Source organism: Micromonospora sp. NPDC049523, assembly GCF_040676775.1.
GTDB lineage: Bacteria > Actinomycetota > Actinomycetes > Mycobacteriales > Micromonosporaceae > Micromonospora_G.
In genome coordinates, this window is record NZ_JBFAPP010000038.1 from 1 (window position 1) to 48,798 (window position 48,798).

Genomic DNA, 48,798 nt, shown 5'->3' on the forward strand with positions numbered 1-48,798 from the left:
GCGGCTGGAGAAGTCGGCGAGTTTGTCGTCGCGGTCCACCGCGCCGACGGTCAGGGCGGCGTCGGCGCTGCCCGGCGAGCCGACCGAGGCGTCCGCGCCGTCGTTGCCGGCGGCGATGACAAAGAGCGTGCCGGTCTGCGCGGTGAGGGTGTTGACGGCTTCCTCGATCGGGTCGATCTCCGGTCCGTCGTAGCCGCCGAGGCTGATGTTGACCACATCCGCCTGCTTGTCCACGGCCGCCCACTGGAGCCCGGCGAGGATCGCCGATTCGGTGCAGCCGAACTCCTCGCAGACCTTGCCGGAGACCAGGGTGGCGTCGGGCGCGACGCCCCGGTACTTGCCGCCGGAGGCGGCGCCGCTGCCGGCGATGATCGAGGCGACGTGGGTGCCGTGTCCGACGATGTCGCCGGGATCGGCCTCCTCGCTGAAGTTCTGCGCGTCGGCGACCTTGCCGACCAGGTCGGGATGGTTCACGTCGACGCCGGAGTCGAGCACCGCGACGGTGACTCCACTACCGGTGAAGCCAGCCTGGTACGCGGCGGGCGCGCCGATCTGCGGCACGCTGTGGTCCAGGGTCAGTTGCCGCTTGCCGTCCAGCCAGATCTTCTCGATCCCACCGGCAGTGGCGGTACGGGCACCGGCCTGACCGGTGGTGACACCGGCCCAGAAGGCACCGGCGCCGGCCTTGCTGGCCGCGACCGCGGCTCCGCCGATCGCCGGCAGTTCCCGGGTGACCCGCGCACCCGCGCCCCGCAGTGTGCCGGCAGCCGAAGCCACGGCACCGGCCCGGTACGTCACGACTAGCGGCAGGTTGTCCCGCGCGGCGTCGTGGTAGCCGGCCTGCACCAGCCCGGTGACGTTGAACAGTCGCCGGTCGAGTTGCCCGGACCGGACCAGCGCGGACGCGTCCCGTGGGATCACGTACAGGCCGTCGGGCTCCCGGTTGACGATGAACTGGATCTTCTCGCGCCCCTTGCCCGGCTGCACCGAGCCGGTGCGGGCGTCGGGCGAGGCGAGCGTGATCCGGTCACCGGTCAGCAGGGTCACCGTCACCGGCTGAGCCTGGGCCCGTGCCTTCGGTGCTGCGGTCGACGGCTTCGCCGCCGTCGGTACGGGTGCGGCCAGGCCTGCCGAACCGGTGCCCAGCACCAACCCGACCCCTAGTACGACTGCGGTCAATCTCCTCGGCAACTGCAACGCAAACCTCCCCGGTCGACATCTCCTAGATGCCAGGTCCTGCATGGACACCGGTCAGCATTGCATACTGGGTATGCATCGGATACCCCCAAGGCTATCTAGAATTAGACCATTCAATCGCTTGTGATCATTTCCGACGCTCCACCCACATTCGACGCAATGATCATTGTGGGAACGGCCCGTGGCAGGCAGCGCCAGGTCCGGCGCGCGCCTACGGTGGTCGCACAATCCGGAGGAAAGCGATGGCCTCGCACAAGGAACGGATGCTGGCCGGCGAGCTGTACCTCGCCGACGATCCGGAGATCGTCGCCGACGCGCAACGGGCGGCACTGCTGATGGAACGCTTCAATACCAGCAGCGTCAGCGCGCCCGAACTGCGCCGACAGCTCCTCGTCGAACTGCTCGGATCGGTCGGCGACGGGGTCGGCGTACGCCCGCCGTTCTACTGCGATCTCGGCTACCAGATCAGCATCGGCTCCGGCACCTTCGTCAACTACGGAGCGATCATGCTCGACGTAGCGCCGATCACGATCGGTGCGGACGTACAGATCGGACCGAACGTCCAACTGCTGACGCCCACCCACCCGACCGAACCCGAGCCACGCCGGGCCAAGTGGGAAGCGGCCCAGCCGATCGTCATCGGCGACAACGCCTGGCTCGGCGGCGGTGCCATCGTCCTCGCTGGCGTCACCATCGGCGAGAACACGGTGGTGGGCGCCGGCGCCGTCGTCCCCCGGGACCTACCCTCCAACGTCATCGCCGTAGGCAACCCCGCCCGAATCCACCGCCACCTCCCCTGACTCCCCCCGCCCCGCCCCGCCGCGCCCCGCCGCGCCCCGCCCCGCCATGATCATTGCGCGCTGAGCTGTTCGCCGGGGGTGCTCGGGAACAGCTGAGAGCGCGTGGATCAAGAAGTAGGCCGGTTGCGGGCGGCGAGGATGGCCATGACTTCGCGGCGGACCTCGGACGGCTCGTGGGTCAGCCGGCGGTGGGTGAAGCGGACCACCAGGATGCCAAGCGTGGCGAGCAGGGCGTCCCGGCGTACGTCAGCCTCCCGCTGCCGCCGGTCGCCGTGCCAGGCCGCCCCGTCCAACTCGAAGTCGACCCGTTCCCGTTCGGCGTAGACGTCCAGATCGAAAGCCTGCCCGACAGCCCGTACGTGGTGCTGGCGGAGGAAGTTCGGCATTCCCGGACCGCTGAAAACCCGCTCGTGACCCCAGATCTCCAGCGGGCTGCGACAACCGATCGCGAGCCGCTCCAACAGCACTCGGAACTCGCGCCGAGCCGGCAGTCTGGGCGCCCCCGCGAGGGCCTCGCGCAGACGCGCCACCGTGGTCAGTCGCGCATTGACCGCCCCGATCACCACCGCCCTGCGTTCGTCCACGGGCAGCAGCGGCCACGAGTCGACGAGAGACCGCTCCAGCCTCGTCACCGTTCGCCCCTGTCGAAGCACCGCGTACGGCGGTTGCGGCTCGAACCCGTCGACGCGGTGCAGTACGAGGCCGGGAAATGAACGCAGCCGTACCGCCGCGGGCACGGTCACGTGCACCTCGACGTCGGGCACCCACTCGCGGCAACCCCAGAGCGAGAGCGCGGTGGTGTGGCTCAGTGCACCCCGGTCACGGACGTACGCGAGCGCCGCCCGGCACCGGAGGTCCGGCTCGCTCTCCCGATCCGGGTCCAGGTACACCCCGGGCAGCACCCGCCGCAGGGCCCCGGACCGGTGCGCGTTGTCGATCGCCCATCTCGGCACTGCTCGCTGGCTGGCCGCTCGGGTGACCAGGCCGCCGCCCGCCTCCAGCAGCGTTCGTAGTCCCGGATCCACACGGCCGAGGCTGCCCGAGCCGTGGTACGCCGGCAACCAGCGCGGAACTGCTCTGTGGACAACCTCGACGGCTGTGGAAAACAGGCCGATCAAGCACGGATGTGCTAACGGGATGCCTCAGCCGCGCTGGATCGGGGCGGGGGTACGGCGTTGCGGGGCCCACCGGCTGGCGTCCTCCTCGGCGAGCGGGCGGGAGAAGAGATAACCCTGGCCGGAGGCGCAGCCCATGTCCATCAGCAGCATCCGTACCTCCTCGGTCTCCACCCCCTCGGCGACGATGTCCAGGCTCAACGTTCCGGCCAGCCGGATGATGCCCTCCAGCAACAGCAGTTGCCGGCGGGACGAGGCGACCGTCGCGGTGAACGACCGATCGATCTTGATCACGTCGGCCGGCATCTGCTGCAGGTAGCTCAGTGACGAGAAACCGGTGCCGAAGTCGTCGATCGCCACCCGTACGCCGAGGGTCCGCAGTTCGGTCAGCTCGGCCCAGACCCGCTCGTCGTCGCGGAGCAGCAGGCTCTCGGTGATCTCCAGCATGAGCAGCGTCGGTGGTACGTCGGCCGTGGACAGCGCGTCGCGTACCCGGTCGACGAAACCACCGGCGCGCAGTTGCCGGGCCGAGACGTTGACGCTGACGTACGGCGTGGCCGTCGGCGGCCGGTCCTGTCGCCAGCGCCCGGCGGCGGCGACCGCCTGGCGGAGTACCCAGTCGCCGATCTGCTCGATCAGCCCGGTCTCCTCGGCCAGCGCGATGAACTGGTCCGGTGGGACCAGCCCGCGACCGGGGTGGTGCCAGCGGACCAGAGCCTCGAACCCGGCGGCGGCGCCGCTGCGGAGTTCGACGATCGGCTGGTACTCGACCACGAAGCTGCGCCGCTCGACCGCCTCCGCCAGCGCGGTACGCAGTTCGAGCCGCTGCACGATCGCGGTGTGCAGCTCCGACTGGTAGCGGCACCAGCGGCCCTTGCCGGCGCCCTTCGCCACGTACAGGGCCAGGTCGCCGTGTTTGAGCAGCTCGCCCGCGTCGGTGGCGTCGGCGCTGGTCGCCACGCCGACGCTGACCGAGCCGTTGACCAGGGTGTCGCCGACGGCGAGCGGCTCGGCGAGGGCTCGGATGATCTCGTCGGCGAGCTGCTCCGCCTGCTCCGGGTTCTCCGCGTCGGGCACCAGGACGGCGAACTCGTCGCCGCCGAGCCGGGCCACCAGACCCGTGGCGCCCACCAGCTCACGCAGCCGCTGCCCGACCGCGACCAGCAGCCCGTCGCCGACGGCGTGACCGTGGGCGTCGTTGACCGAGCTGAACTCGTCCAGGTCGACGCAGAGCACGCCGACCGTACGGCCGCTGCGTCGGGCGTGGCCGACGGCCGCGTACACCTGGTCCTGGAAGGACGCGCGGTTCGCCAGGCCGGTCAGTACGTCGTGCATCGACCGGTGGGTCAGTTCCTGTTCGAGCCGGCGCCGCTCGGTGATGTCCCGCATCGTCACCACCAGCCCGCGCACGGTCCGGTCCCGGCGCAGGTCCCGACAGCTCACCTCCAGGTGGATCCGTTCGCCGTCGGGGCGCCGTACGGTCCAGTCGGCCCACTCTCCGGCCGCGCGGACCGGTTCCAGCAGGTCGTCCAGCATCTCCTCGTCGTCGGGGTGTACCACCGAGGTCAGTTCGGTGCAGTCGGTCGGCTCGATGCCGATCACGGTTCGGACCGACGGGCTCGCGTACCGGATCGACCGGTCGTCGTCGACGACCAGGATGACGTCGGTGGCGTTCTGCACCACGCTGCGGAAATAGGCCTCGCTGTCGCGGCGGCTGATCTCCTGGCTCAGTCCGATCCGTTCCAGCGCCAGCGCCACCTGTGCGGCCAGCACCTCCAGCGAGTCGCGCAGCCCGGCGAGCACCTCGGGATCGGCGGCGACGAGCAGGGCTCCGACGCGGGGCAGTCCGGTGGCCCGTTCGTCGAGCACCAGCGGGCAGAGCACGGCGGTCTTGAACTGTCCCAGTTGCTCGGCCAGGGCCGGCTGGAGCGTGCCCACCCGCAGCACCCGGGTCCGGCGGGCGGTCGCCACGCTCGGCGCCGGGTAGTACGCGGACGGCTCGTTCACGGTGGGGCCCCAGATGCTGGTCGCCACCGCGGGCACCCCGTCGGCCCGGTTGACGGTGAACACCACCCGGTGTGCGGCGTGCTTCGGCACCAGGCGGGCGACGGCGGCGCGTACCGCCCGGTCGACCTCGCGGGCGGCGGTCGCCGAGACCAGGTCGGCGGCGGCCTTACGGAGGCTACGTTCCCGGGCGACAGCGAGCCGGTGCGCGTCGGCGGCGTCGGCGAGCCGGCTGAGCACCAGCACGAACATCACCCCGGAGACCACCGCGATCACGGTGCCGTCGCGTACTTCACCGGTCACGGCCTGGAGGAGAAGCACCGCCGGGGCGAGTACGGCGGCCATCCCGAGCAGCACCAGGCGCAGCCGGCCGACCTCGATCTGCCGTGGTGGCGCCGGTTCGGTGAGCTGGGTCATGTCCGGGTGCAGGGCGGCGGCGCCCCAGCAGACGGAGAAGGCGAACCAGCCCAGTTCGACCGGTCCGCCCGGCTGCCAGCCGTCGTCGAGCAGGGCGATGCCGTAGCCCAGGTCGGCGGCGAGCAGACCGGCGGCCCCGATCACGAGCAGTACGGCGGCCGGGTTTATCCGGGTGGTGGTCAGCAGCCGGACGGTGGTCGCCAGCAGCAGCAGATCGGCCAGGGCGAACGCGGCCAGGGTCGAGCTGCTGAACGGGCTCACTCCGGGTTCGGTCAGATATGGAGCGAGGACAAAGATCCATAGCAGGAATCCGGCCGCGGTGCTGAAGATCAGAAAGTCGAAGAACTGGGAGCGGTCACGGGTGACAATGTTTGATCTCGTGAGTCCGAGCAGCCCCGCGCCGATCAACGGGAACATCAACAGATAGGAAACATCCGCCGCCGAGGCCGGCGCGTCGCTCGGCAATCCCGGGTCGACACTGTAGAGCGCATCGCCGACGGCCAGCAGCGCCATGCCGGCGGAAAGCAGCCACCAGGTGTATCCGCGTCGCGGGCGGTGCCACCGTACGCCGACCACGACGGCCGCCGCACCACCGAGGCCCACCAGCCCGGACAGGACGGTACGCAGCACCGGCACGACGAAGAAACAGCCGACCAGTACACCCATTCCGGCGGCGTACCAGGTCAATACCTTCCGTGCGGACACGGGCCTCCTGTCGATGTTCGAAAGTCAACGTCCCGAACCCACCGAAACGACGTTGTCCGCCCGGTTTACCAGTCCTCGATGCGCTTCGCTATCGCCCCGCCGGGTAGTGGTTCACTCCGATGGGCGTGCGCGTCGGGTACCCGACTCTTGATGAGGGATATTCACCTGGTTGGCACCGGTTGCCGGCGAACCCGGCCGATGCTGTCACTCGGAAAGTCGTACGACCACATCGGAGCGGACCGCGGTGGTCTCGATCAGGTCCGCGTTGACCTGGTCGGTGCCGCGGGCACGGGCGGCCGCCTCGGTCACCTCCCGACCGAAGCCGATGTGCCGTTCGGTGAGCCGCCGCAACCGCTCGTCGGCGTCGAGGTCGAGGAACCACACCTCGTCGAGCAGGCCGCGCAGCTCGGCCCAGGGCAGGGTAGGCACCAACAGGTAGTTGCCCTCGGTGACCACCAGCCGTACCTGTGGCGGCACGGCGATCGCCCCGGCGATCGACTCCTCCAGCTCCCGGCGGAACTCCGGCGCGTACACGGTGGTGTCGACGACCGTACGCAGCCGGTGCATCAGGGCCACGAAACCGGCGCCGTCGAAGGTGTCGACGGCACCCTTGCGCGCGTGCCGGCCGAGGCGGTGCAACTCGGCCTCGGCGAGATGGAAGCCGTCCATCGGGACCAGCGCCGCAGTGGGGCCGAGCGCGTCGACCAACCGACCGGCCAGGGTGGACTTGCCGGCGCCGGGTGCGCCGGTGATGCCGAGCATTCGACGGGGTCCGGCTCCGGCGAGGGCGCGGGCCCGCGTGACAAGCTGGTCGAAGGTGTACGGCTGCGCCGGTACGGGCACGACTGCCCGACTCAGTCGCGCGGCTCGGCGAGCACCGTCGGCTCGCTGATGGTGAACCGGGCCTCGACGCTGGCCTGGATGCTCTGCAACTGTGGATCGAGGTCGAGTTCGGGAACGCTGTCCATCGCACCCTTGGCCCGGTAACTCTGCGCCGAGCCGACCATCATCATCGGCCGAGGCTGGTCCGAGCTGGCATCGGCGAGCTGGACCAGGGCGGTCACCCGGGAGCCGAGCGCGTCGGCGTACTCCCGGGCCCGCTCGACGGCCTCGCCGATCGCGGCCCGGCGCGCCTCCCGGTAGACCGGACTACCCGGCCGCAGTTCCCACCACGGTCCGTTGACCTGCGTCTGGTCCCGGTCCGCCAGCCGCAGCATCAGCTCGCCGAGCACGGTGAAGTCGGTGACGGTCACCGTCGTGCTCACGCTGCCGTGGTACGCGACCACCCGTTCGGTGGCGCGTTTGACCTCGGGGTACACCTGCAGCTGGCCGCTCTCCCGGCGCTCGATCGCGGCACCGTACGAGTCGATCAGCGTGCGTACGGCCTCGGCCCGTTCGGCGAGCCGGGCCAGCGTGGCCTGCCGGTCCTTGTCCCGTGCTGTCGCCGTCACCTGGAAGCGCGCCAGCTCCGGCGGCACCTCACGAAACGCCTCGCCGCGTACGACCACCACCGGACCATCGACCATGTCCCCAACCCTAGGCGCCGCCGGTCGATCGGGCGAGCGATCGGTCACGGGATCACAGCCGTACGGTGACCACCGGTTGGTCGAGCAGCACCCCGCCGACCGTTTCGAGTACGTCCAGGTTGACCATGGCGTGCTGGGTCGCCACGTGTACGTCCCGGAAGCAGCGTTGCAGCGGGCTCGCCAGCCGGACCGAGTTCCCGCCACCGGCGTGGTAGACGAGGTCGACGGCGCGGGCGGCGCTCCCGGCCGCGTGGACGATGGCCAGTCGCAGCCGCGCCCGGCGCTCGACCGGCACCACCTCACCCGCCGACACCAGCCGCCAGCACTCGGCGATCTCGCTGACCAGGTACGCCCGACCGGCGCCGAGGATTCCCTCGGCCTCGGCGAGCACCACCCGGGTCATCGGTTTGCCGCCCAGCGGTTGCCCGGTCAGCGGGTCGCGCTTCTCCCCCGTCAACCGCGCGAACTCGTCGAGCGCGGCGCGGCCGATGCCGAGCGCCACCGCGCCGATGCCGAACGCCAGCAGCCCGAACACCGGGAACCGGTTGAGCGGCCGGCCGTCGCGCGGCGGCCCGAAGATCGAGAACGTGTACGCCGACGGGACGAACACGTCGAGCGCCTCGATGTCGTGGCTGCCGGTGCCGGAGAGCCCGACGACGTCCCAGTTGTCGTGGACGGTCACCTCGGCGGCGGGCATGATCGCGTGCCGGATCTGCGGCACCCCGCCGGGGCCGGTGACGAGTTCGTCCCCGTCGTACACGAGGCAGCCGCCGACGAGGTGGGTGGCCTGGCGGCTGCCGCTGGCGAACGACCAGCGGCCGCGTACCCGGTAGCCGCCGGGCACGACGGTGGCCCGACCGGACGGTGCCGCGACACCGGTGATCAGGAACCGGGGGTCGGTGAGCAGTTCAACCGCGGTCGGCTCATCGAGGTAGCCCAGCGTGAACGCGGTCGCCGCGCCGATCATCGTGCACCAACCGACCGAGCCGTCGGCCCGGCCCAACTCCTCGAAGATCTCGAACATGGTCAGCGGATCGGCCTCGATGCCACCCACGATCCGCGGCGCGGCGAGCCGGTACAGCCCCAGCCCAGCAAGCTCGGAGACGAGTTCCTCCGGCATCGCCCGGTCGTGTTCGATCTGCGGCGCGAGCGCCCGGATCCGGGCGGAGAGAGCACGAACCTCGTCGATCAGCTCCAGCGACATGGCCGCCAGCGTAGGACGTGGCGGCCAGAAAGCATCGAAGAGGGTCAAGATCCGGACAGCTCACCCAACCGGATCAGCCGACCGGACAGCGGGGCCGACAGCACTGTGGCCGGTACGGGAGATCCCGTACCGGCCACAGCTGTGGTGGTGGTTAGCTGGCGTACGCCTCGAACTCCCAGAGGGAGTGGCCGTAGGCCGTACCCCGGGCGGTGCCGTTGACCCGGATGTAGCGGCCGTTGGCGCCGAGGCCGGTCAGTTCGTCCACCCCGCCGTTGGCACCGGTCACCGAGCGCACGGTGGTCCAGGTGGTGCCGTCGTTCGAGGTCTGGATCTGGTACGCGCTGCTGTAGGCCGCCTCCCAGGTCAGCTTGACCCGGCCGATCGCGGTGGGCGTGCCGAGGTCGACACGGAGCCACTGCGGGTCGGCGAAGAGCGACGACCAGCGGGTGGTGAGGCTGCCGTCGACCGCCTGGGCGCCGGCCATGCCGGCCCCCTCACTGCTGGAGACGAGGGTCGGCTTGTTCAGCAGCAGGTTGGCGCCGGGCTGCGGGTTGTTCGGACCGCTGCCGCCGCCGTACACCTCGAACTCGAACAGCGAGTAGCCCCAAGCGGTGCCTCGGGCGGTGCCGTTGAGGCGTACGTAGCGGCCGGTGCCGGTCAGGCCGGTGAGGTCGTCGACCCCGCCGTCACCGCCGGTCACGCTCCGGATGGTGGTCCAGGTGACCCCGTCCGGCGAGGTCTGGATCTGGTACGCGCTGCCGTACGCCGCCTCCCAGGTCAGCTTGACCCGGTTGATCGCGTACGAGGCGCCGAGGTCGACGTCGATCCACTGCGGGTCGCTGAACGCGCTGGCCCAGCGGGTGCCGATCGCCCCGTCGAAGGCGTTCCCGGCGACGAACGCGCCCTCGATGCTGGAGGTGCGGGCGGGCTTGTTCAGGGCCAGGTTGGCGCTCGGTTCGGGATCCGGATCGGGGTCCGGTCCCGGGCCGCCGCCGGGTTGGGTGGAGAGGGTGAACTCGTCCACGTCGAAGTACGGCCCGGTGCCCTTGAACACCAGGTAGAGCGTGCGGGTGCCGGTCGGTGCGGTGACCGCGCCGGTGACGGTGCCCCAGGTGTTGTACCCGCCGGTCGGCACCACCGTGGCCGAGCCGACCAGTTGTCCGGTGGGCGAGTCGACCCGCAGTTCGAGGGTGCCGCCACCGCCGGCCGGGGCGCCGACCCGGGCACTGAACGACTGGATGCCGGTCAGGTTGTACGGGGTGAACGAGATCCAGTCGTTGTTGTCGACGTACCCGATCGCCCCGCCGCCCTGCGCGTTGCCGGGTGCGGTGACCTGGATGCCGCTGGAGTCGCCGAAGTGCTCGGCCTGGCGGGTACGCGGTTGCAGTACGGCCTGGGTGTGCGTGGTCAGTGGCGCCTGGCCGCCGCCGCCCAGGTCGGTGTATTCGGCGTCGATGATGCCGAAGATGTTCGCCGCGGTGTCGTGCTCGCCGTCGGCCGAGGTCTGGATGACCCCGGTGCAGCCCTGCACGCTGCCGAGCTGGTGACCGTGCGAGTCGTGGCCGAGGACGTAGTTGACCTTGACTCGGGCGCAGTTGATCGCGCCGTCCTGGGCGTCGGTGACGGTCACGGTGAACGGCACCGCGTCGCCGAAGTTGAACGTGGAGCCGTTGAGCGGGGTGTTCACGGTTACCACCGGCGCACTGTTGCCGACGGTCACCACCACGCTCGCGGTGGCCGTCTTGCCGGTGCTGTCCCGTACGGTCAACGTCGGGCTGCGTACGCCGTTGGTGGTGTACGTGAAGCTCGGGTTTGCGGCGGTGGAGTCGGTGGTGCCGTTGTTGTCGAAGTCCCAGGCGTACGTGAACGGGTCGCCGTCCGGGTCGAGCGTGCCGGCCGAGGAGAACGCCACGGTCAGCGGTGCCACCCCGCTGGTCGGGGTCGCGGTGACCTTCGGCAGCGGCGCTCTGCCCTCGCGGGCGTACTCGATCCGGTAGAGCGCGGAGTTCGCGTCGCCGTTGAACCACCCGGTGCCGTAGTCGAGGACGTAGAGGGCGCCGTCGGGGCCGAACTCCATGTCCATGATCTGGGTGCCGGTCCACGGGAACGAGTTGATCTTCAGCGGCTCGCCGGCCGAGTCGATCTTCACGTTCTTGATCCAGCGGCGGCCGAACTCGCCGGCGAAGAAGGTGCCGTCGTAGTACTGCGGGAACGCCACGTCCGAGGTGGAGGCCGCATTGTACCGGTAGACCGGGCCACCCATCGGCGACAGGCCGCCACCGGTGAACTCCGGCGGGCTGCCCGAGCCGCCGTACGGCAGCCAGGCCGGCACGGCCGGCGGCAACTGGGTCAGGCCGGTGTTGTTCGGCGAGTTGTTGATCGGGCCGCCGGCACAGTTGTACTTCGCACCCGACGGGCCGCTCGGGAACGTGTACTCGTTGTACGCGTCGTTGCGCGCCGTGCAGTAGGGCCAGCCGTAGAAGCCGGGCTGGGTGATCCGGGCGAACTCCACGTTGCCCGCCGGTCCCCGGTTCGGGTCGGCGGTGCCCGCGTCCGGCCCGTAGTCGCCGAGGTAGACCACACCGGTGGCCTTGTCGACGCTCATCCGGAACGGGTTGCGGAAGCCCATCGCGTAGATCTCGGGACGGGTCCGGGCGGTGCCCGGCGCGAACATGTTGCCGGTCGGGATGGTGTAGCCGCCGGCCGCGCTCGGCTTGATCCGCAGCACCTTGCCGCGCAGGTCGTTGGTGTTGGCCGAGGTGCGCTGGGCGTCGAAGGCCGGGTTGCGGTCGGCCCGCTCGTCGATCGGGCTGAAGCCGGCCGAGTCGAACGGGTTGGTGTCGTCGCCGGTGGACAGGTAGAGGTTGCCGGCGGCGTCGAAGTCCATGTCACCACCGACGTGGCAGCACATGCCCCGACTGGTCGGCACCTCCAGGACCAGCACCTCGCTGGCCAGGTTCAGCGTGTTGTCGGCGTTGAGGGTGACCCGGGTGAGGCGGTTGACGCCGTTCCAGGGGGCGAACTGGGCCGGCGTGCCGGTGGCCGGCGCACCGCCGCCGGGGGTGCTCAACGGTGGCGCGTAGTAGAGGTAGACCCAGCGGTTGGTGGCGAAGTTGGGGTCGGCCTTGATGCCCTGCAGCCCCTCCTCGTCACCGGTGTAGACCGCCAGCGTGCCGGCGACCTTGGTGTTGCCGGCGGCGTCGGTGTGCCGGACCACGCCGTTGCGCGAGGTGTGCAGCACGCCGCGGTCGGGCAGCACGGTGAGGGTCATCGGCTCACCGGTCTCGGCCACCCCCTTGGCCAGCTCGACCTGCTGGAAGTTGCTGTTGACGGTGCCGCCGCAGTCGGTGGCCACGGTGCCGGACGCGCCGAGGATGCCGCCGAGCAGGTGCTTGCGGAAGTTCGCGTCGGCGTACGACGCGTCGGTGTGTCCCATCCCGGTGTACCAGGATCGGCCACCGCCGTAGTTCTGGCACCAGCTGATCGGGTGGTCGGCGCCGTTGCTGCCGCCGGTGTACGTGGTCTCGTCCAGGGTGGCGAGCACGTGCACGGTGCCCCGGGGGTTGGTGCGGTAGTTGTACCACTCGTCGAACCGGGACCAGCGCTGCGGCAGGCCGACGGTCGACGTGTGCACCTGGTCGGCCACCTTGACCGTCGCGGTCTGCTCGGCCGGGTGCGAGGCGAAGTACGCACCGACGAGCCCGCCGTACCAGGGCCAGTCGTACTCGGTGTCGGAGGCGGCGTGTACGCCCACGTAACCGCCGCCGGCCGCGATGTACCGCTCGAACGAGGCCTGCTGCGCCGCGTTGAGTACGTCACCGGTGGTGGAGAGCCAGATGACCGCCTTGAACCGGGCCAGGTTCGCGTCGGTGAACTGGGCCGCGTCCTCGGTGGCCTCCACGGTGAAGTCGTTGGCCGAGCCGAGCGCCTGGATCGCGGCGATGCCGGGGGTGATCGAGCCGTGCCGGAAGCCGGCGGTCTTGGAGAAGACGAGAACGCTGAACGCGGCGGCGCTGGCCGCCGGTGGTATGGCGACGATGCCGCCCACCACGAGGACCGCACTCAGCACAGCGCCGAGCCACGATCGCAGTGATCTACGCACGGGGAGTCCTTTCCTGGTGCGATGGAGGACGGCGTGCGCCGATCACGCCCTTGCGGTGTGTGTGGTGCCGAGAGCGCTCTCCCGCCCATGACCGACACGCCGACGGTCGATGGCTGAGCGAGGTATGCGCATACATCGTTACGGCTGGATTGCGGGCTCGTCAAGGATTGTTTCGGCAATCCTGAGAGCGCTCTCCCAAAAGCCCGAATGGACCTGGAAGCCCTTGATCGATTACAGAATTTTCGCGCCGGGATTGCCGGGCCTCGCCGGCGGCTGGTCAGCCGGCGAGGCGCAGCCGATCAGCCCGCGAGGCGCTCCGCCGCGGCGGCGACCCGCTCGTCGGTCGCGGTGACCGCGAACCGGACGTGACGCTCACCCGCCGGACCGTAGAAGGCGCCGGGAGCGGCAAGGATGCCGCGCTCGGCCAACCAGTCGACCGTGGTCCAGCAGTCCTCGTCCCGGCTGGCCCAGAAGTAGAGCCCGGCCACCGAGTGGCTTAGCGTGAAGCCCGCCTTCAGCAGCGCAGGGCGCAACACCTCGCGCCGGGCCGCGTAACGGTCGCGCTGGACCGCCACGTGCTCCTCGTCGCCGAGCGCGGCGACCATGGCCGCCTGCACCGGCTCCGGCACGATCATTCCGGCGTGTTTGCGTACCGCCAGCAGGCCGCTCACCAGCGCCGGGTCACCGGCCACGAACCCGGCCCGGTAGCCGGCCAGGTTCGACCGCTTGGAAAGCGAGTGCACCGCCAGCAGCCCGTCGTACGAGCCACCGGAGACCTCCGGCGAGAGCACCGAGACCGGCTCGGACTCCCAGCCCAGGGTCAGGTAACACTCGTCGCTGGCCACCACCGCGCCGCGCTCACGCGCCCAGTCGACCACCTTGCGCAGGTGCGCCTGCGGCAACACCTGACCCGTCGGGTTAGACGGGGAGTTGACCCAGACCAGGCGTACCCGGGAGGTCGGACCGACCGCGGTCATCGAGTCGGCGCGGACCACGGTGGCCCCGGCGAGCCGGGCGCCGACCTCGTAGGTCGGGTAGCAGACCTGGGGAATGACCACCACGTCACCCGGCCCGATGCCGAGCAGGGTGGGCAGCCAGGCGACCAGTTCCTTGGAACCGAGCGTCGGCAGTACGCCGATCGCGGCCGGATCCGCCCCGCAGTTATGCCCGGCCCAGGTGGCGATCGCCTCCCGCAGCGCGGGCGTGCCCGCGGTGAGCGGGTAGCCCGGCGCGTCCGAGCCGGCAGCCAGCGCCGCCCGGACCAGCTCCGGCACCGGGTCGACCGGCGTGCCGATGGAGAGGTCGACGATCCCGTCCGGGTGCTTACCGGCGACCACCTTGGCCGGCGCCAGCAGATCCCAGGGAAAGTCCGGCAGGCCGTCGATCCGGCTCCGCGCCGGACCCGACGACCCGCTCCCGTTCCCACCACCGGGGGCGACGCCCCCACCGGTCGGTACGCCGCTCAGTGTCCCTCTCCGCGCCGCTCCTGCGCCGCGACGAAGGTGGCGTCCTTCTCCACCTTGCCGACCTTGGAGGCGCCCCCGGGCGAGCCGAGGTCCTCGAAGAACTCGTAGTTCGCCGAGGTGTAGTCCTTCCACTGCTCCGGCACGTCGTCCTCGTAGAAGATTGCCTCCACCGGACAGACCGGCTCACAAGCCCCACAGTCGACGCACTCGTCGGGGTGGATGTAGAGCATCCGGTTGCCCTCGTAGATGCAGTCGACCGGGCACTCCTCGATACATGCCTTGTCGAGCACATCGACGCACGGCTCGGCGATGATGTAGGTCACCGATCTCTCCTCCGCAAGCTACGCCGCGATCAACCGCGACGGGTAAGAGCCTAGTATCTCGCCGAGGAGGGGGGCGATCGTGCTCCGACGGCAGGATGTGGGACACCGGGTGGTAGTCCGTCGAATTGTAGGGGTTCGTGAGGACCGGCAGCTCTTCACGGATGCTCTAGGTGAGCTGGTCGACCTCACCGAGACCCATCTCACCCTCGCCACCGACCGGGGGAACCTCCGGGTGCCGCTGGCCGAGGTGCACCGGGCCAAGCGCGTCCCGCCCGCCCGACGACCGAACGCGACGGCGGTCGTCGCCCTCGAACTCGCCGCCAACGAGGCCTGGCCCGCGCCCGTACAGGACCGGCTCGGCGGCTGGCTGCTGCGCTCCGCCGACGGCTGGACCGGGCGGGGCAATTCCGCCCTGCCGATCGGCGACCCGGACCGGCCCCTGGAGGCCGCGATCGACGCCGTCGAGCGCTGGTACGCCGACCGCGGCCAGCCCGCGATCATCAACACGCCGCTACCGCTCGCCGCGCCGGTCGGCGTGGCGCTCGACGAACGCGGCTGGACCACCCGGCCGCCGACCCTGATGCAGACCGCTCCGCTGGCCACTGTCCGCGGCCGTACGCCGCACCGGACCGACCTGCCCCCGGTCGAACTGGCCGCCACCCCGTCGGACGGCTGGCTTGCCCTGGCCGCCGCCCGCAAGGCCAGCCACGCCGGCCGCACCGTCGGCGCGGACCCACTGGACAGCCTCCCGGCCGCCGCCCGACACCTGCTCACCGCCGTGGACCAGGTCCGCTTCGCCCACCTGTACGGACCCAGCGGCGCGTTGCTCGCCGCCGGCCGGGGCACCGTCACCGGTGACGGCCGCTGGCTGGGCCTGACGAGCATCGAGGTGGTGCCCGAAGCCCGCCGGCAGGGGCTCGCCCAGCACGTGGTGCGGGCACTGGTCGACTGGGCCGCCGGACTCGGCGCCACCGACGTGTTCCTCCAGGTGGAGGAGCGCAACACGGCTGCCGTGGCGCTCTACCGGCGGCTCGGCTTCACCACCCACCACACCTACCTCACCCGGGTACAGCCCGCGGCGTGAGCCGGTACGCCCGGGTTTGGTGGCGTGGACCGTTACGCCGCACGGTTCAGCGGCGGACCACCCGGCGCGGCTTGGCCAGCTTGGTCTCGGCGTACCGCTTGAGGGACTGGGAGCGGTAGTCCAGGCCGAGCGCGGTCAGCACCAGGAACCCGAGCAGCGTGCCGGTGCCGGCGAACCCGGCATAGAGCCAGATCTGCGAGAAGAACTCACCCGCGCCGTTGGCGAACGGGTAGCTTCCGCTGACGAACGGCCCGACGATGACGGTCAGCGCCATGGCGCTCAGTACAGCGACCGCCACGTCCCCGCCCCAGCGGGCAACCGGCTGCCGCCGGCCCCGTACGAACGCGATCGTCGCCAGGATCAGCCCGATCAGCGCGAACATGCCCAGCGAGAGCCGGTCGGAGGTCTCGGCATCGTTGTCGAACCCGATCCGGATGACCAGCCGGGCGACCACGTTGATCAGGAAAAGCACTGCCGCGAGCACCCCGACCGGCAGCCAACGGTCCTTCATCGCACGCCTCCAGAAGCAGCCGAACCCCGTAACGCTCCCAGATACTTACCATCCCGACCTGGGAGGTTCCATCAGCCAGCCGGGCGGCTCGGCGGCGGGAGCGTACCGGGGCGGGGGGCGAGCATCAGCCGGAACGCCATCACGGCGAAAGCCATCGACCCGGCGAAGATCATGACGATGCCGACCCAGTTGTCCCCGGCCAGCAGGACGTCGCCCTCGCTGGTCTTGCCGGCGGCGACCACCATCAGCCCGAACCACGGCACTGCGGGCAGCGCCACCGCCCACCGCCGCCCCACCGTCCGGTACGCGAACCAGCTCAGTACCAGGTTCGCCAACACCGCGACCAGCACCGACGCACCGATCAGGTGACCGCCGACCCGAAGCGTGGACAGCAGCAGTTCCAGCGTGGCGGTCACCACCGCGGCGACCACCGCCACCACGCCACCGGCGATCCGGAGCAGCCGGTCGAGGATCCCGACGAGCGCCGCCCGGCGCGGTGGCTGCGGATCGGGCGACAGCTGCGGGGACTCGGACACCGGTGGACTGGACAGGGTCACCGCGCTCCGCTCTCCGCCAACGTGTCGGCGTCCGTACCGGCCGACCCGGTCGAGCCCTCGGCTTCGAGCGCCAGGCCGGCGAAGAGGTCGTCCTCCCAGCCGTACGGGCCGTTGCCGGTTCCGCGCTCGCCCACCGCCAGGGTGTAGTACTCCACCCCCATGAACTCGCTGCCGAAGTTGCCGGCGATCGTGTAGAGCCACGAGTTGTCCGGGATCTGGGTGGCGTGCGCCCGCATCGCCGCCTCCTTGGCGGCGTGCGCGTCGGTGCCGTCGATCCGGGCCGCGATCTCGTCGTCCGGGGTGCCGAAGGGCAGTTCCTCGAACTGGTCGATACCGGCGAACGGGTTGTCCGAGGACTCCCCGAACGCGGCCATGCCCGCCTCCAGCACGCTCTTCGGCATCGCCGTCCAGTAGATCTTGGCCGGTCCGAAGCCCTCGGCGGTGGCCAGTTCGGCCGCGCGCATGGCGACCCGGTGTGCCTGGATGTGGTCCGGATGTCCGTAGAAACCGTTCGCGTCGTACGTGACGACCACCTGTGGGCGTACCTCTCGCATGATCTCGACCAGGTGCCCGGCGGCCTCGTCCAGGTCCGCCTGCCAGAACGCGCGCGGGTGGTCGTTGGTGGCCAGGCCCATCATCCCGGAGTCGCGGTAGCGGCCGGCGCCACCGAGGAAGCGGTGGTCGGTCACGCCGAGTGCCGCGCAGGCGGCGTCGAGTTCGGCGATCCGGTACCCGCCGAGCTGGTCGGCGGCGTCCGCGGCCAGTCCGGCCAGCGCCGGTACGTGTATCTCGCCCTCTTCGCCGAGTGTGCAGGTCACCAGGGTCACCCCGGCTCCGGCGGCGGCGTAGCGCGCCATCGTCGCGCCGGTCCCGATCGCCTCGTCGTCGGGGTGTGCGTGGACCAGGAGAAGCCGCCGCGCGGCCAGGTTCGTCACGCCAGTCACTCTACGCGTCCACCCCATCGAGCCAACCGGGTCGCGGACCGGACACGATAACCAGCTCAGCCCCATCATCGATCGCGCCACTCTACGATCGGCCATGTGGAGTATCCGGAACTGGCCGCCCGTACCCGCCGGTTCAGTCACGGCGCGCCACGGTCGCTGACGGTGGCCGGGGACGGCTCCCGGGTGGTTTTCCTCCGGTCCGCGGGCCCCGAGGACCCGGCCGACGCGCTCTGGCTGTTCGACGTCGCCTCGGCGACGGAACGGCTGGTCGCCGACCCCGCCATGCTGCTGGAGACCGACCCGGCGAACCCGGCCGGGATCGTGCCGCTGCCCGCCGCCGAGCAGGCCCTGCGGGAACGGCAGCGGCTGCAGGCCGGCGGCATCGGCGGGTACGCCACCGACCCGGCCGCCCGGGTGGCGGTCTTCGCCCTGGCCGGTCGCCTCTTCCGGGCCGACCTGGTGCACGGCGACGTGGTGGAGGTGGCGGTCACCGGTCCGGTGATCGACCCGCGGCCCGACCCGACCGGAGAACGGCTGGCGTACGTCACCGAGGGCCCCGGCGTCCCCGGCCGCACGCTAGGCCCGAACAACGGCAACGGCAACGGCGGACAGTGCGGCGGTCAGTTACGGGTGATCGAGGCCGACGGGACCGACAACCTGCTCGCCGGGGAGGAAGCCGGGGTGAGCTGGGGTTTGGCCGAGTTCATCGCGGCCGAGGAGTTCTCCCGCTTCCGGGGCTACTGGTGGGCGCCGGACGGGCGGTCGATCCTCGCCGCCCGGGTCGACGAGTCCCGGCTGCCCCGGTGGCACCTGCACGATCCCGGTGACCCGGCCAGCCTGCCGCGCAGTGTCGCGTACCCGCGGGCCGGCGGGCCGAACGCCGAGGTCAGCCTGCACCTGCTCGACCTCGACGGCGGCTGGGTCGACGTGCACTGGGACCGGGAGACCTACCCCTACCTGGTGTCGGTGCGCTGGGCCGACACCGGGCCGCTGATCACGGTGCTGCGCCGGCTGCAACAGCACGGCCTGGTGCTCGCGGTGGATCCGCGTACCGGTGAGACTCAGGTGCACGCCGAACTGGCCGATCCGCGCTGGGTGGAGCCGGTCGCCGGCACCCCGAGACACCTGCCCGACGGCCGGGTCCTGGTCGGCGGCGAACTGGCCCACGACGGTTACGACGCGCGCTGCCTGTTCGCCGACGGCACCCTGCTCACCCCGCCGTCGCTCTACGTACGGCGGGTGGTCGGCCCGCTGCCGGCCGGGACGGGCGCGGTCGACCTGCTGGTGGAGGCGAGCGACGGCGAGCCCAGCCAGCAGCACCTGTTCCGGGTCCGGACCGCGATCGGCGGCGGCGTGGAGTCGCGCCGGCTGACCGCCGATCCGGGCTGGCACACCGGGGTGGTCGGCGGCGACGTGCTGGTGGTCGGCGCCGCGTCGCTGGACCACGCCGGGATCCGCTGGACCGTCTGGCAGGGCGACCGCGAGCTGGGCACACTGGCCTCGCTGGCGGCGAACCCGCCGTACGCGCCGCGTCCGGTGCTGGAACGGGTCACCGACCGCCGGTTGCCCACGGCCGTGCTCTACCCGCGCAGCCACGTCGCCGGCCGCCGGTTGCCGGTCCTGGTCGACATCTACGGCGGGCCGGGAGTCCAGGAGGTGCGGGCCGCCCGGTCCCGGTGGCTGGAGCGGCAGTGGTGGGCCGACGCCGGGTTCGCCGTGGTCACGATCGACAACCGGGGTACGCCGGGCGTGGCGCCCTCGTTCGAGAAGGTGATCCACCGGCGGCTGGCCGACGTGATCATGCTCGACCAGGTGGACGCGTTGACCGCGCTCGCCGGCAAGCACCCGGACCTGGACCTGGGCCGGGTGGCGATCCGCGGCTGGTCGTTCGGGGGTTGGCTGGCGGGGCTGGCCGCGCTCTGCCGGCCTGACCTGTTCCGGTGCGCCATCGTCGGGGCGCCGGTGACCGACTGGACCCTGTACGACACCGCGTACGCCGAGCGTTATCTCGGCCTGCCCGACGACAGCCCGGAGGTGTACGCCCACCACAGCCTGCTGGAGATCGCCGGTGAGCCGCCGGTCACGCCGGACGACGCCCGGCCGATGCTGCTGGTGCACGGGATGGTCGACGACAACGTGGTGGCCGCACACACGCTGCGCCTGTCCGCGGCGATGCTGGCCACCGGCCGCCCGCACGCGATGATCCCGCTGACCGGTGCCACCCACATGGCCGCCGACGGCGCGGCCGAGCGCCTGCTCCGCCTCGAACTCGATTTCCTCCGCCGCCACCTCTGAGGGGTCGGGGAGGAGCACGCAGGCCCCTCCCCGACCGGTGCGCCTACTTGGCGTACGCGTTGTAGAGCACGTGGGTGCCGATGACGTCGGAGAAGAAGACCCCGCCGACCTTCGAGCCCACCACACCGGTGAAGTACGCCTGGAACAGCGGCACCACCGGCACGTACTTCTCGTTGATCAACTGATCGATCTCGGCCCACTTCGGCCCGGCCTCACCGGCCGGCAGCGCACTCACCTCGTCGATGCGCTGGTTGACCTCGTCCGAGTTGAAGTACGACACGTTCGAGTTGCCCTTCGGGCCGAGGCTGCGACCGTCCCAGAGCACCGGGATGGTGGAGGCCGCGCTGGGCCAGTCGGCGGCCCAGTTGGAGATGTAGATGTCGTACTCGTTGCCCCGGGTGCGGGCGGTCGGGTTGTGCTGCGGGGTCTCGACGGTCTTCACCACGACCTCGAAGCCGGCCTTCTCCAGGCTCTCCTTGACCACCGGCGCGGTGACCTGGCCGAACGCGTTGCTGCGGGCCATGAAGACCAGCTTGATCTTCTGCCCGCCGAGCAGCTCCTTCGCCTTTTCCGGGTTGCCGTTCGGGCCGCCGTCCCACGGGTTGGGGTAGTTCTTCCAGCCGATCGTGCTGTCCGCGAGCAGGGTGTTGGTGACCTTGCCACCGGCGTCGCCGCCCTGGGTGAGCACGATGCCCTGCTTGTCGATCGCGTACGCGATGGCCTTGCGGACGTTGATGTCCTTGATCCGCTCGTTGTTGATGCTCAGGTAGTGCACGAACGGCTGCGGCGCCGAGATCGTCCGCTCCTTCAGCGACGGGTTGTTCAGCACCTGGTTGACCAGCGCCTGCGGGGCGCCGTCGCTGCTGATCGCGTACGCGTCGTCACCGGCGTCGGCGATGATCCGCTCGGTCTGCGCGGTGTCGTCCGGGCCGAGTTCCCAGACGAAGCTGTCCGGGTAGTCGTGGCGCAGCGGGTCGGTCTCCGCCTTCCAGTGCGGGTTGCGCTCCAGCACCAGCCGGGTGTCCTTGAGGTACTCCTTGATCTTGTACGGGCCGGAGGAGAAGATCCTGCGGTCGTACTCGGTCTTGGTGTCCTTGGCCTGCGGCAGCGGCGCCGTGGTGGGCAGGGAGGCCGCGAACGGCAGGTCGCAGTGCGGCTTGGCGAACGTGAGGACCAGGGTGCGGTCGTCCGGCACGGTCAGCCCCGGCACGGTGGTGCTGCCGGAGGTGTACGGCCCCTTGTAGGTCGCGTTGTACGCCTGGTTGTCGGCCAGCCACTCCTGGATGTAGGTCGGACCGCCGTCGATCGACTCCTCGAACGAGCGGGCGATCCCGTACGCGACGTCGGCGGCCTTGACGTCGGTGCCGTCCTCGTACTTGACGCCCTCCTTGATCTTGTACTCCCAGACCTTGCAGTCACCGTTGACGTCCTTGCCGGGCGTCTCGGCGAGGTCACCGACCAGGGTGAGTTTGCCCTTGCCGTCCTCGCGGAACTGGGTCAGCGTCCGGACCAGCAGGTGCTCGGCGGCCATCGCACCCACGAGGTAGGTGCGTTGCGGGTCCAGGTGCTCGAAGTCCTGCTGGACGATGGTCCGGATGGTGCCGCCCCGCTTGGCGCCGGCGATCGCCGGTGCCGGTCCCTGCGACTCCTTCGGGTCGGTGGCGATGGCGCTGGTCTGCTGCTGGATGTTGCCGTCGTCGGGCCCTGCGTCGGTGTCCCCGGTGTTCTCCGAGCACGCCGCCAGCGCCGAGGCCAGCAGCAGCGCGACGCCCGTCACGGCTACCGCACGTCCTGTTCGCATCAGTCGGTCCTCCCGTTCGACTTCGATGAAGGAAAACTGCGCCTCCACCGTTGGTTGACAGAACTTTCCTTCGGTTACCGGGCAGCGGGCGGCGCCGACGACGCCGGCCGGGTCAGCCCAGTCGTACCCGGGGGTCGATCACCGCGTAGAGCGCGTCGACCACCACGTTCGCGGCCACGATGAACACCGCGGCGAGCAGCACGGTGGCCATCACCACCGGCATGTCGAGGTTGATCGCCGCGTTCAGCGACGCCTTGCCCAGGCCGGTGAAGCCGAAGATGGTCTCGGTGATCACCGTGCCGCCGAGGTACGTGCCGAGGTCCAGCCCGGCGATGGTGACGATCGGGGTGATCGCCGCGCGGAGCGCGTGCCGGCCGTACACGGTGGCCTTCGGCAGGCCCTTCGCCCTGGCCGTACGGACGAAGTCCTCGGTGAGCGTCTCCAGCATCTGGGCCCGGGACAGCCGGGCGTACGAGGCCGAGTTGAGGAAGCCCAGCGCCAGCCAGGGCAGGATCATCGCGCTCGCCCAGGCCAGCGGGTTCTCGGTGATCGGCACATAACGCGGATAACTCAGCCAACCGGTCTCGTAGACGAAGACGATCAGCAGCAGCGGCCCGAACAGCAGGATCGGCATGGACGCCCCGACCAGCGAGAAGCCGACCGCCAGCCGGTCGAACACGGTCCCGCGGCGCAGCGCCGAGATCATCCCGACCGAGACCCCGATCAGCAGCCAGACCACCGCCGCCCCGGCGACCAGACTCAGCGTCACCGGCAGGGTGCGCCCGACGATCCGCGACACCGGTTCGTCGTTGCGGAAGGAGAACCCCAGGCAGGGGCGCAGGCACTCGCGGGCCGCGTCACCCTCGCCGATCGTACGACCGGCGAAGATCCCCTTCATGAAAGAGCCGTACTGCTGCGGCACCGGCACGTCCAGGCCCATCCGGCGCTCGATCATCTCCAGCCGTTCCGGGCTGCACACCTTGCCGTTGCCGCACATCAGCTCGGCCGGGTTGTTCGGTACGGCGAAGAAGAGTCCGAACGTCAGCACGCTGACCGCGAACAGCGTGCTCACCGCGAGCAGCAGCTTCCGTACGAAGAAGCGGAGCATCGTCGCCGCCCCCTATCGGGTCGACTTCGGGTCCAGCGCATCCCGCAGCGCGTCACCGAAGAGGTTGAAGGAGAGCACGAGCAGGAAGAGCGTGGTGCCGCCGACGATGGTGAAGGTCGGCACCTCCCGGATGAAGTCGACGCTGTCGCTGATCAGCCGGCCCAGGTCCGGGGTGGGTTCGAGGATGCCGATGCCGAGGAACGACAGCGCCGCCTCGGCGGTGATCAACGCCGGTACGTTCAGCGAGAAGGTGACCAGGATCGGCGCCCACAGGTTCGGCAGGAGCTGCCGGAACAGGATGTGCCCGAGTCCTGCCCCGGCGGCGCGGGCCGCGTCGACGAACTCCCGTTCCCGCAGCGACAGCACCTGTCCTCGGACCAGCCGGGCGGTGTAGGTCCAGTTGAACAGCACGAAGATGGCGATCAGCAGCATCGGCCGGAACCAGGTCGCCTCGGCGTCGCGTACGCCGTAGAACTGGTTGACCGCGACCGGGATGAACGCGAAGCAGAAGATGAAGAACGGGAACGCCATGGTCAGGTCGACGAACCAGGTCAGTACGGCGTCCACCCGGCCGCCCAGGTAACCGGCGACCACCCCGACCAGGATGCCGAGCCCGATGGTGAGCAGGGCCGCGGTGAACGCCACCAGCAGCGACGTACGCAGTCCGTAGACGAGTTGGATGAACACGTCCCGGCCCAGGTTGGGTTGGATGCCGAGCCAGTGTTCGGCGTCCACTCCGGCGTACCCGAGCGGGAAGCCGTTGCGGTCCAGCCGTTCCGGGAAGCGCTCCAGCGGCCCCTTGCCGTACAGCCGCTCGACCAGCGGGGCGGCGACGGCCAGCAGGACGAAGAAGAGCAGCGCCCCGCCGCTGGCCAGACCGACCCGGTCGCGGCGCAGCCGCAGCCAGGCGAGCTGCCCCGGCGAGCGGCCGACGAACTCCTTCCCACCCGCCGGTACGGCACCCGGCTCCAGCCCGCCGGCACCGTCGACCACGGCGGCCTGCGCGACCACCTGTTGCTCGCTCATGCCAGGTCTCCCTTCTCCGGGAAGTGGCAGGCGGTGAGCTGCCGGCCGCCGTCGCGCGGGACGAGTTCGGGTTCGGTGGAGGCGCAGATCTCCTGCGCCTTCCAGCAGCGGGTCCGGAACCGGCACCCGGACGGCGGGTCCAGCGGCGTCGGTACGTCACCGGTGAGCCGGATCCGCCCGGTCGGGCCCAGCCGGTTGACGTCCGGGATGGCCGAGAGCAGCGCCCGCGTGTACGGATGCTGCGGCCGGGCGTAGATGTCGTCCCGGTCGCCCACCTCGACGATCTTGCCGAGGTACATCACCGCCACCCGCTGACAGAAGTGCCGGACCACGGCCAGGTCGTGGGCGATGAAGACAAAACCGAGGTCCAGTTCGCGCTGTAGCTGCCGGAGCAGGTTGATCACCTGCGCCTGGATCGACACGTCCAGCGCGGAGACCGGCTCGTCGGCGACGATCAGCTTCGGTTGCAGGGCCAGCGCCCGGGCGATCCCGATCCGCTGCCGTTGCCCGCCGGAGAACTCGTGCGGGTAGCGGTTGTAGTGCTCCGGGTTCAGCCCGACCAGTTCCAGCAGTTCGCGTACCCGCGCCTTGACGCCGCCGGCCGGCTTGATCCCGTTGACCTGCAACGGCATCGCCACGATCCGGCCGACCGTGTGCCGCGGGTTCAGCGAGGCGAACGGGTCCTGGAAGATGATCTGGAGGTCTTGGCGGAGTGGGCGCAGCGCGCCGCGCCGGGCGTGGGTGATGTCCCGCCCCTCGAAGGTGATCCGCCCCCCGCTCGGTTCGAGCAGCCGGACCAGCATCCGCCCGGTGGTGGTCTTGCCGCAGCCGGACTCACCGACCAGGCCGAGCGTCTCGCCGGCGCGTACCTCGAAGTCGACGCCGTCGACCGCGCGGACCAGTGCCGGGGTGCGCCAGCCGCCGCGTACCGGGAAGTGTTTGACGAGTCCCTCGACCCGCAGCAACGGCTCGCTCATCGGTCGGCCCCCGCGGTGGCGATCTGCTCGGCGTAGAGCCGCTTACGCTCGGGCTCGGCCAGGTGACAGGCGACCAGGTGGCCGCGTTCCTGCACCTGCCGCAACTGCGGGACGTCGGTCCGGGACCGGTCGCCGTTGCGGTCGGCGTAGCGGCACCGGGGGTGGAAGGCACAGCCCGGCGGCAGGTTGATCAGGCTCGGCGGGTTGCCGCCGATCGGCACCAGGTCCGCGTCCGCCGCACCGCGCAACGACGGCACGCTTGCCAGCAGACCCCAGGTGTACGGGTGCTGCGGCCGGCGGAGCACCTGTTCGACGCTGCCGTGCTCGACCGCCCGTCCGCCGTACATCACCAGCACCTCGTGGGCCACCTGGCTGACCACCCCGAGGTCGTGCGTGATCAGGATGATGGCGGAGTTGAACTCGGCCTGGAGATCGGCCAGCAGGTCGAGAATCTGGGCCTGCACGGTGACGTCGAGCGCCGTGGTCGGCTCGTCCGCGATCAGCAGATCTGGATCATTGACCAGCGCCATCGCGATCATCGCCCGCTGACGCATGCCGCCGGAGAATTCGTGTGGATACTGGTCGATCCGCTTGGCCGGCTGCGGAATACCGACCCGGCCGAGCAGATCGACCGACCGCTGCCGGGCCTGCCTCCGACTCGCGTCCGGATGATGAATCCGGTACGCCTCACCGATCTGCCGCCCGACCGAATAGTACGGATGGAGTGCGGACAACGGATCCTGGAAGATCATCGCCATGTCCCGCCCGCGCAGCCGGCGGATCTCCTCCTCTGGTCGGCCGACGATGTCCCGCCCACCGACCCGGATCTCGCCGCTGACCGTGGTCCGCCTCGGATCGTGCAACCCGAGTACGGCCAGGCTGGTCACGCTCTTGCCGGAGCCGGACTCACCGACGATGCCGAGCGTACGGCCACGGTCGACGGCGAACGAGACACCGTCCACGGCGCGCACCGCGCCGTCCGGGGTATCGAAGCGCACCTTGAGGTCATCGACCCGCAGGTATGGGCCGTCGTCCACCCGTTGGTGCGGTAATCCGGGCATGCTCCTCGACCGCCTTTCTCCACCCCCGCCGGAACTGGATCTCCGTTCGTCACAGCCGGTGAACCCGGTACGCGTCACCAGGGAGAACCCGACACGGGGGTAGAGGGCGAAACTAAGCTACAAAATCGGGCGTGTCAGCCGGCAAACAGTAACGACTCCGCATCGAGGACGGTCTCAGCCCACTGTCCTAATTCCACCGCGATTGAACCGTTAACATAACTGGCTGACGCGTTGACAACCCCCGACCGAACCGGCCACCGGACAACCCGTAAACCGGATCGCGCAACCCCCGCCGGATCCGCCCCACCCGTACCCACCGCGCCCCGCAAGATCTGATCGACCACTACCGTGCGTAACCCATAGCCGCCGAATCCCCGCGGCTTCGCGGGCGCCGCCGCCGGCATCCCCTGGTACCTGCTGGCCGAGCAGGACACCGGGGCGCTACACCTTTACCAGCTCCAGGGCAGCCACTACGTCGAGCAGTCGGTGACCAAGCCCGGCGACACCCTCTACCTCACCGAACCGGTGACCGCCGAGATCAACCCGACCGCCCGGCTGCCACGCCACCGAGCGGCGATCTCGTTTAGGGTCGGGTCATGACCCACTTCGACGTGGCCACGGCCGCGGTGCAGGCAGCACTGGACGCGGGCGCGCGCTACGCCGACGCGCGGGTGATGCACCGGCGCTACGAGTCGATGTCCGCCCGCAACGGCGAGATCGAGCAACTGTCCCAGGACGAGGACGCCGGCATCGGCGTACGGGCACTGGTCGGATCGAGTTGGGGCTTCTTCGCCGTACCCGAACTCTCCGACGCCGCCGCCCGCGCTGCCGGCACCCGCGCCGCGGGGATCGCCAAGGCCAGCGCCCGCGTGCCCGGTCCCGCCGTCGACCTGGTGCCGACCGGCGGGCAGAGCGGATCCTGGGCCTCGGCCTGTGCCGTCGACCCGCTGTCGGTCGCCCTCTCCGACAAGGGCGACCTGCTGGTGCACGCGACCAAGGTTTCGCACGACAACGGCGCCGACGTCGCCGAGGGGCTCTACCAGATTTGGGACACCAGCAAGTGGTTCGTCTCCAGCGAGGGACACCGCATCGACCAGCACGTACGCGAGTGCGGGGCGGGCATCTCGGCGACCGTGATCGGCGACGGCGAAACCCAGCGCCGCTCCTACCCCAGCTACCGCGGCCAGTACGGCACCAGCGGATGGGAGCTGGTCGACTCGCTCGACCTCGGCGCACACGCGGCCCGGATCGCCCAGGAAGCCCGCGAGCTGCTCACCGCACCGATGTGCCCGTCCGGCGAGACCACCCTGATCCTCGGCGGCGAGCAGCTCGCGCTGCAGATCCACGAGTCGGTCGGGCACGCGATCGAGCTGGACCGGATCCTCGGCTGGGAGGCCGCCTTCGCCGGCACCTCCTGGCTCGACCTCAACCAACTCGGCCACCTCCAGTACGGCTCCGAGCTGATGAACATCACCATCGACCCGACCATCCCCGGCGCGCTGGGCAGCTTCGGTTTCGACGACGAGGGCACCCCGGCGGCCAAGCGCGACGCGGTCCGCGACGGCCGCTGGGTGGGCGTCCTGGCCGGACGCGACTCGGCCGCCGTCGCCGGGCTCGACTACGCCGGCAGCGTGCGCTCCGACGGCTGGTCGCGGCTGCCGATGGTACGGATGACGAACGTCGGCCTGGAACCGGGACCGCACACCCTCGACGAGATCATCGACGCCACCGACGACGGCATCCTGATGGACATCAACCGGTCCTGGTCGATCGACGACAAGCGGCTCAACTTCCAGTTCGGCTGCGAGGTCGGCTGGGAGATCAAGAACGGTCGGCGGGGTCGGATGCTGCGCAACCCCACGTACACCGGCATTGGGCCCCAGTTCTGGCGCTCGATGGACATGCTCTCCGGCGAGACGGTCGCCTGGGGCACTCCTAACTGCGGCAAGGGCCAGCCCGGCCAGGTCGGGCACACCGGCCACCCGGCCGCACCGGCCCGCTTCACCAACGTCCGGGTGGGGGTACGCGGATGACCGGCGCGGCAACCGTGGCGGTACGCGACAAGCGAAGGGAACTGTCTCGATGAGCCGGGAACTCGATCTGGCCGGTCGGGTGGTGGAACTGGTCCGGGAGATCGCCGGCCCGGACGCCGAAGCTGAAGCCGCCGCCACGTACACCGATCGGGCGTTGACCCGGTTCGCCAACTCGTCGATCCACCAGAACGTGGCCGACGAGACGACCGGCCTGCGGCTGCGGCTGCACGTGGACGGTCGGACCGCCGCCGGCTCCAGCACCGTCGTCAGCGACGAGGGACTGCGCGGCCTGGTGGAGCGGACCGTGGCCGCCGCCCGGCTCTGCCCGCCCGACCATGCCTGGCCGGGGCTGACCCCGCCATCCCCGGTGGCCGGACCCGGCAACTGGGACGAGGCCACCGCGAGCGCGTCGCCGGACGAGCGGGCCGATCGCGTACGGGCGTTCGTCGAGGCGGCCGGCGGGCTGGAAACGGCCGGCTACTGCCGTACGGTGAACTGGGCCGGCGCGTTCGCGAACAGCGCCGGGCACGCGGTGACCGGCCGGTCGGCCGAGGCCGCGATGGACGGGGTGGCCCGCTCCGGTGGCATCGACGGGGTGGCCCGGCGCAACACCGGTCGGCTCTCCGATCTGGACGGCGCGGTGCTCGGTGCGCGGGCGGCGGCCAAGTCACGCGCCGCGGCGGCACCGGTCGAACTCGCACCGGGGCGCTACGAGGTCGTACTCGAACCGACCGCGGTGGTCGACATCCTGCAGAACTTCGCGCTCTACGGCTTCAACGGCAAGGCGTACAACGAGCGGCGGTCCTTCGCCGAACCGGGCGCGGCGCAGTTCGACCCGGCGATCACGCTGGTCGACGACGCGCTCGGCACGCTCGGCCTGCCGTTCGATGCCGAGGGCACGCCCAAGCGTCGGATCGCGCTGGTCGAGCGGGGCGTCACCCGTACGGTGACGCACGACCGGCGGACCGCGGCCGAGGCCGGCGCCACCTCGACCGGGCACGCGATCGCCGGTGGCGCCTCCTTCGGCGCGGTGCCGACCAACCTGCGCCTGCTGCCGGAGGGAAGCAGTGAGAACGGCACCGGAGCGACCGAGGTCACCGGGCCGGTCGTCGACTCCGACACCGCCGCCCTGGTCGCCGGAGTACGGCGTGGACTGTTGGTCACCGACTTCTGGTACACCCGGGTCCTGGACCCGAAGTCCCTGGTCATCACGGGTCTTACCCGTAACGGGGTATGGCTGGTCGAGGACGGCGAGGTGACCACTGCGGTGCAGAACTTCCGCTTCACCCAGTCGTACCCGCAGGCGCTCGCGCCCGGTGGAGTGCTCGGCGTCGGCCGGTACGCGTCGTTGCTGCCGGACAGTTGGGACGCTTCCTGGTGGTCGGCACCGGCGCTCCGGCTCGCCTCGTGGAACTTCACCGGCGGCGCCTCGGGCTGATCGTCGGCGTCATCCGCGCTCACGATCATGAGTGAAGTTCTGCACAACCACGCCCGGAATAGGGGCTGGGGCTTTCGTAACCGGTAGGACACACGCGAGACTCCCTTGCGCATCGTGCGCCCGGCGTGCGGCGTAACGTGTACGCCGAACTGCGCCGGAAGGCATAGGTCCTGGTATACAGCGCGCGGGTGGCGCGACTTCGAATCTCATCGCTGCCCCCGTGCGCTCGCCGGAACACCATCCGTGCCCGTCAGCCAGACAGGGCCCTGTCAGGGAGACATAGGAATGACTACGACGGCAACGAGGCCGAGTGGTGCGCGTGCGCGCGCCGCCATCGCGGCGAGGACGTTGCGTACCGACCGCTGGTGGCTCGCGCCGCTGATCACGGTCATCGGGCTCGGCGCCTGGGTCACCTACGCCACGGTCCGGGTGTTCATGCACGACTTCTACTGGGTCGAGGAATATCACTATCTGACCCCGTTCTACTCGCCCTGCGTGACCGAACGGTGCATCCCCGAGGCCGCGCACTTCGGCCGGGTGCTGCCGGGCTGGTGGATCATCCCGGATGCCGCGCTGACGCTGCCGTTCCTGCTGCTCTTCCGGCTCACCTGCTACTACTACCGCAAGGCCTACTACCGGGCCTTCTGGCTCTCCCCGCCGGCCTGCGCCGTCCCGGACGGCCACAAGACCTACAGCGGCGAGACCCGTTTCCCGCTGATTTTCCAGAACGCACACCGGTACGCGTTCTACGCCGCCGCGGTCATCTCGCTGATCAACACCTGGGATGCCGTTCTCGCTTTCCGCAGTCCCGAGGGCTTCGGATTCGGGCTGGGCAACGTGATCCTCTGGATCAACGTGATCATGCTGTGGGCGTACACGCTTTCCTGCCACTCGTGCCGGCACATCGCCGGTGGCCGGCTCAAGAACTTCTCCAAGCACCCGGTGCGCTACCGGTTCTGGACCTTCGTGTCCAAACTCAACACCCGGCACATGCAACTCGCCTGGATCACGCTGGGCACGCTGGCGTTCACCGACTTCTACATCATGGCGCTGGATGCCGGCTGGTTCGGCGACCTGCGGTTCATCAACTGAGGGCCTGACATGACTACGCGAATCGAACGACACCACTACGATGTCGTCGTGATCGGGGCCGGCGGCGCCGGCCTGCGGGCGGCGATCGAGGCCCGGATGGCCGGCAAGCGCACCGCCATCATCTCCAAGTCGCTGTTCGGCAAGGCCCACACGGTGATGGCCGAGGGCGGCGCGGCGGCGGCCATGGGAAACGTGAACAGCCGGGACAACTGGCAGGTCCACTTCCGGGACACCATGCGCGGCGGCAAGTTCCTGAACAACTTCCGGATGGCCGAGCTGCACGCGAAGGAGTCGCCGCAGCGGATCTGGGAGCTGGAGACGTACGGTGCGCTCTTCGACCGCACCAAGGACGGCAAGATCTCGCAGCGCAACTTCGGTGGCCACGAGTACCCGCGACTGGCGCACGTCGGTGACCGGACCGGGCTGGAACTGATCCGGACCCTGCAGCAGAAGATCGTCTCGTTGCAGCAGGAGGACAAGCGGGAGTTCGGCGACTACGACGCCCGGATCAAGGTGTTCGCCGAGACCACCATCACCGAGTTGCTGCTCGACTCCTCCGGCCCGGACGGTCCCCGGATCGCCGGTGCGTTCGGCTACTACCGGGAGTCCGGCGAGTTCGTCCTGTTCGAAGCGCCGTCCGTGGTGCTCGCCACCGGCGGGGTCGGCAAGTCCTACAAGGTCACCTCGAACTCCTGGGAGTACACCGGTGACGGGCACGCGCTGGCCCTGCGCGCCGGCGCCACCCTGATCAACATGGAGTTCCTCCAGTTCCACCCGACCGGCATGGTCTGGCCGCCGTCGGTGAAGGGCATCCTGGTCACCGAGTCGGTCCGTGGCGACGGTGGGGTGCTGAAGAACTCCGACGGCAAGCGGTTCATGTTCGACTACGTCCCCGACGTCTTCCGCAAGCAGTACGCGGAGACCGAGGAGGAGGCGGACCGCTGGTACTCCGACCCGGACAACAACCGGCGCCCGCCGGAACTGCTCCCCCGCGACGAGGTCGCCCGCGCGATCAACAGCGAGGTGAAGGCGGGTCGCGGTACCCCGGCCGGCGGCGTCTACCTGGACATCGCCAGCCGGTTGCCGGCCGAGGAGGTCAAGCGGCGGCTGCCGTCGATGTACCACCAGTTCAAGGAGCTGGCCGACGTCGACATCACCAAGCAGCCGATGGAGGTCGGACCGACCTGCCATTACGTGATGGGCGGGGTCGAGGTCGACCCGGACACCGCGGCCGCACACGGTCACATCCATGGGCTGTTCGCCGCCGGTGAGGTATCCGGCGGGATGCACGGCTCCAACCGGCTCGGTGGCAACTCCCTGTCAGACCTGCTGGTCTTCGGCCGGCGCGCGGGCGGCCACGCGGCCTCGTACGCCGACGGGCTGACCTCGCGCCCGAAGGTGTCGGCGACCGACGTCGCTGCCTCGGTGGACCGGGCCCTGGCTCCGCTGGAGCGGCCGGACGGCGAGAACCCGTACAAGCTGCAGCAGGACCTCCAGGCGGTGATGGGCGACCTGGTCGGCATCATCCGGCGCAAGGGTGAGCTGGAGGACGCGCTGGTCCGGCTGGCCGACCTGCGGGAGCGGGTGGCGAAGGTGGGCGCGACCGGCGGCCGGCGGTACAACCCGGGCTGGCACCTGGCGCTCGACCTGCGCAACATGCTGATCGTCTCGGAGTGCACCGCCAAGGCGGCGCTGGAGCGGGAGGAGTCGCGCGGCGGGCACACCCGGGAGGACTTCCCGAAGATGGCGCCGGACTGGCGCATGGTCAACCTGGTCTGCTCGCTCGACGGCGACAAGGTACGGCTGGAGCACAAGCCGCTGCCGAAGATGCGCGCCGAGCTGATCCAGCTCTTCGACCGCACGGAGCTGTCCAAGTACCTGACCGAAGACGAGCTGGCCGACTTCGATGCCCTCAGCGAGGGCGTACGCACCGGCGGCGTGCACGCTGAGGAGGCGGGCAAGTAATGGGCACCAAGCGCCACTTCAAGGTCTGGCGGGGCGACGAGACCGGCGGTGACCTGCAGGACTATCAGATCGAGGTGAACGAGGGCGAGGTGGTCCTCGACGTCATCCACCGGCTCCAGGCGACCGAGGCGCCCGACCTGGCCTGCCGCTGGAACTGCAAGGCCGGCAAGTGCGGCTCCTGCTCGATGGAGATCAACGGCATGCCCCGGCTGGGCTGCATGACCCGGATGTCGACCTTCGAGGAGACCGACACGGTCACGGTCACCCCGCTGCGTACGTTCCCGGTGATCCGGGACCTGGTCACGGACGTCTCGTTCAACTACGAGAAGGCCCGCGAGACGCCCGCGTTCGCCCCGCCGGCCGACGTCGCCCCCGGCGACTACCGGATGAAGCAGGTCGACGTCGAGCGGTCGCAGGAGTTCCGCAAGTGCATCGAGTGCTTCCTGTGCCAGAACACCTGCCACGTGGTACGTGACCACGAGGAGAACAAGGTCGCGTTCTCCGGCCCGCGTTACTTCATCCGCGCCGCCGAGCTGGACATGCACCCGCTGGACACCAAGACCGACCGCAAGGAGTACGCCCAGGCGTCCCAGGGCCTCGGCTACTGCAACATCACCAAGTGCTGCACCGAGGTTTGCCCCGAGCACATCAAGATCACAGACAACGCGATCATCCCGATGAAGGAACGCGTGGTCGATCGCAGGTACGATCCTCTTGTGTGGCTTGGTAGCAAGATCTTCCGACGGGGTCAGACGGACGGCAACGAGAGCGGTGCACGCACCGACCCGGCCGTCCCCGATGCGAACTCCCACGGGGGCGCGTCCGGTGACGTGGCCGCCGAGGAGCAGGGGCTGCGCGGGGTGAACTGGCACCGTCAGGTGCCGCACCCGACCACCCCCGTGGTGGACGAGCGGGGCAAGATGCCGCTGAGCGAGTTCACGTTCGACCGGCCGGCCGCGCCGTCGCCCTTCGGTGACGACGTGAACTTCCCGCTGCCGGCCGACCACCTGAACTATGCGCACCCGGACCAGAAGGACTGATTCGGCGCATTCAGCCGTACGTCACGAACGAGGGATCGGCGGTACTGTCCGCCGATCCCTCGTCGTATATCGGTCACAACTCTCATTCGGGCACGACAGCCGCTTCCATGCCCTTCCGGTACGAGATCCCGGTCAACCGCCGATCAGCGCATTTCCCGGCCTATTTCTCCACTGACGGCTACTCAGTGTCCGCCAGCAGTGGGCGTAGGGCATCCACGATCGGTTCGTCCGCGGGCAGCCACGGCACCTGGTCGAGTTCGTCGGCCGCGAGCCAGCGCAACTCGGCATGCTCCAACCGTTGTGGCTGGTCCCCGCCGAGGAGCCGGGCCTGGTAGATCCGGAGCACCGCCCGGCCGTGGGCGAGCGGGACGTCCGTACCGACCCGGTCGCCGACCTCGATCCGGACGGCCAACTCCTCGACGCACTCCCTGACCAGCGCGGCGACCTCGGTTTCACCGGATTCGACTTTCCCGCCGGGAAACTCCCATTTCCCGGCTACCTCCGGCGGCTTCGCCCGAGCGCAGCCGAGCACCCGTCCGCCCTCGATGATGGCGGCCCCGACAATAACCCTGATTCTTCGCGTTGCGTGATCATATGAATCGCCGCCGTAACCGTCACTGTCGTCCCCACTCGCCCGTTCGGTCTGCACGGGCATCAACGGTGCCAGATCAATCGGCGGTTCGGGTGCCTTGGGTAGACCGGAGGGCAAAAGAACACGGAACTGTGGACGTGGACACACCAGCCGGCCGGCGACAGACTAGGGGGCACCGACTAGGACACGGGATAGCGACGATTTGGCCACAAGCCGGCAACGACGCTTGGGAGGCATCGTGAAGCGTGCGCTCTGGCGCAACCGATCCCAGCGTGACTACCTGACAGACGCGCTCACCCTACTGCCCGGCTGGCTTCGCGAGGGGCGCCAGCTGAAGCGCACCCTCATTCTCGACGATACCCAGCACGCGGCGCTGACCGAACGTATCAAGATCGTGGCAGACGCCGTACACATCCGTCCGGAACTCCGCCGGCTCGACGGCCACACCCAGATCAAGATCGGTGCGCCCGACGAGGACACGATCACCGAGAACGTGGTCACCCTCGCCGCCCGGATCGAGGACGTCTACCGCAGCGTGACCAGCAGCGACTGATCAGCGCGGCGTCTCCTCACGACGCGCCGGCCGTCTCGGCCGCCTCGTGGATCAGCCGGTTGGCATCGTCGCTGTCGACCCCGGTCGCCCGCAACAGGTCGGTCGCCGCGGACCTGACCTGCGCCACGACCGCCGCGCCCGACAGGCCGACCCCCTCGTGGTAACCGAGTTGGGCCTCGTGGACCGCCCGGAGCACCCGTCTGCGCGCCTCCTCGGGCACCCTGCCGTGGCGGAACTCGTCGTGCAGCAGAAGCACCCCTTCGGATAGCCGGTCCACCGCGGTCGGCAGGCACCCCGGCAGCGGCTCGTCGTCCTCGATCAAGCCGACCGCGCGCCGGGCCAGGCCACGACTGCTCCACACCGCGTGGTCCATGTGCTCGGCCCCCTGGGCGAACAGCGCCAGTGTCTGGCGCCGGTGCCAGCGGGCGGGCGAGAGCTGGACCACCTCCTTCGCACCCTCCACCGCCGCCTTGAGGTTCTCCAGGTCGGACTCGATCGCCCCGAGGCCCTGCACCGCCTGGCCGAGCCGGGCGATGTCACGGGCCGCCATAGCCTGCGCGGTCACCTTCAGTTGCCGGGCCAGTTCCTCGATCGGATAGCTGGCCGCCCGCTGGACCACGCGGCGCGGATTCAGCGGCAGGAGCAGCAGGACCACCACCAAGCCGACCCCGCCACCGATCAGGGCGTCCACGAACCGCGGATACTCAAGCTCGCCCACCTCCGGGGACAGGGCCGCGATCAGCACCGCCGTACCGCCCGCCTGTGCCACCAGCACACCCCGGCCACTGAGCAGCAGCGCCCCGATCACGGCGAGCCCGACGATCACCCCCAGCTGCCACGGACCATTGCCGGCAACCAGCATCAACAGGTCGCCGAACCCGATGCCCACGGCGACCCCGAGGATCAAGGCGATGGTCCGGGGCAGGCGCTGCCCCACCGACGAGGCGATCGTGCCCACCGCGGCCGCGGGGGCGAACACCGGTTGCGGGGTGTTCAGGATCTCGTGCGCGATCCCCCAAGAGAGCGCCGCCGCGGCACCGGCCTGGACCGCGACCATCACGTTGATCTCGAGCTGCCGGAACCGGTCCCGCAGTTTGGTCCTGCTGGCCGCGGCCCAGGCACTGAGGATCCCGTCGATGCGCTTCGTGATCGAGTCGGCCGGCAGCGCGGGGGCGCGCTGGCGGACGGAGCCGATCCGGACCGAGATCACGGCCCGGCTTACCCACTACGGCCGAGGTGAACCACTGCCGGCGTCGGTGTTGACCATCGGCGGGGTGGGTCGGGTGGCGGGCCGCTCCTACCCTCGGCCGTATGGCAAACAACGTCACGTACGACCGGCGCGAGCAGTTCCAACAGATCCAGAGCGGCCTGCTCGACGGCGAACAGATCATCGCGGTCTACGACGCGATCGGCACCGGCACCGGCTTCATCGGCCTGACCAACCGCCGCGTGATCATCCAGGACAAGTCGTTCGTCGGCAAGAAGTTCGCCATCACCAGCATCCCGTACTCCAAGATCACCAGCGTCAGCGTGGTGAGCAACAAGTCCTGGGGCGGCTCGTTCTTCTCCACCGGCGCGATCGCCATACACGTCGGTACGCACACCTACGAGGTCGAGTTCCGCGGCGACCAGAAGAGTCACCACGTACACAACGTGATCCTGCAGTTCATCTCCTGAGCGCTCTGCGGGGCGGGTCGCTCAGATCGGGGCGGAACACGTCCAGTGACGGAAGTCCCCCGTACGGCTCCACACCGTCCGGGCCGCCCGCACGTTCCAGTGCAGGTCCAGCGCCACCCGGGGCTCGACCCCGAGCGCAATCAGTTCCCGGTCGGAGAACTGGAAGAGCCCCCACCGCCGCGACCCGTCCGGCGCACCCTGGATCCAGTACGGATCCAGTTGTGACAGGCAGGTGGCAAGCTGCAGTGCCCCCGCCGAATCCTCCGGGAAGGCCTCCCGCAGAATCCGTTTGATGTCGCTCCTCGGCCAGGAGGCGGCATTGATCGAGTCGCCGTACAGGGCGCGTTTCACCTGCTCGTCCACGATCGCGGTCGACGGCAGCCCGGACATGACCTGGAACGCCATCACCCGGGTCCTGGTGTACGGCCCGAACCAGCCATCCGCCGGAAGGTCGAAGCCGTGGGCCTGCAACCGCTCCTGCAACTCCTGCGCACAGCGACTGTTCGCCCCCATCTCCAGAGCGGCCGGACAGGCACTCGACAGCAGCAACGGCCCGGTCTCCGTACGCCGGGCGTTCGCGGACGGTCCGACCGCGACGACGAAGACGGCGGCCAGGGCGGTGAGCAACACGCACGTCATGAGCACCGCCGCCCGCCGGCCACGCGGCTGCCACCGGCGCCTCCCGCCGGTCCCGGCGACGGCTTCCGGCAACTCCGGCTCGCTCGGCACCGAGGTACGGCCGCCGGCCGGCGCGACATCGGTGCTCCGCGCCGGAGAGCTTGCGTCTCTGGCTGCCGCGGGGCTCGCCTCCGCCGTCGCGATCCGCTCCCGAACCGCCAGCCAGCGCCGCACCTCCGGCGGCGTCCTGCCGCAGGCGGTCAGCAGTGCGACGACCAGATCCTCACGAGGCAGGGTGGCGCGGCCGAGCGAATTGGCCAGTGTGCTCCGAGGCAACCAGTGGCCGGCAGCCGCGCAGCGGCGCTCGATTTCCCGATAGGTCAGTCCGGACTCTTCCCGGATGCGTCGCAGCAGTGCGACGTAGTCGCCGGCCGTGACCACCGAGGCGACATCGGTCCGGTCGGCGCCGTTGTGTAACACGCGTTCCCCCCGAGGTACTGGTCACCGTCAGACACCTTTCCGCACCAGTACACGTCGATGCCCGGCACCGGCGCAAGCCGGAGCCCCGGCCAGCGGGCCGCCTCCGGTCGTCCCGGACAGGGCGTCCGCAGCCATCCTGACCAGGCCGGACACGTACCGGCGTGTCCGGGACAAGGTCAACCCATTCCGGATTCCGACCAGGTTGGTCAAGCTGGTTCCAGCACCACCGAGCGCTATCGGGGGGCGCAAGGCCGGCGCCATCCTCCTGGCGCCGGGGCTGTCGCGCTGGAGGGGGTCCAGCACCGGCCGCGAGGGTGACGGTTCCGGCAACTAACGGGGGCGTCGGAACCGTCACCCCGCCCGTACGGGCTAGCGATCCGTCGTACGCCAGACGAACAATTCGCTGTCGGGCACCCGCTGCGCGAAAGTGCCGTGGTCCGCGTCCCGATGCAGCAGGCTCCGGAGGTCGTCCTCGAAGCGTGCCCGTCGGTCCCCAAACTCGACGTGGACAGGCTGGTGCCCGGCTGCCGGAGCTGCGTCGGGCGCAACCCGACCGGCGGTTGAACCGGGACGTCACTAGACGTTGAAGCGGAACTCCACCACGTCGCCGTCCTGCATGACGTAGTCCTTGCCCTCCAGGCGGACCCGGCCGGCCGCCTTCGCCGCCGCCATCGAACCGGCGGTGACCAGATCCTCGTACGAGACGATCTCGGCCTTGATGAAGCCACGCTGGAAGTCGGTGTGGATCACCCCGGCTGCCTCGGGTGCCGTCGCCCCGACCGGGATGGTCCAGGCGCGCGCCTCCTTCGGCCCCGCGGTCAGGTACGTCTGCAGCCCGAGCGTGCGGAAGCCGATCCGGATCAGCTGGTCCAGTCCCGGCTCCGACTGCCCGATCGACTCCAGCAGTTCGCGGGCTTCCTCCGCCGGCAGGTCGATCAGCTCCGACTCGACCTTGGCATCCATGAACACCGCCTCGGCGGGTGCGACCAGCAGGCGCAGCTCGTCGAGGAACTCGGCGTTGCCGAGTTCGGCCTCGTCGACGTTGAAGACGTACAGGAAGGGCTTGGTGGTGAGCAGGTGCAGCTCGCGCAGGTGCTCCACCTCGATGCCGGCACGGGCCGCGCCGGAGTAGAGGGTCACGCCGGTGTTGAGCAGCTCGGACGCCTTCTTGGCTGCCTCCACCGCCGCCGCCCGGTCCTTGCGCATCCGCGCTTCCTTCTCCAGCCGCGGCAGCGCCTTTTCGAGCGTCTGCAGGTCGGCGAGAATCAGCTCGGTGTTGATCGTCTCGATGTCGTCGGCCGGCGACACCTTGCCGTCGACATGCACCACGTTCGGATCGGAGAAGGCGCGGACCACCTGGCAGATCGCGGCCGCCTCGCGGATGTTGGCGAGGAACGCGTTGCCCCGGCCCTGACCCTTGGACGCGCCACGGACGAGCCCGGCGATGTCGACGAACGTCACCGGCGCGGGGAGGATCTTCTGCGACCCGTGGATCTCGGCGAGCTTGTCCAGCCGCTCGTCCGGCAGCCCGACGACGCCCGTGTTGGGCTCGATCGTCGCGAACGGGTAGTTCGCGGCCAGCACGTCGTTCTTGGTGAGGGCGTTGAAGAGCGTGCTCTTGCCGACGTTGGGCAGGCCGACGATGCCAAGCGAGATAGCCACGACAGACCAGCATACGCAAGGGTCCCGGCACGCCCGCCGGGACGGCCGCACGGTGACGTCCGAATCCCGCTAGCAAGAGGCCGGACCAGGGGGCACGATCGGTTGCATGGAGTTGGACTTCGAGCGGTGCTACCGGGCGGTCGACAGCCGTGACCAGCGGTTCGACGGCTGGTTCTACACCGGCGTACGGACCACCGGGATCTACTGCCGGCCGTCCTGCCCCGCCGTCACGCCCAAGCGGGAGAACGTCGACTTCTACCCGTCGGCGGCCGCCGCTCAGCGGGGCGGGCTGCGAGCCTGCCGCCGGTGCCGGCCGGACGCGGCACCCGGCTCACCCGACTGGGACGTCCGCGCCGACGTGGTCGGCCGGGCGATGCGACTGATCGCGGACGGGGTGGTCGACCGGGACGGGGTGCCCGGACTCGCCGCCCGGCTCGGCTACACCGAGCGGCACCTGCACCGGATGCTCACCGCCCAGGTCGGCGCCGGGCCACTGGCACTGGCCCGCGCCCAACGCGCGCAGACCGCCCGGATCCTGATCGAGACGACCGACCTCGGCCTGGCCGAGATCGCGTTCGCCGCCGGTTTCGGCAGCGTACGGCAGTTCAACGACACGATCCGGGAGGTGTACGCGGCGGTCCCGTCACAACTGCGGGCGACCGCCCGGCACCGGCCGTCGGGGACCGGGGCGGGCACGGTCTCGCTGCGGCTCGCGTACCGGGCGCCGTTGCACGTCGATGCGCTGCTCGACTTCTTCGCCCTGCGGGCGCTGCCGGGGGTGGAACGTGTCGGCGACGGGTCGTACACCAGGGCGCTGTGGCTGCCGCACGGTCCGGGCGAGGTGACGCTGAGCCCGCTGCCCGGGTACGTGGCGGCGACCCTGCGCCTGAGCGACGTACGCGACCTGGCGCCCGCGGTGGCCCGCTGCCGCCGGCTGCTCGACCTGGACGCCGACCCGGAGGCGGTGGACGGCACGCTGGCCGCCGACCCCGCCCTCACCGCCGCGGTCGCGAAGGAACCCGGGGTACGGGTACCGCGCGCGGTCGACGGCTTCGAGATGGCGGTACGGGCGATCGTCGGCCAGCAGGTCTCGGTCGCCGGCGCCCGAACCGTACTGGGCAGGCTGGTCGACGCCGACCCGACCGACCGGGAACAGCAGGTCGAGCCGGCGGAGCCCAGTGCACCGGGCGAACGCCTGCTGCGGGCGTTCCCGTCGGCGGCGGACCTGCTGGCACTGCCCGACTCGGCGTATGCCATGCCGGCCGCCCGGCGGGAGACGATCCGTACGGTGGCCCGTGCGGTCGCCGACGGCAGTTTGGACCTCGATCCGGGCGCGGACCGGGAACAGCTCACCGCCCAACTGACCGGGTTGCCCGGCATCGGTCCGTGGACCGCCGCGTACGTCCTGCTGCGCGCGGTCGGCGACCCGGACGCGTTCCTCCCCACCGACCTCGGCGTACGCCACGGCGCGACCGCGCTCGGCCTGCCCGACACACCGGCGGCGCTCGCCGAGCACGCCATCCGATGGCGCCCCTGGCGCTCCTACGCCACGATCCGACTCTGGAGAGCAGCATGAACGAGCTGAACAGCAGCACCCTGACCACGCCGACCGGTCCGCTGACCATCCTCACCGGCCCCGACGGGCGGGTACGCGCCGCCGGCTTCACCGCCGACGTCGAGCCGCTGCTGGCGGTCGTACACCCGAGTTTGCGCGGCCCGGTCCGGGCCCGCGCCGACCTGGGCGCGGTGACCGTCGCGGCCCGGTCCTATCTGGACGGTGAGCTGGCCGCGATCGACGAGGTGCCGGTCGAGCAGTACACCGGCGGCGAGTTCATGGCCCACGCCTGGCAGACGCTGCGGGAGGTCAAGCCGGGTGAGCCGGTGACGTACACCGGTTTCGCCGAACTCGCCGGCCGGCCGCTTGCGGTCCGGGCCGCGGCGGCGGCCTGCGCTCGGAACGCCGCCGCGCTTTTTGTCCCCTGCCATCGGGTGCTGCGCACCGACGGCAGCCTCGGTGGGTTCCGGTGGGGGCTGGAGGTGAAGCGCTGGCTTCTCGGTCATGAGCGACAGTTGACGGGAAGCTGACTGCCACCAAATCGGCAGTTACCGATACCGTTCAGTAGTGCCTCCGGACAGTGACATTGACCCCACTTCCCGAGCGGGCACCGGTCCGCACTTCCTGCACAACCTCTGGCGTCTGCGGCGGTACGTCCGCCCGTACGCCGTACGCCTCGGCTGGCTGCTGATCGCCGCGTTCACGGCCACCGGGGCGAGCATCGCGGTACCGCTGGTCACCCGCGAGGTCGTCGACGGTCCGATCGCGCATCGCGACTCCGACGGCCTGTTCCAGCTCGGTGCCCTGGCCCTGCTGTTCGGGCTGGCCGAGGCCGCACTGATCTTCGTACGGCGGTGGGTGCAGTCGTCCACCGCCCTCGGCATCGAATCGGCCATCCGCAACGACATCTACGCCCACCTGCAACAACTGCACGTCGGCTTCCACGACCGCTGGCAGTCGGGCCAACTGCTCTCCCGGGTCACCACCGACCTCTCGGTGATCCGCCGGTTCCTCTCCTTCGGGTTGCTGTTCCTGATCGTCAACACCGTCACCTACCTCACCGTGGTGGTGCTGCTGATCCACCTCTACTGGCCGCTCGGGCTGCTGGTCGCGGCGAGCGCGGTGCCACTGTTCCTGGTCAGCCGCCGGTTCACCCGCTCCTACCTGGCCGCCTCGCGGCAGATGCAGGACGAGCAGGGTGACCTGGCCACCCTGGTCGAGGAGTCGACCCAGGGACTACGCACGATCAAGTCGTTCGGCCGGCAGCCGGTGATGGCGCAACGCTTCGCCGTACGGGCCCGGCAGCTGCACGACACCGCGACCGGCAAGGGTCGGCTGCTCGCCCGTACCTCGGCGGAGTTCGACCTGGTGCCGAACCTGACCCTGGCGGTGGTGCTGGTCGCCGGTACGGTCGCGGTGGCGCGGGAGGCGCTGACCATCGGCGAACTGGTCGCCTTCGTGACGCTGCAACTGATGCTGATCTGGCCGATCGAGTCGCTCGGCTGGATCATCGCCAACGGGCAGGAGGCGATCACCGCCGCCGACCGGATCCACGAGGTGCTCGACACCGTACCGACCATCGTGGACCGCCCGCACGCGGTCGCACTGCACCCGCCGATGGTCCGCGGCCGGCTCCGGTTCGAACGGGTCGGCTTCGGTTACCCGGGCGTCGCCCGCCCGGTGCTCAGCGACGTCACGCTGGAGGTGGAACCGGGCGAGACGATGGCGATCGTCGGCGCCACCGGGTGCGGCAAGACCACCCTGCTGTCGATGGTGCCGCGGCTCTACGACGTCAGCTCGGGGCGGGTCACCCTGGACGGGCGGGACATCCGGGACATCCAACTCACCAGTCTGCGCCGGGTCGTCGGGGTCGCCTTCGAGGAACCGACGCTGTTCTCGATGTCGGTCCGGGAGAACCTCACCCTGGGCCGGCCCGACGCCACCGACGACGAGGTCCGCGACGCGCTCGCCGTGGTCCAGGCCGATTTTGTGTACGACCTGCCGTGGGGCCTGGCGACCCGGGTCGGCGAGCAGGGCCTCTCCCTGTCCGGCGGGCAGCGGCAGCGACTCGCCCTGGCCCGCGCGATACTCGGCCAACCGGGGGTACTGGTGCTCGACGATCCACTGTCCGCGCTCGACGTACACACCGAGGCGCTGGTGGAGGCAGCGCTGGCCCGGATACTGCAGGGCACCACCGCGCTGCTGGTGGTGCATCGGCCGTCGACCGTCGCCCTCGCCGACCGGGTGGCGTTGCTCGCCAACGGCCGGATCGTCGCCGTCGGCACCCACTCGGAACTGCTCGCCACGGTGCCGGACTACCGGGCGGTCCTCTCCGCCGCCGGGGAGTCCGACGACTCCGGCCTGATCCGCTCGTGACCGCCACCGTGCCGGAGGGCAGCCGGGACCAGCAGGAAGCCGCCGGGCCCGCGCCGCATCACGGAGCCACCGATTGGCGGGGCATCGCCACCGACCCGGATGCCGAGCGGACCGTCGCCGAGCAGAGCGGTTCGCGTGCGCTCGCCCGGCTCCGGTCCCGCAGCCGGGCGTTACTCGGCTCCCTGCTCCGGCCGCACCGCCGGCTGATCGGGGTGGCGGTGCTGCTGCTCCTGCTGCAGAACGCCGCCGGCATGGCCGGGCCGTACCTGGTGATGCTCGGCATCGACCGGGCCATCGGGCCGCTGCGTGAGGGAGACCCGCGGATCCTGATCGTGGTGGCGATCGCGTTCGCCGCCGCGGCAGCCGGCGAGTACGCGGGCAAGCGCGGCTTCCTCACCCTCTCCTCGCGGATCGGCCAGGCCGTCCTGATCGACCTGCGCCAGCGGGTGTACGACCACTTCCTGCGCCTGTCGGTCGGCTTCCACGAGCGGTACACCTCAGGACGGGTGATCGCCCGGCTGACCAGTGACATGGACTCGATAGCGGAACTGGTCGACGGCGGCATCGACGATCTCGTACTGGCGGGGTTGTCCATCGTCTCGGTCGCCGGCATCCTGCTCTGGCTCGACGCTCCGCTCGCGGCGGTGACCCTGCTCGCCTTCCCGTTCCTGCTGATCCTCTCGCGCTGGTTCGCCCGCGCGTCCGGAGTCGCCTACCGCCGTACGCGGGAGGCCGTCGCCCTGGTGATCGTGCACTTCGTGGAGTCGCTGGGCGGGATCAGGGCGGTGCAGGCGTTCCGCCGCGAGCCTCGTAACCAGCACATCTTCGCCGAGGTCAACGACGAGTACCGGCGGGCGAACCTGCGCGCCTTCCGGCTCATCGCCACCTACTCGCCGGGCATCACAGTGATCGGCAACGTAACCGTCGCGGTGGTGCTCACGTACGGCGGCTGGCGGGTGCTGGGCGGCCACGCCGAGATCGGCGTACTGGCGGCGTTCCTGCTCTACCTGCGCCGGTTCTTCGAGCCGATGCAGGAGCTGAGCCAGTTCTACAACGCGCTCCAGTCGGCCACGGCCGCGCTGGAGAAGCTCTCCGGGGTGCTCGACGAGCAACCGGGCGTACCCGAACCGAAGACCCCGGCGGCGTTGCCGGCCACCGGCGGCGGCGCGATCGAGTTCCGCCGGGTGACGTTCAGCTACCGGGACGGGACCCCGGTGCTGCCGGAACTGACCCTGCGGATCCCGGCCGGGCAGATCGTGGCGCTGGTCGGCGCGACCGGGGCCGGCAAGTCCACGGTGGCCAAGCTGGTCGCCCGCTTCTACGACCCGACCGGCGGTACGGTCAGCCTGGACGGGGTCGACCTGCGTCAGGTCGAGGACCACCGGCTGCGCCGGACGGTGGTGATGGTGACCCAGGAGAACCACCTGTTCGCCGGTTCGATCGCCGACAACATCCGGTTCGGCCGCCCCGGCGCCACCCAGCCCGAGGTCGAGGCGGCGGCGCGGGCGATCGGCGCGCACGACTTCATCAGCGCCCTGCCCGACGGGTACGACACCGACGTGCACCGACGCGGCGGCCGCCTCTCCGCCGGCCAGCGCCAGCTCGTCGCGTTCGCCCGTGCCTTCCTCGCCGACCCGACCGTGCTGATCCTGGACGAGGCGACCTCGTCGCTGGACGTACCGAGCGAGCGGCTGGTGCAGCGGGCGCTGCGGACGATCCTGCGCGGGCGTACCGCGCTGGTGATCGCGCACCGGCTCTCCACGGTCGAGATCGCCGACCGGGTGCTGGTGCTCGACGCCGGCCGGATCGTCGAGGACGGCCCGCCTGCCGGGCTGGTCAGGTCCGGTGGCCGGTACGCGGTACTGCACCGCCAGTGGCGGGACTCCCTCGTCTGAGTCGGCTTGGCCACCGGCGCGGTGGTTACCTGCGGTAATCGAGCACCGGTCCCGGATGTCGGTATTGGCGGCCACGATCCGGTCCGCCGGCTCGGTAGCATTCGGGTCATGACGGATACGGCGAAGAACCAGCGCGCCGGTGTTCCCGAGCGTCCCACCCTGGACGGACTCGAGGAAACCTGGTCGCGCCGTTGGCAGGAGGAGGGCACGTACGCGTTCGACCGCTCCAAGGAGCGGACGAGCGTATACGCCATCGACACCCCGCCACCGACCGTATCCGGCGAACTGCACATGGGTCACGTCTTCTCGTACACCCACACCGACACGGTGGCCCGGTTCCAGCGGATGCGCGGCCGGACGGTCTTCTACCCGATGGGTTGGGACGACAACGGCCTGCCCACCGAACGCCGGGTGCAGAACGTGTACGGCGTCCGCTGCGAGCCGTCGCTGCCGTACGACCCGGACTGGCAGCCGCCGCAGCCACCGATCACCGCCGACGCGCGGAAGAACCCGATCCCGATCTCCCGGCGCAACTTCGTCGAGTTGTGCACCCGACTCACCGGCGAGGACGAGCAGGTCTTCGAGGCGCTGTGGCGGCGGCTCGGCCTGTCGGTGGACTGGTCGCTGACGTACACCACGATCGGTGCGCGGGCCCAGGCCACCTCGCAGCGCGCGTTCCTGCGCAACCTGGCCCGGGGCGAGGCGTACCAGGCCGAGGCACCGACGCTCTGGGACGTCGGCTTCGCCACCGCGGTCGCACAGGCGGAGTTGGAGGACCGGGAACGGTCGGGTGCGTACCACCGGCTCCGCTTCGCGGTCGCGGCCGACAGCACGCGGCCCGCCGACGGGTACGTGGAGATCGACACCACCCGACCAGAGTTGCTGCCGGCGTGCGTGGCACTGGTCTGCCACCCCGACGACGAGCGGTACGCCCACCTGGTCGGCGGGACCGTACGGACACCGGTCTTCGGGGTCGAGGTGCCGGTGCACGCGCATTCGCTGGCCGATCCGGCCAAGGGCACGGGTCTGGTGATGGTCTGCACCTTCGGCGACCTGACCGACGTGACCTGGTGGCGGGACCTGCAACTGGAGACCCGCGTGGTGATCGGGCGGACCGGTCGGCTGCTGCCCGAGCCGCCGGCCGGGGTCGACCCGGTGCACTACCAGCCGCTCGCCGGCAAGACCGTGAACGCGGCCCGGCGGGAGCTGGTCGCCCTGCTGACCGCCTCGGGTGACCTGGTCGGCGAGCCGAAGGCGATCACCCACCCGGTGAAGTTCTACGAGCGCGGCGAGAGCCCACTGGAGATCATCTCCAGCCGGCAGTGGTACCTGCGCAACGGGGGCAGGGAGCCTGAACTGCGGGCCGAGCTGCTGTCGCGGGGCGACGAACTCAACTGGGTGCCGGCGCACATGCGGCACCGCTACGAGCACTGGGTGGGCGGCCTCACCGGCGACTGGCTGGTCAGCCGGCAGCGTTTCTTCGGAGTGCCGATCCCGGTCTGGTACCGGCTCGACGACGCTGGCGAGCCGGACTACAGCCACCCTCTCACGCCGGACGAGTCCGCGCTCCCTATCGACCCATCCAGCGACGTGCCGGCCGGCTACGACGAGGCACAGCGCGGTAAACCGGGCGGTTTCACCGCCGATCCGGACGTCATGGACACCTGGGCCACCTCTTCGCTCACCCCGCAGATCGTCGGCGGGTGGGAGACCGATCCCGACCTGTTCGACCGGGTCTTCCCGATGGACCTGCGACCGCAGGGGCAGGAGATCATCCGTACCTGGTTGTTCTCTTCGGTGGTCCGCGCGCACCTGGAGCACGGCGTGCTGCCCTGGCGGGACGCGGTGCTCTCCGGCTGGATCCTCGACCCGGACCGGAAGAAGATGTCGAAGTCCAAGGGGAACGTGGTCACCCCGATGGCGCTACTCGAAGAGAGCGGCGCCGACGCGGTGCGGTACTGGGCGGCGAACGGTCGTCCCGGCACCGACCTCGCGTTCGACCCGGCCCAGATCAAGGTCGGCCGGCGGCTCGCCACCAAGCTGCTCAACGCGTCCAAGTTCGCGCTCGGGCTGGGCGCCGCCGACGCGCTGCGGGCAGAGGTCACCGAGCCGCTGGACCGGGCCATGCTGGCCGGGCTCGGCACGGTGGTCGCGACCGCCACCACCGCCTTCGACGCGTACGACCACACGGCCGCTCTCCAGGCCACCGAGTCCTTCTTCTGGACGTTCTGCGACGACTACATCGAGTTGGTGAAGGAACGGGCGTACGGGTCCGGGCCGGCCGCCGAATCGGCACGGGCTGCCCTGGCCACCGCGCTGTCGGTCCAGTTGCGGCTCTTCGCCCCGTTCCTGCCGTACGTCACCGAGGAGGTCTGGTCCTGGTGGCGGTACGGCTCGGTGCACCAGGCGCCGTGGCCGACGACGTACGAGCTCGATTCGGTGGCGGCGGACGGTGACCCGGAGTTGCTCCGGCTCGCCGGGGCGGCGCTGACCCAGGTCCGCCGGGCGAAGTCGGACCGCAAGCTCTCCATGCGGACCGACGTCCCGTTGGCCGAGGCGCTCGGCCCGGCCGAGTTGCTGGAACGGTTGGCCCTGGTCGGCGACGACCTGCGGGCCGCCGGCCGGATCGCCAAGCTCGACTTCCTGCCCGACCGCGCCCCCGACCTGGTCATCGCCTGCGCGTTCTGAGAAAGGTAAAGGGCCGCTTCCGGGTCTTCCCGGAAGCGGCCCTTTACCTTTGACGGAGGTCGGTAGGACAGGTCGCCTCAGTACGGCCAGTCGCCGCGCAGGAAGCGCAGGCCGAGCAGGAAGGTGATCACCGCCGGTCCGAGCAGCAGGGTGATCGCCTGCAACCGGTACGGAATCCGGTGCCGGGTCAGCTCCACCGCGTTCAGGAAGACGATCACACCGGCGAGCATCATGAAGCCGCCCCACCAGTCGGTCCCGCCGAAGTCGACCCGACCGGCCCGGATCAGCAGGAAGGTGGCCCCGAGCGCCACCCCGCCGAGCGCCAGCATGGCGACCGTACGGTGCGCGGCGCGGGCCAGCGGGTGCACCGGATGCCAGCCGTACGTGCCGGCGACGGCGAACGACGGCAGGATGATCATGAGCGGCCAGCCCTGGCCCATCGCGCCGAACATGAGTAGCGCGCCCACGGTGAAGACCAGTGTGCCGATACAGGCGACCAGATAGCCGGCGAAGGCCCGTCCCCCACCGCGCATCAGCAGCGGGCCACCGCTGGCCGCGATCAGCGCTCCCGGCACCAGGATGAACCCGGCCCACCAGTGGAACCGGTCGATCGACTGGGCGGTCACGGTGACCGCCGCGACGGCCAACCCGGCCACCGCCACGCTCGCCAGCCAGCTCGTCGCCGCTCCCGGACGACCCGATCCCACGGTACGGATGTCTGTACTCACCCCGCCGACTCTGCCCCCTCAAACGCCCCCATACCATCCCGCCAGCCCTACCATCCCCAGACGGGCTAACCCGAACCCACCCGTTGATCATGAAGTTAGCGACGCTCCGAAGGCTTCGGAGCGTACGCGACGCCGAGCCGGTCTTGCGCAGCAGATTGGACACGTGCACGGTGACCGTCCGGA

The 48,798-nt window shown here is 70.3% G+C and carries 37 protein-coding genes; 15 read left to right on the plus strand and 22 right to left on the minus strand.

Going from position 1 to position 48,798, the window contains the following annotated elements; all coding sequences use genetic code 11:
* On the minus strand, positions 1–1,242 hold a 1,242-nt coding region (locus AB0J90_RS33940), incomplete at its 3' end, for a S8 family serine peptidase (RefSeq protein ID WP_363603180.1).
* Between the two features lie 197 nt (positions 1,243–1,439).
* Here AB0J90_RS33940 and AB0J90_RS33945 point away from each other — a divergent pair.
* Complete coding sequence (locus AB0J90_RS33945) at positions 1,440–1,997, plus strand: sugar O-acetyltransferase (protein ID WP_363603115.1); 558 nt, start codon at positions 1,440–1,442, stop codon at positions 1,995–1,997.
* Positions 1,998–2,104: 107 nt separating this feature from the next.
* On the opposite strand, the gene AB0J90_RS33950 is transcribed toward AB0J90_RS33945, so the two are convergent.
* From AB0J90_RS33950 to fdxA, 8 genes are all read right to left on the minus strand, one after another.
* Positions 2,105–3,022: a DUF559 domain-containing protein gene (locus tag AB0J90_RS33950; protein WP_363603117.1), complete on the minus strand. Its 918-nt coding sequence runs from the start codon at positions 3,020–3,022 to the stop codon at positions 2,105–2,107.
* A 117-nt stretch (positions 3,023–3,139) separates the two neighbouring features.
* Positions 3,140–6,238, minus strand: coding sequence for an EAL domain-containing protein (locus AB0J90_RS33955; RefSeq protein ID WP_363603119.1), 3,099 nt, complete (start codon positions 6,236–6,238; stop codon positions 3,140–3,142).
* A gap of 204 nt (positions 6,239–6,442) precedes the next feature.
* On the minus strand, positions 6,443–7,081 hold the full coding sequence (locus AB0J90_RS33960) for a nucleoside/nucleotide kinase family protein (protein ID WP_363603121.1): 639 nt from the start codon (positions 7,079–7,081) through the stop codon (positions 6,443–6,445).
* A gap of 11 nt (positions 7,082–7,092) precedes the next feature.
* Complete coding sequence (locus tag AB0J90_RS33965; protein WP_363603123.1) at positions 7,093–7,764, minus strand: SIMPL domain-containing protein; 672 nt, start codon at positions 7,762–7,764, stop codon at positions 7,093–7,095.
* A gap of 52 nt (positions 7,765–7,816) precedes the next feature.
* Positions 7,817–8,968 carry an acyl-CoA dehydrogenase family protein gene (locus AB0J90_RS33970; protein ID WP_363603125.1) on the minus strand — a complete coding sequence of 384 codons (1,152 nt, stop codon included), beginning with the start codon at positions 8,966–8,968 and terminating at the stop codon, positions 7,817–7,819.
* A 151-nt stretch (positions 8,969–9,119) separates the two neighbouring features.
* On the minus strand, positions 9,120–13,070 hold the full coding sequence (locus AB0J90_RS33975) for a ThuA domain-containing protein (RefSeq protein WP_363603127.1): 3,951 nt from the start codon (positions 13,068–13,070) through the stop codon (positions 9,120–9,122).
* A gap of 299 nt (positions 13,071–13,369) precedes the next feature.
* Complete coding sequence (gene dapC / locus AB0J90_RS33980) at positions 13,370–14,455, minus strand: succinyldiaminopimelate transaminase (protein ID WP_363603182.1); 1,086 nt, start codon at positions 14,453–14,455, stop codon at positions 13,370–13,372.
* Positions 14,456–14,532: 77 nt separating this feature from the next.
* Entirely contained in the window at positions 14,533–14,859 is a 327-nt protein-coding gene (fdxA, locus tag AB0J90_RS33985) for a ferredoxin (RefSeq protein ID WP_326562642.1), read from the minus strand.
* A 79-nt stretch (positions 14,860–14,938) separates the two neighbouring features.
* Between fdxA and AB0J90_RS33990 the strand changes: the two genes are divergently transcribed.
* Positions 14,939–15,943, plus strand: a complete 1,005-nt coding sequence (locus tag AB0J90_RS33990) for a GNAT family N-acetyltransferase (RefSeq protein WP_363603129.1) — start codon at positions 14,939–14,941, stop codon at positions 15,941–15,943.
* Between the two features lie 46 nt (positions 15,944–15,989).
* Here AB0J90_RS33990 and AB0J90_RS33995 read toward each other — a convergent pair whose 3' ends face one another.
* From AB0J90_RS33995 to mshB, 3 genes are all read right to left on the minus strand, one after another.
* Positions 15,990–16,454 carry a hypothetical protein gene (locus AB0J90_RS33995; protein WP_363603131.1) on the minus strand — a complete coding sequence of 155 codons (465 nt, stop codon included), beginning with the start codon at positions 16,452–16,454 and terminating at the stop codon, positions 15,990–15,992.
* A gap of 71 nt (positions 16,455–16,525) precedes the next feature.
* Positions 16,526–16,972, minus strand: a complete 447-nt coding sequence (locus tag AB0J90_RS34000; RefSeq protein WP_363603184.1) for a hypothetical protein — start codon at positions 16,970–16,972, stop codon at positions 16,526–16,528.
* A gap of 35 nt (positions 16,973–17,007) precedes the next feature.
* Entirely contained in the window at positions 17,008–17,955 is a 948-nt protein-coding gene (gene mshB / locus AB0J90_RS34005; protein WP_363603133.1) for an N-acetyl-1-D-myo-inositol-2-amino-2-deoxy-alpha-D-glucopyranoside deacetylase, read from the minus strand.
* 96 nt (positions 17,956–18,051) lie between these two features.
* Here mshB and AB0J90_RS34010 point away from each other — a divergent pair, with 96 nt between their 5' ends.
* A complete protein-coding gene (locus AB0J90_RS34010) occupies positions 18,052–20,250 on the plus strand; it encodes a prolyl oligopeptidase family serine peptidase (RefSeq protein WP_363603135.1) in 2,199 nt (732 codons plus the stop codon).
* A gap of 43 nt (positions 20,251–20,293) precedes the next feature.
* Here the strand turns inward: AB0J90_RS34010 and AB0J90_RS34015 are convergent, their stop codons facing one another.
* The 5 genes from AB0J90_RS34015 to AB0J90_RS34035 all read right to left on the minus strand — a co-directional run bounded on the left by AB0J90_RS34015 (position 20,294) and on the right by AB0J90_RS34035 (position 26,223).
* Entirely contained in the window at positions 20,294–22,051 is a 1,758-nt protein-coding gene (locus AB0J90_RS34015) for an ABC transporter substrate-binding protein (protein ID WP_363603137.1), read from the minus strand.
* Positions 22,052–22,163: 112 nt separating this feature from the next.
* Positions 22,164–23,159, minus strand: a complete 996-nt coding sequence (locus AB0J90_RS34020) for an ABC transporter permease (protein ID WP_363603139.1) — start codon at positions 23,157–23,159, stop codon at positions 22,164–22,166.
* Positions 23,160–23,171: 12 nt separating this feature from the next.
* On the minus strand, positions 23,172–24,185 hold the full coding sequence (locus AB0J90_RS34025; protein WP_363603141.1) for an ABC transporter permease: 1,014 nt from the start codon (positions 24,183–24,185) through the stop codon (positions 23,172–23,174).
* The gene (locus tag AB0J90_RS34030; RefSeq protein WP_363603144.1) at positions 24,182–25,162 is read right to left on the minus strand and encodes a dipeptide ABC transporter ATP-binding protein; all 981 of its coding nucleotides are present in this window, start codon (positions 25,160–25,162) and stop codon (positions 24,182–24,184) included. The genes AB0J90_RS34025 and AB0J90_RS34030 overlap by 4 nt, the downstream gene beginning before the upstream one ends.
* Positions 25,159–26,223 carry an ABC transporter ATP-binding protein gene (locus AB0J90_RS34035; protein WP_363603147.1) on the minus strand — a complete coding sequence of 355 codons (1,065 nt, stop codon included), beginning with the start codon at positions 26,221–26,223 and terminating at the stop codon, positions 25,159–25,161. The genes AB0J90_RS34030 and AB0J90_RS34035 overlap by 4 nt, the downstream gene beginning before the upstream one ends.
* Before the next feature lie 596 nt (positions 26,224–26,819).
* Here AB0J90_RS34035 and AB0J90_RS34040 point away from each other — a divergent pair.
* From AB0J90_RS34040 to AB0J90_RS34060, 5 genes are all read left to right on the plus strand, one after another.
* Positions 26,820–28,256: a TldD/PmbA family protein gene (locus tag AB0J90_RS34040; protein ID WP_363603149.1), complete on the plus strand. Its 1,437-nt coding sequence runs from the start codon at positions 26,820–26,822 to the stop codon at positions 28,254–28,256.
* 49 nt (positions 28,257–28,305) lie between these two features.
* Positions 28,306–29,694, plus strand: coding sequence for a metallopeptidase TldD-related protein (locus tag AB0J90_RS34045; RefSeq protein WP_363603151.1), 1,389 nt, complete (start codon positions 28,306–28,308; stop codon positions 29,692–29,694).
* 285 nt (positions 29,695–29,979) lie between these two features.
* Positions 29,980–30,786 (plus strand): hypothetical protein, encoded by an 807-nt coding sequence (locus AB0J90_RS34050; protein WP_363603153.1) that lies wholly within the window; start codon positions 29,980–29,982, stop codon positions 30,784–30,786.
* A 9-nt stretch (positions 30,787–30,795) separates the two neighbouring features.
* The gene (locus AB0J90_RS34055; RefSeq protein WP_363603155.1) at positions 30,796–32,751 is read left to right on the plus strand and encodes a fumarate reductase/succinate dehydrogenase flavoprotein subunit; all 1,956 of its coding nucleotides are present in this window, start codon (positions 30,796–30,798) and stop codon (positions 32,749–32,751) included.
* Positions 32,751–33,791, plus strand: a complete 1,041-nt coding sequence (locus tag AB0J90_RS34060; RefSeq protein ID WP_363603157.1) for a succinate dehydrogenase/fumarate reductase iron-sulfur subunit — start codon at positions 32,751–32,753, stop codon at positions 33,789–33,791. The genes AB0J90_RS34055 and AB0J90_RS34060 overlap by 1 nt, the downstream gene beginning before the upstream one ends.
* A gap of 178 nt (positions 33,792–33,969) precedes the next feature.
* Here the strand turns inward: AB0J90_RS34060 and AB0J90_RS34065 are convergent, their stop codons facing one another.
* Positions 33,970–34,365 (minus strand): (deoxy)nucleoside triphosphate pyrophosphohydrolase, encoded by a 396-nt coding sequence (locus tag AB0J90_RS34065; RefSeq protein ID WP_363603186.1) that lies wholly within the window; start codon positions 34,363–34,365, stop codon positions 33,970–33,972.
* Positions 34,366–34,621: 256 nt separating this feature from the next.
* Here AB0J90_RS34065 and AB0J90_RS34070 point away from each other — a divergent pair, with 256 nt between their 5' ends.
* On the plus strand, positions 34,622–34,936 hold the full coding sequence (locus AB0J90_RS34070) for a 4a-hydroxytetrahydrobiopterin dehydratase (protein WP_363603159.1): 315 nt from the start codon (positions 34,622–34,624) through the stop codon (positions 34,934–34,936).
* Positions 34,937–34,952: 16 nt separating this feature from the next.
* Here AB0J90_RS34070 and AB0J90_RS34075 read toward each other — a convergent pair whose 3' ends face one another.
* Positions 34,953–36,146: an FUSC family protein gene (locus AB0J90_RS34075; RefSeq protein ID WP_363603161.1), complete on the minus strand. Its 1,194-nt coding sequence runs from the start codon at positions 36,144–36,146 to the stop codon at positions 34,953–34,955.
* 101 nt (positions 36,147–36,247) lie between these two features.
* On the opposite strand from AB0J90_RS34075, the gene AB0J90_RS34080 reads away from it, so the two are divergent.
* Positions 36,248–36,613: a PH domain-containing protein gene (locus AB0J90_RS34080; protein WP_363603163.1), complete on the plus strand. Its 366-nt coding sequence runs from the start codon at positions 36,248–36,250 to the stop codon at positions 36,611–36,613.
* Between the two features lie 21 nt (positions 36,614–36,634).
* Here AB0J90_RS34080 and AB0J90_RS34085 read toward each other — a convergent pair whose 3' ends face one another.
* Both AB0J90_RS34085 and ychF read right to left on the minus strand, forming a co-directional pair.
* Entirely contained in the window at positions 36,635–37,711 is a 1,077-nt protein-coding gene (locus tag AB0J90_RS34085) for a peptidoglycan-binding protein (RefSeq protein WP_363603165.1), read from the minus strand.
* Between the two features lie 576 nt (positions 37,712–38,287).
* The gene (ychF, locus tag AB0J90_RS34090; protein WP_326562619.1) at positions 38,288–39,373 is read right to left on the minus strand and encodes a redox-regulated ATPase YchF; all 1,086 of its coding nucleotides are present in this window, start codon (positions 39,371–39,373) and stop codon (positions 38,288–38,290) included.
* Positions 39,374–39,479: 106 nt separating this feature from the next.
* On the opposite strand from ychF, the gene AB0J90_RS34095 reads away from it, so the two are divergent.
* The 5 genes from AB0J90_RS34095 to valS all read left to right on the plus strand — a co-directional run bounded on the left by AB0J90_RS34095 (position 39,480) and on the right by valS (position 47,887).
* Entirely contained in the window at positions 39,480–40,949 is a 1,470-nt protein-coding gene (locus AB0J90_RS34095; RefSeq protein ID WP_363603168.1) for an AlkA N-terminal domain-containing protein, read from the plus strand.
* Positions 40,946–41,458 carry a methylated-DNA--[protein]-cysteine S-methyltransferase gene (locus AB0J90_RS34100; RefSeq protein WP_363603170.1) on the plus strand — a complete coding sequence of 171 codons (513 nt, stop codon included), beginning with the start codon at positions 40,946–40,948 and terminating at the stop codon, positions 41,456–41,458. The genes AB0J90_RS34095 and AB0J90_RS34100 overlap by 4 nt, the downstream gene beginning before the upstream one ends.
* Before the next feature lie 37 nt (positions 41,459–41,495).
* Positions 41,496–43,304 carry an ABC transporter ATP-binding protein gene (locus AB0J90_RS34105; protein WP_363603172.1) on the plus strand — a complete coding sequence of 603 codons (1,809 nt, stop codon included), beginning with the start codon at positions 41,496–41,498 and terminating at the stop codon, positions 43,302–43,304.
* Complete coding sequence (locus tag AB0J90_RS34110; protein ID WP_363603174.1) at positions 43,301–45,199, plus strand: ABC transporter ATP-binding protein; 1,899 nt, start codon at positions 43,301–43,303, stop codon at positions 45,197–45,199. Before AB0J90_RS34105 ends, AB0J90_RS34110 begins: the two co-directional genes overlap by 4 nt.
* Positions 45,200–45,307: 108 nt before the next feature.
* The gene (valS, locus tag AB0J90_RS34115) at positions 45,308–47,887 is read left to right on the plus strand and encodes a valine--tRNA ligase (protein WP_363603176.1); all 2,580 of its coding nucleotides are present in this window, start codon (positions 45,308–45,310) and stop codon (positions 47,885–47,887) included.
* Positions 47,888–47,964: 77 nt separating this feature from the next.
* Here the strand turns inward: valS and AB0J90_RS34120 are convergent, their stop codons facing one another.
* The gene (locus AB0J90_RS34120; protein ID WP_363603178.1) at positions 47,965–48,615 is read right to left on the minus strand and encodes a hypothetical protein; all 651 of its coding nucleotides are present in this window, start codon (positions 48,613–48,615) and stop codon (positions 47,965–47,967) included.
* Between the last annotated feature and the right edge of the window lie 183 nt (positions 48,616–48,798).

Excerpts from the sequence above, each read along its gene's own strand:
- AB0J90_RS34060 (WP_363603157.1), top strand. The coding sequence starts at position 32,751 with ATGGGCACCAAGCGCCACTTCAAGGTCTGGCGGGGCGACGAGACCGGC.
- AB0J90_RS34080 (WP_363603163.1), top strand. The coding sequence starts at position 36,248 with ATGGCAAACAACGTCACGTACGACCGGCGCGAGCAGTTCCAACAGATC.
- AB0J90_RS34035 (WP_363603147.1), bottom strand. The coding sequence starts at position 26,223 with ATGCCCGGATTACCGCACCAACGGGTGGACGACGGCCCATACCTGCGG.
- AB0J90_RS34095 (WP_363603168.1), top strand. The coding sequence starts at position 39,480 with ATGGAGTTGGACTTCGAGCGGTGCTACCGGGCGGTCGACAGCCGTGAC.
- AB0J90_RS34015 (WP_363603137.1), bottom strand. The coding sequence starts at position 22,051 with ATGCGAACAGGACGTGCGGTAGCCGTGACGGGCGTCGCGCTGCTGCTG.
- AB0J90_RS34020 (WP_363603139.1), bottom strand. The coding sequence starts at position 23,159 with ATGCTCCGCTTCTTCGTACGGAAGCTGCTGCTCGCGGTGAGCACGCTG.
- AB0J90_RS34050 (WP_363603153.1), top strand. The coding sequence starts at position 29,980 with ATGACTACGACGGCAACGAGGCCGAGTGGTGCGCGTGCGCGCGCCGCC.
- AB0J90_RS34045 (WP_363603151.1), top strand. The coding sequence starts at position 28,306 with ATGAGCCGGGAACTCGATCTGGCCGGTCGGGTGGTGGAACTGGTCCGG.
- AB0J90_RS33995 (WP_363603131.1), bottom strand. The coding sequence starts at position 16,454 with ATGAAGGACCGTTGGCTGCCGGTCGGGGTGCTCGCGGCAGTGCTTTTC.
- valS (WP_363603176.1), top strand. The coding sequence starts at position 45,308 with ATGACGGATACGGCGAAGAACCAGCGCGCCGGTGTTCCCGAGCGTCCC.
- AB0J90_RS34055 (WP_363603155.1), top strand. The coding sequence starts at position 30,796 with ATGACTACGCGAATCGAACGACACCACTACGATGTCGTCGTGATCGGG.
- AB0J90_RS34030 (WP_363603144.1), bottom strand. The coding sequence starts at position 25,162 with ATGAGCGAGCCGTTGCTGCGGGTCGAGGGACTCGTCAAACACTTCCCG.
- AB0J90_RS34100 (WP_363603170.1), top strand. The coding sequence starts at position 40,946 with ATGAACGAGCTGAACAGCAGCACCCTGACCACGCCGACCGGTCCGCTG.
- AB0J90_RS34040 (WP_363603149.1), top strand. The coding sequence starts at position 26,820 with ATGACCCACTTCGACGTGGCCACGGCCGCGGTGCAGGCAGCACTGGAC.
- AB0J90_RS33970 (WP_363603125.1), bottom strand. The coding sequence starts at position 8,968 with ATGTCGCTGGAGCTGATCGACGAGGTTCGTGCTCTCTCCGCCCGGATC.
- AB0J90_RS33965 (WP_363603123.1), bottom strand. The coding sequence starts at position 7,764 with ATGGTCGATGGTCCGGTGGTGGTCGTACGCGGCGAGGCGTTTCGTGAG.
- AB0J90_RS34025 (WP_363603141.1), bottom strand. The coding sequence starts at position 24,185 with ATGAGCGAGCAACAGGTGGTCGCGCAGGCCGCCGTGGTCGACGGTGCC.
- AB0J90_RS33945 (WP_363603115.1), top strand. The coding sequence starts at position 1,440 with ATGGCCTCGCACAAGGAACGGATGCTGGCCGGCGAGCTGTACCTCGCC.